This is a genomic window from Flavobacterium caeni (assembly GCF_900101895.1).
Classification (GTDB): domain Bacteria; phylum Bacteroidota; class Bacteroidia; order Flavobacteriales; family Flavobacteriaceae; genus Flavobacterium; species Flavobacterium caeni.
This window is the reverse complement of record NZ_FMVF01000005.1, coordinates 1-57,671: the sequence shown is the minus strand read 5'-3', so window position 1 is coordinate 57,671 and position 57,671 is coordinate 1. Positions and strand designations below refer to the sequence as shown.

Annotated in this window: 45 protein-coding genes, 2 tRNA genes and 2 pseudogenes (1 of these 49 running past the window's edge); 32 read left to right on the top strand and 17 right to left on the bottom strand. The window is 49.7% G+C overall.

Annotation, left to right across the window (positions count from 1 at the left end; translation table 11 throughout):
• The 3 genes from BLP55_RS05780 to BLP55_RS05770 form a co-directional block, all read left to right on the top strand.
• Nucleotides 1-2,094: the final stretch of a PKD-like domain-containing protein gene (locus BLP55_RS05780; protein WP_091141393.1), read on the top strand. Its footprint begins 5,952 nt before the window's first position; only the last 2,094 of its 8,046 coding nucleotides appear in the window; its start codon lies beyond the left edge, outside the window; it ends in the stop codon at nucleotides 2,092-2,094.
• A 275-nt stretch (nucleotides 2,095-2,369) separates the two neighbouring features.
• The gene (locus tag BLP55_RS05775; protein ID WP_139149615.1) at nucleotides 2,370-7,178 is read left to right on the top strand and encodes a GEVED domain-containing protein; all 4,809 of its coding nucleotides are present in this window, start codon (nucleotides 2,370-2,372) and stop codon (nucleotides 7,176-7,178) included.
• 76 nt (nucleotides 7,179-7,254) lie between these two features.
• A complete protein-coding gene (locus BLP55_RS05770; RefSeq protein ID WP_091141391.1) occupies nucleotides 7,255-7,716 on the top strand; it encodes a GNAT family N-acetyltransferase in 462 nt (153 codons plus the stop codon).
• A 50-nt stretch (nucleotides 7,717-7,766) separates the two neighbouring features.
• Here BLP55_RS05770 and BLP55_RS05765 read toward each other — a convergent pair whose 3' ends face one another.
• The gene (locus tag BLP55_RS05765) at nucleotides 7,767-9,917 is read right to left on the bottom strand and encodes a S46 family peptidase (protein WP_091141390.1); all 2,151 of its coding nucleotides are present in this window, start codon (nucleotides 9,915-9,917) and stop codon (nucleotides 7,767-7,769) included.
• A 306-nt stretch (nucleotides 9,918-10,223) separates the two neighbouring features.
• On the opposite strand from BLP55_RS05765, the gene BLP55_RS05760 reads away from it, so the two are divergent.
• Nucleotides 10,224-11,132, top strand: coding sequence for a mechanosensitive ion channel family protein (locus tag BLP55_RS05760; protein ID WP_211516814.1), 909 nt, complete (start codon nucleotides 10,224-10,226; stop codon nucleotides 11,130-11,132).
• Here the strand turns inward: BLP55_RS05760 and obgE are convergent.
• From obgE to hpt, 4 genes are all read right to left on the bottom strand, one after another.
• Nucleotides 11,129-12,133, bottom strand: coding sequence for a GTPase ObgE (gene obgE / locus BLP55_RS05755; RefSeq protein ID WP_091141389.1), 1,005 nt, complete (start codon nucleotides 12,131-12,133; stop codon nucleotides 11,129-11,131). The genes BLP55_RS05760 and obgE overlap by 4 nt on opposite strands.
• A 78-nt stretch (nucleotides 12,134-12,211) precedes the next feature.
• Nucleotides 12,212-13,486, bottom strand: coding sequence for a hemolysin family protein (locus tag BLP55_RS05750; protein ID WP_091141388.1), 1,275 nt, complete (start codon nucleotides 13,484-13,486; stop codon nucleotides 12,212-12,214).
• A gap of 169 nt (nucleotides 13,487-13,655) precedes the next feature.
• Nucleotides 13,656-14,228: an adenylate kinase gene (locus tag BLP55_RS05745; protein ID WP_091141387.1), complete on the bottom strand. Its 573-nt coding sequence runs from the start codon at nucleotides 14,226-14,228 to the stop codon at nucleotides 13,656-13,658.
• 32 nt (nucleotides 14,229-14,260) lie between these two features.
• Nucleotides 14,261-14,791: a hypoxanthine phosphoribosyltransferase gene (gene hpt, locus BLP55_RS05740; RefSeq protein ID WP_091141386.1), complete on the bottom strand. Its 531-nt coding sequence runs from the start codon at nucleotides 14,789-14,791 to the stop codon at nucleotides 14,261-14,263.
• Between the two features lie 168 nt (nucleotides 14,792-14,959).
• Between hpt and BLP55_RS05735 the strand changes: the two genes are divergently transcribed.
• Genes BLP55_RS05735 through BLP55_RS05725 form a run of 3 tightly spaced genes read left to right on the top strand, consistent with a single transcriptional unit; the run spans nucleotide 14,960 to nucleotide 17,298 of the window.
• Nucleotides 14,960-16,210 carry a PQQ-dependent sugar dehydrogenase gene (locus tag BLP55_RS05735; RefSeq protein WP_091141385.1) on the top strand — a complete coding sequence of 417 codons (1,251 nt, stop codon included), beginning with the start codon at nucleotides 14,960-14,962 and terminating at the stop codon, nucleotides 16,208-16,210.
• Between the two features lie 50 nt (nucleotides 16,211-16,260).
• Nucleotides 16,261-16,803 carry a hypothetical protein gene (locus BLP55_RS05730; protein WP_244503426.1) on the top strand — a complete coding sequence of 181 codons (543 nt, stop codon included), beginning with the start codon at nucleotides 16,261-16,263 and terminating at the stop codon, nucleotides 16,801-16,803.
• Nucleotides 16,804-16,848: 45 nt separating this feature from the next.
• Nucleotides 16,849-17,298, top strand: coding sequence for a hypothetical protein (locus BLP55_RS05725; protein ID WP_091141383.1), 450 nt, complete (start codon nucleotides 16,849-16,851; stop codon nucleotides 17,296-17,298).
• A 33-nt stretch (nucleotides 17,299-17,331) separates the two neighbouring features.
• Here the strand turns inward: BLP55_RS05725 and BLP55_RS05720 are convergent.
• Together BLP55_RS05720 and BLP55_RS05715 are read right to left on the bottom strand one after the other, a co-directional pair.
• Nucleotides 17,332-17,414: transfer RNA gene (locus BLP55_RS05720), tRNA-Leu, on the bottom strand.
• A gap of 212 nt (nucleotides 17,415-17,626) precedes the next feature.
• Entirely contained in the window at nucleotides 17,627-18,067 is a 441-nt protein-coding gene (locus BLP55_RS05715; RefSeq protein WP_091141382.1) for an SRPBCC family protein, read from the bottom strand.
• A 213-nt stretch (nucleotides 18,068-18,280) separates the two neighbouring features.
• On the opposite strand from BLP55_RS05715, the gene BLP55_RS05710 reads away from it, so the two are divergent.
• The 3 genes from BLP55_RS05710 (at nucleotide 18,281) to BLP55_RS05700 (ending at nucleotide 22,522) form a co-directional block, all read left to right on the top strand.
• Entirely contained in the window at nucleotides 18,281-19,429 is a 1,149-nt protein-coding gene (locus tag BLP55_RS05710; RefSeq protein ID WP_091141381.1) for a 5-(carboxyamino)imidazole ribonucleotide synthase, read from the top strand.
• Nucleotides 19,430-19,586: 157 nt separating this feature from the next.
• On the top strand, nucleotides 19,587-20,069 hold the full coding sequence (gene purE, locus BLP55_RS05705; protein ID WP_091141380.1) for a 5-(carboxyamino)imidazole ribonucleotide mutase: 483 nt from the start codon (nucleotides 19,587-19,589) through the stop codon (nucleotides 20,067-20,069).
• Between the two features lie 425 nt (nucleotides 20,070-20,494).
• Nucleotides 20,495-22,522 (top strand): M3 family metallopeptidase, encoded by a 2,028-nt coding sequence (locus BLP55_RS05700; protein WP_091141379.1) that lies wholly within the window; start codon nucleotides 20,495-20,497, stop codon nucleotides 22,520-22,522.
• Between the two features lie 122 nt (nucleotides 22,523-22,644).
• Here the strand turns inward: BLP55_RS05700 and BLP55_RS05695 are convergent, their stop codons facing one another.
• From BLP55_RS05695 to BLP55_RS05685, 4 genes and pseudogenes are all read right to left on the bottom strand, one after another.
• Entirely contained in the window at nucleotides 22,645-23,205 is a 561-nt protein-coding gene (locus tag BLP55_RS05695) for a hypothetical protein (RefSeq protein ID WP_091141378.1), read from the bottom strand.
• A 5-nt stretch (nucleotides 23,206-23,210) separates the two neighbouring features.
• Nucleotides 23,211-23,615, bottom strand: coding sequence for a hypothetical protein (locus tag BLP55_RS17265; protein ID WP_244503425.1), 405 nt, complete (start codon nucleotides 23,613-23,615; stop codon nucleotides 23,211-23,213).
• A gap of 60 nt (nucleotides 23,616-23,675) precedes the next feature.
• Nucleotides 23,676-23,828 (bottom strand): annotated as a pseudogene (locus tag BLP55_RS17435) (PEGA domain-containing protein); the annotation flags it as partial.
• A 685-nt stretch (nucleotides 23,829-24,513) separates the two neighbouring features.
• Complete coding sequence (locus BLP55_RS05685; protein WP_091141376.1) at nucleotides 24,514-25,329, bottom strand: hypothetical protein; 816 nt, start codon at nucleotides 25,327-25,329, stop codon at nucleotides 24,514-24,516.
• A gap of 133 nt (nucleotides 25,330-25,462) precedes the next feature.
• Here BLP55_RS05685 and gcvP point away from each other — a divergent pair, with 133 nt between their 5' ends.
• From gcvP to BLP55_RS05650, 7 genes are all read left to right on the top strand, one after another.
• Nucleotides 25,463-28,312 (top strand): aminomethyl-transferring glycine dehydrogenase, encoded by a 2,850-nt coding sequence (gene gcvP / locus BLP55_RS05680; protein WP_091141375.1) that lies wholly within the window; start codon nucleotides 25,463-25,465, stop codon nucleotides 28,310-28,312.
• Between the two features lie 34 nt (nucleotides 28,313-28,346).
• Entirely contained in the window at nucleotides 28,347-28,721 is a 375-nt protein-coding gene (locus BLP55_RS05675; protein WP_091141374.1) for a group III truncated hemoglobin, read from the top strand.
• Nucleotides 28,722-28,847: 126 nt separating this feature from the next.
• Nucleotides 28,848-29,909, top strand: coding sequence for a 3-oxoacyl-ACP synthase III family protein (locus BLP55_RS05670; protein WP_091141373.1), 1,062 nt, complete (start codon nucleotides 28,848-28,850; stop codon nucleotides 29,907-29,909).
• 144 nt (nucleotides 29,910-30,053) lie between these two features.
• Nucleotides 30,054-30,575, top strand: coding sequence for a class I SAM-dependent methyltransferase (locus BLP55_RS05665; protein WP_091141372.1), 522 nt, complete (start codon nucleotides 30,054-30,056; stop codon nucleotides 30,573-30,575).
• A 76-nt stretch (nucleotides 30,576-30,651) separates the two neighbouring features.
• Nucleotides 30,652-31,500: a glycosyltransferase family 2 protein gene (locus BLP55_RS05660; RefSeq protein WP_091141371.1), complete on the top strand. Its 849-nt coding sequence runs from the start codon at nucleotides 30,652-30,654 to the stop codon at nucleotides 31,498-31,500.
• A 289-nt stretch (nucleotides 31,501-31,789) separates the two neighbouring features.
• Entirely contained in the window at nucleotides 31,790-32,539 is a 750-nt protein-coding gene (locus BLP55_RS05655; protein ID WP_091141370.1) for an MlaE family ABC transporter permease, read from the top strand.
• Nucleotides 32,536-33,297 carry an ABC transporter ATP-binding protein gene (locus BLP55_RS05650; protein ID WP_091141369.1) on the top strand — a complete coding sequence of 254 codons (762 nt, stop codon included), beginning with the start codon at nucleotides 32,536-32,538 and terminating at the stop codon, nucleotides 33,295-33,297. Before BLP55_RS05655 ends, BLP55_RS05650 begins: the two co-directional genes overlap by 4 nt.
• 428 nt (nucleotides 33,298-33,725) lie before the next feature.
• Here the strand turns inward: BLP55_RS05650 and BLP55_RS05645 are convergent, their stop codons facing one another.
• From BLP55_RS05645 to BLP55_RS05630, 4 genes are all read right to left on the bottom strand, one after another.
• Nucleotides 33,726-37,175 carry a T9SS type B sorting domain-containing protein gene (locus BLP55_RS05645; RefSeq protein ID WP_170826799.1) on the bottom strand — a complete coding sequence of 1,150 codons (3,450 nt, stop codon included), beginning with the start codon at nucleotides 37,173-37,175 and terminating at the stop codon, nucleotides 33,726-33,728.
• A 184-nt stretch (nucleotides 37,176-37,359) separates the two neighbouring features.
• The gene (locus BLP55_RS05640; protein WP_091141367.1) at nucleotides 37,360-38,421 is read right to left on the bottom strand and encodes a mannose-1-phosphate guanylyltransferase; all 1,062 of its coding nucleotides are present in this window, start codon (nucleotides 38,419-38,421) and stop codon (nucleotides 37,360-37,362) included.
• On the bottom strand, nucleotides 38,418-39,029 hold the full coding sequence (locus BLP55_RS05635; protein ID WP_091141366.1) for a SprT-like domain-containing protein: 612 nt from the start codon (nucleotides 39,027-39,029) through the stop codon (nucleotides 38,418-38,420). Before BLP55_RS05635 ends, BLP55_RS05640 begins: the two co-directional genes overlap by 4 nt.
• An 11-nt stretch (nucleotides 39,030-39,040) precedes the next feature.
• Nucleotides 39,041-39,712 (bottom strand): SDR family NAD(P)-dependent oxidoreductase, encoded by a 672-nt coding sequence (locus tag BLP55_RS05630; RefSeq protein ID WP_091141594.1) that lies wholly within the window; start codon nucleotides 39,710-39,712, stop codon nucleotides 39,041-39,043.
• Nucleotides 39,713-39,979: 267 nt separating this feature from the next.
• On the opposite strand from BLP55_RS05630, the gene BLP55_RS05625 reads away from it, so the two are divergent.
• Together BLP55_RS05625 and BLP55_RS05620 are read left to right on the top strand one after the other, a co-directional pair.
• Nucleotides 39,980-40,291: a hypothetical protein gene (locus tag BLP55_RS05625; RefSeq protein ID WP_091141365.1), complete on the top strand. Its 312-nt coding sequence runs from the start codon at nucleotides 39,980-39,982 to the stop codon at nucleotides 40,289-40,291.
• Between the two features lie 126 nt (nucleotides 40,292-40,417).
• Nucleotides 40,418-41,764 (top strand): sigma-54-dependent transcriptional regulator, encoded by a 1,347-nt coding sequence (locus BLP55_RS05620; protein WP_091141364.1) that lies wholly within the window; start codon nucleotides 40,418-40,420, stop codon nucleotides 41,762-41,764.
• Here BLP55_RS05620 and BLP55_RS05615 read toward each other — a convergent pair whose 3' ends face one another.
• Both BLP55_RS05615 and BLP55_RS05605 read right to left on the bottom strand, forming a co-directional pair.
• Nucleotides 41,765-44,170: an ATP-binding protein gene (locus tag BLP55_RS05615; RefSeq protein ID WP_091141363.1), complete on the bottom strand. Its 2,406-nt coding sequence runs from the start codon at nucleotides 44,168-44,170 to the stop codon at nucleotides 41,765-41,767.
• A 612-nt stretch (nucleotides 44,171-44,782) separates the two neighbouring features.
• The gene (locus BLP55_RS05605; RefSeq protein ID WP_091141361.1) at nucleotides 44,783-45,925 is read right to left on the bottom strand and encodes an acyl-CoA dehydrogenase; all 1,143 of its coding nucleotides are present in this window, start codon (nucleotides 45,923-45,925) and stop codon (nucleotides 44,783-44,785) included.
• A 78-nt stretch (nucleotides 45,926-46,003) separates the two neighbouring features.
• Between BLP55_RS05605 and BLP55_RS05600 the strand changes: the two genes are divergently transcribed.
• The 13 genes and pseudogenes from BLP55_RS05600 to BLP55_RS17430 all read left to right on the top strand — a co-directional run.
• Nucleotides 46,004-47,068 carry an anhydro-N-acetylmuramic acid kinase gene (locus BLP55_RS05600; protein ID WP_091141360.1) on the top strand — a complete coding sequence of 355 codons (1,065 nt, stop codon included), beginning with the start codon at nucleotides 46,004-46,006 and terminating at the stop codon, nucleotides 47,066-47,068.
• A 58-nt stretch (nucleotides 47,069-47,126) separates the two neighbouring features.
• Nucleotides 47,127-48,353 (top strand): Glu/Leu/Phe/Val dehydrogenase dimerization domain-containing protein, encoded by a 1,227-nt coding sequence (locus BLP55_RS05595; protein WP_091141359.1) that lies wholly within the window; start codon nucleotides 47,127-47,129, stop codon nucleotides 48,351-48,353.
• Nucleotides 48,354-48,407: 54 nt separating this feature from the next.
• Nucleotides 48,408-49,295, top strand: coding sequence for an energy transducer TonB family protein (locus tag BLP55_RS05590; protein ID WP_091141593.1), 888 nt, complete (start codon nucleotides 48,408-48,410; stop codon nucleotides 49,293-49,295).
• Nucleotides 49,296-49,300: 5 nt separating this feature from the next.
• Nucleotides 49,301-50,518: a bifunctional folylpolyglutamate synthase/dihydrofolate synthase gene (locus tag BLP55_RS05585; protein WP_091141358.1), complete on the top strand. Its 1,218-nt coding sequence runs from the start codon at nucleotides 49,301-49,303 to the stop codon at nucleotides 50,516-50,518.
• Between the two features lie 65 nt (nucleotides 50,519-50,583).
• Nucleotides 50,584-50,658 (top strand) — tRNA-Val (locus BLP55_RS05580).
• A 275-nt stretch (nucleotides 50,659-50,933) separates the two neighbouring features.
• Nucleotides 50,934-52,175 (top strand): site-specific integrase, encoded by a 1,242-nt coding sequence (locus tag BLP55_RS05575; protein WP_091141357.1) that lies wholly within the window; start codon nucleotides 50,934-50,936, stop codon nucleotides 52,173-52,175.
• Between the two features lie 291 nt (nucleotides 52,176-52,466).
• Nucleotides 52,467-53,093, top strand: a complete 627-nt coding sequence (locus BLP55_RS05570) for a Crp/Fnr family transcriptional regulator (protein WP_091141356.1) — start codon at nucleotides 52,467-52,469, stop codon at nucleotides 53,091-53,093.
• A gap of 72 nt (nucleotides 53,094-53,165) precedes the next feature.
• Entirely contained in the window at nucleotides 53,166-53,957 is a 792-nt protein-coding gene (locus tag BLP55_RS05565) for a sulfite exporter TauE/SafE family protein (RefSeq protein WP_091141355.1), read from the top strand.
• 82 nt (nucleotides 53,958-54,039) lie between these two features.
• Nucleotides 54,040-55,311 (top strand): NAD(P)/FAD-dependent oxidoreductase, encoded by a 1,272-nt coding sequence (locus BLP55_RS05560; RefSeq protein WP_091141354.1) that lies wholly within the window; start codon nucleotides 54,040-54,042, stop codon nucleotides 55,309-55,311.
• Nucleotides 55,312-55,448: 137 nt separating this feature from the next.
• A complete protein-coding gene (locus tag BLP55_RS05555) occupies nucleotides 55,449-55,841 on the top strand; it encodes a DUF983 domain-containing protein (RefSeq protein ID WP_139149614.1) in 393 nt (130 codons plus the stop codon).
• Nucleotides 55,842-55,852: 11 nt separating this feature from the next.
• Complete coding sequence (locus BLP55_RS05550) at nucleotides 55,853-57,208, top strand: cytochrome ubiquinol oxidase subunit I (protein ID WP_091141352.1); 1,356 nt, start codon at nucleotides 55,853-55,855, stop codon at nucleotides 57,206-57,208.
• An 8-nt stretch (nucleotides 57,209-57,216) separates the two neighbouring features.
• Nucleotides 57,217-57,477 (top strand): annotated as a pseudogene (locus BLP55_RS05545) (cytochrome d ubiquinol oxidase subunit II); the annotation flags it as partial.
• Between the two features lie 52 nt (nucleotides 57,478-57,529).
• Nucleotides 57,530-57,671 (top strand): helix-turn-helix domain-containing protein (locus tag BLP55_RS17430; protein WP_139149613.1); only part of this gene is annotated, 142 nt, incomplete at its 3' end.

Below are 57,671 nucleotides of genomic sequence, written 5' to 3'. Positions count from 1 at the left end.
GGACCAATCAATGTGGTGACGTATTTTAGACGACTGGCGATCGCGACGGTAAACAGCACGGCCTGTTCGGCGGGATCAAACTTTGTCACGGTGTTTGTCAACGATGTGACTGCCCCGACCATTGCGGGAGATCAATCGGTTTGTAGCCAAGACCCTGTGGCCTTTACGGTAACAACGCCGGCAACGTTTGTCGGGACACCGTCTTACCAATGGCAATCGAGCACTGTAGGATGCGCCTCGGGATGGACCAACATTATTGGTGCTACCGGTGCCACCTATGACCCACCAGTAGTGGCGCAAACCACGTACTATCGTGTCATCGCAACTTCTACGCTCAACAGCACACCTTGTTCGGCCATCAGCAACTGCGTGACGATCACAAGCAACGCCAAAACGTGGAACGGATCGGTCAGCAGCGATTGGAATGTGGCCGGTAACTGGACACCAAATGGCGTGCCTACATCGACATCTTGCGTAGTGGTGCCCAATACAATCACCGACCCAATCATCGATGGTTCTGGCTTTGACGCCTATGCATTCTCGACAACAGTTCTTGCAGGCGGAAACCTCACGGTGAATCCGGGCAACAGTATTACGGTGACCGATGTGGTCCAGGTGAACCCTACGGGCGGCTTGTCGGTATTGAACAACGCCAGCTTGGTGCAAATCAACAATGTGGCCAACATCGGCAACATCCACATGCAACGTATTACCCAACCGATGTACCGTTACGATTATACCTACTGGGGATCGCCTGTGACATTGGCTTCCAACTATACGCTCGCGATGTTGTCTCCGGCAACACTTGCCGACAAGTATTTCTATTGGAATCCTACCAACGGCGGTGGCAACGGCAATTGGGTGATGACCAGTTCGTCAACCGTGATGAATCCGAACCGCGGGTATATTGTTCGCGCGCCGCAGACCTACTCGACCAATCCTGCGTTGACGCAAGCTTATACGGCCAATTTCATCGGCGTGCCGAACAACGGTAACATCAACGTACCGATCGCCATAGGCACCATGGCCCCGGGATTGTTCAACGACAAGCTCAACCTTATCGGCAACCCGTATCCATCGGGTGTAGACGCCGATGCGTTCCTGAGTCATCCGACCAATGTGCCGCTGATTGACGGAACCATCTATTTCTGGACACACCATTCGCCTCCAAGCGCAGCCTACCCGAATCCGTTCTATGGCAACTATGTTTACAACTATACCGCTGGTGACTATGCCACCTATACCTTGATGGGCGGCACGGGAACAACGCCAACGGGCTACGGAGGCCCTGCGCCAAACGGCTACATCGCCGCCGGACAAGGATTCTTTGTCAAAGGATTGGCCAACGGAAATGCCGTGTTTACCAATACCATGCGCGACAAGGACAACAACAGCGACTTCTTTAGGATGTCGCAAACCGAAAAACAACGGGTATGGCTTAACCTGGCCAACGAACAGGGCGGATTCAGCCAAACGCTGGTAGGCTATGCCGAAGGTGCGACGCTGGGCTACGACCGCGGATTTGAAGGCAGCGCGTTTGGCGGCAATTTCGTGTCGTTCTATTCGGTGCTCGAAGACGAGCAAATGGTCACCATACAGGGACGTCCGCTGCCTTTCGATTCGAGCGATCAAGTGCCTTTGGGTTACAACGCGACGGCGGCGAACAACTATACCATCGGTATCGATCATTTTGATGATGCCTTCGACGGACAAAACATCTATCTCGAAGACAAATTGCTCAACATCATCCACGACCTTAAGGCCAACCCGTATACGTTTGCTTCTGAAGTGGGTCGATTCAACGATCGTTTCGTACTGCGCTATACCGATGGACTGCTCGGCGTAGATAGACCGGACCAAGTAATCGGATGCGTGGCGTTCATCGCAAACCAAACGCTCACCGTGCAGGCCTCGGAAGCGATCAAGAAAATAGAAGTATTTGACCTTACGGGCAAATTGATCCGCACGTTCGAGCCAAAAAATACGAGCCGTTTGTTTGAATCTGAATTCATCCAAGCCCAAGGTGTTTACTTGGCTAAAATCAAGCTCGAAAACGGTAGTATCGTAACGGCCAAATTGATGAACAACCGTTAACCATCAGTCGCTTGCAAGCTTCGTAAAGCCTCTTTTTAGTAAGTAAAAAGAGGCTTTATCGTTTTAATTGCGCATTTTATCCACAATTTATTGATTGTTTGGTAAATATTCCTATTTTTCGACGCTTTAATTGGTGTTTTTAATCTAATTTTGAGCATACCACAATTTTTATCAAAAAAAGCTAAGTTATGAACAAATGCTACTCCCTAGTGCGCAATTGCCTGCCTTTGGTTTTCCTTATTTGCTTGGCGCAAACGGCATTTTCCCAAATCGTATTGACCCATAACACACCCGGTCCCGGTACATGGGTTTGCCCACCTGGGGTGACTTCGGTTACCGTAGAAACCTGGGGCGGCGGGGGCGGCGGCGGCTATTCTCGAGGCCTTGCGGGCAACGGTGCCGGCGGCGGCGGCGGCGGCGGCTATACGACGGCAACCTTCGCGGTAACGGCAGGCACCACATACCATTATGTCGTCGGTGCAGGCGGTGCGGGTGGAATCCAAGGACCATCGACACCCGTCGCTGCACAGCCAGGCGGACTCAGTTGCTTCACCACCGCTATTAACTGTACAGGGACAGTTCTGTCTTCAGCCAACGGCGGACTGGCAGGCGCTTTCGCAAATCTCCCCGTCGGACCGCAATCTGCTTTAGGTGGTGCAGGTGGTGCCGCAGGAACATTCAGCGGCACAGGAGCGGCGTATTCTGGTGGAAATGGCGCTAATGGAATCGGATCTACCAACGCGGCCGTGGGCGGCGGCGGCGGCGGCGGCGGCGGTGCCAGTACAACGGGCCCTGGCGGTAATGCCACAGGAAAAACTGGCGGTGCCGGTGCCGCAGTAGGTGGCGGAAATGGCGCCAACGGTTTGTTTTCGAGCGCAGGATCTGCAGGAGCAACCATTGGCGGCGGCGGATCAGGAGGCCACAGAACAACGGCGAGCGGCAATGTCAACGGCGGTGCCGGCGCTGGTGGTCAAGTACGCATCACCTACGCCACCCCACCATGTTTTCCACCCGCGCAAGCTACGGCTTTGACTTGGGGTACGAATACCACCACAACAATTTCGGGCAGTTTCTCTGGTAGCGCGAATGGTTATCTGGTCGTGCGCTCGAATACGGCGACACCTCCTTCGCAACCTGTTAATGGCGTCACCTACTCTGCGGCGAACATTGGCACATTGGGTGCTGGATTGACTTTTGTACAATCGGGAGCGTCTACTGCATTTACGACTACGGGGCTCACCGGAAATACGCGGTATTATTTCTTTGTCTATGCGTTCACCAACTCAATGTGTCTTGGCGGCCCAACCTATAACACCACGGGCGCTCTGGCAGGAAATAGCATTACGTGCCCGAACATACCGAACACGGTAACCACTTCGGCAATCGGGACAAGCAATTTTACGCTGAACTGGACCGCGCCTACAGGAGGCAGTGCGGCGGCGGTTACTTACATCATCCAAGTTACCACCGACCCGGGCTATACGGCAGATGTCGCGGGATCGCCTTTTAGTGTGGTCGCTCCGGGTGTCAATCGCGTCATCACCGGCCTTAGCCCTACAACAACTTATTACTACCGCATCTTGGCGAGCAACGGATGCTCGAGCAACAACGTGTCGGGCAGTATCACGACGATTGGCAGTTATTGCGCGTCTACATCAACCGGTAGCGGCTTTTATATCGATCGTTTTTCGACCACGGGCGGTATCTTGAACATCACCAACAACACTTCAGGATTCTCACCGACGGGTTACGGCAACTTTACGTCGATGGTGGTCAGCCAGAATGCGGGCGTCAACGTCAATTTCTCTGCCGGATTTTACGACGGCATTTTCAACACTTACGGCTTTACTATCTGGGTAGACTGGAACAACGATGCGGTTTTTGGGGCAGGCGAACAAGTGTTTGCAACCAATGCCTATGTCGTTTCGGCAGCAGGCAGTTTCCCGATTCCGGTGGCTACTGCTCCCGGCGGCTACCGCATGCGTATCCGTGCAAATTATTTGTCCACCACTCCGGCGGCTTGCGGGTCGATCACGAGTGGCGAAACCGAAGACTATACGTTGGTTGTAGCCCCGCCTTTGCCGTGTTCGGGCAACCCTACAAGTTTGTCTGCCAACATTCTGACGGCCAACAGTGTTACGTTGAGCTGGGTAGCTGCATCGCCCGCCCCTGCCAATGGCTACCATTATTATATTTCGACAAGCGCCACGAATCCGCTGGCGTCGACCACGCCAACCGGCAGTGTTGCCACTGGAACGAGCGTGACGATCACGCCGCTCACGGCAGGGGTACGTTACTACTACTGGATCCGTTCGAACTGCGGCGGCGCATTGGGCCAAGGTGCCTGGATGGGGCCACAGAGTTTCCTGATCCCGACTTGCGGCATTGGAAACAGTACAGGCACCACGACACTGGGCTGTCACAATGTGGTTTCGGGAGGACTTGGGCTCAACGGTGCCGATGTACCACCCACCAATTGTACCAGCGGCAGCTGCGTTACCCTTGAAGCCAACTATTTGCAGGTCAACGCGCCTACCAACTATACGGTGGCGTCGATTCCTTATGCGCCTCCGTACCAATTCAATTGTTTGAAAAACCCGGTGAGCGTCAACGACGACGATGTGTGGTCGCCTATTGTGAACCTACCTTTCAACTTCTGTTTCTACGGCAACAACTACAGCCAGTGTCTGATCAGTTCGAACGGCGCAATCACGTTCGATTTGACCAACAATACCCCGGGAGGAACCTCGGCGTGGAGCTTTGCCAACAATTTGCCGAGCACCAACTTGTTCCGAAATGCTATTTTTGGCGTGTACCACGATATTGACCCAAGGGTAGGCGGCGAAGTCGGCTGGGAATTGATTACGCTCAACACCGGCTGTCGTGCGCTCGTAGCAGCTTGGCACGATATCCCGATGTATTCCTCGACTTGTAATTCGATGCTTTACACTGGCATGATGGTCTTGTATGAGAACACCAATGTCATCGATGTCTTTATCGAACAAAAACCGGTATGCGGCTCGTGGAATAGCGGCAACGCTGTAGTAGGCGTACAGAACGCCGCGGGTACGGCCGCGGTGGTTCCGCCGGGCAGGAATTCCCTGGATCCCGACTGGACAGTCACCAACGAAGCCTGGCGCTTCACGCCATCGGGCGCGACTACCGCGTCGATCAACTGGTATGAAGGCGCGGGAACTTCTGGCCCTATCGTAGGAACCGGGAATACCTTGAGCGTTTGTCCGGGATCGACCACCATTTATACGGCAGAGGTCACCTATAATCTTTGTAGCGGCAGACAAGTTGTGGTGAGCGACCAAACCACGGTAACCGTCAACGCCAACAAAACCTGGAACGGTTCGGTAAGTACAGCATGGAATAATGCCGCCAACTGGACACCAAGCGGTGTACCAACCAACCTGCAATGCGTAGCTGTTCCTACGGCACCAAACAACTGCGTAATTTCGGGCAGCGCCTATGCGGCCTATTGCCACAACATCACCGTGCAAAACGGCGGGGTGCTGCGCATCGACCCAACCAACAACACCTTGACCGTAACCGACGTGGTGAATGTAAACGCCGGAGGTACATTCAACATCATGAATACAGGCGGATTGATCCAAGTGAACAACGTGAACAATTTCGGCACGATCAACTATACGCGTATTTCGCAACCGATGTACCGCTACGACTACACCTACTGGGGATCGCCTGTCACATTGGGCTCCAATTACACACTCGGCATGCTTTCACCGGCTACGCTGGCCGACAAATATTACAGCTGGACTCCTTTTGTCGGCGCCAGTTATGGAACTTGGAACCAAGAAAGTTCGGCGACCGTGATGGATCCGAGAAAAGGATACATCGTACGTGCGCCACAGACGTATTCGACCAATCCGTCTACCAAGGTTGCCTATACGGCCACGTTTACGGGAACGCCAAACAACGGGAACATTAATTCGCCGGTCTTATTCGGCACCATGGGCGGACCAACGTTCAACGACCAGTACAACCTGCTTGCCAACCCGTATCCGTCATCAATCAGCGCCGCGACGTTCTTGAATCTACCGAACAACGCCGCAAGGATTGACGGCACGATTTACTTTTGGACGCACAATTCGGCACCGAGCACACTTTATCCCGATCCGTTTTACAACGACTTCTTGTACAACTACACAGGGTCGGACTATGCGTCGTGGAACAAAGTGGGCGGTGTAGGCACAGCGGCGTCCACGGGCGGCACCGTCCCGAACGGCTATATCGCTGCGGGGCAGTCATTCTTTGTGCGGAGTTTGAACGTGGCGGGCAATGCGATGTTCAACAACAGCATGCGATCGGCGGCCTACACCAATTCGCAGTTCTTCAGACCCGACAACGATGCCGTAGAAAGCATCCGTGAAAACACCGAAGAAGCCGATTTCGAAAAACACCGCCTATGGCTCAACATGATGAATCCGGGCAGCTTTAGCCAGATCCTGGTGGCCTATGCCGAAGGTGCGACAGACAGCTGGGAGCGCGGCTACGATGGCCACAAATTTGAACACCTGGCCTCGAATTCATTCTATTCGCTTATCGACGACGAGGTGTTCGTGATCCAGGCCAAGGCCTTGCCGCTGGACGAATACGATCAGGTGCCGTTGGGTTACAACTCGTTGCAGCCTGCCGAATACACGATCCGCATCGACCACTACGACGGCGATTTCGAACAGCGAAACATTTACCTCGAAGACAAATTGCTCAACGTAATCCACGACTTGAAACAAAGTCCATATTCGTTTACCACGGCGGCGGGCCATTTCGAAGACCGTTTGGTTTTGCGTTACCATGAGTCGGCGTTGGGCAACACCAGTTTCAGCGCAAGCGGGCTTTCGGCTTTCATCGCCGAGCGCCAGCTGAACGTTTCGGCCACCGAAGCCATCGAAAGCATCGACGTGTTCGAAGTGAACGGCAAATTGGTCAAATCCTATTTGCCGGATACCCAATCCAAGACGTTCGTGGACGACTTTGTTTTTGCCCAAGGCATCTATTTCGCCAAGGTCAAGTTGACCAACGGCACGGTAGCGACGCAAAAACTGATGAACCGATAACCAATCAATCCTGAATAAGAATCCGTTTCGTTTGAAGCGGATTTTTTTGTATCATCGCAAAACCTATTTCGCGAACATGAGAATGAGAATGGCCACGCCAAACGATTTGCCCGAAATGCAAAAGCTGTACGTCGATACGATCCAATCGGTTTGTAACGCCGACTACACGCCCGAGCAAATCGGCGTTTGGACGTCTTCGGTTGCCAACACGGCGCGTTGGGAAAAGATCTTGCGCGAACAAATGGTCGTATTGGCCGAAAAGAACAACAAAATTATCGGCTACGGGACATTGCTCGACGACCAATACATCGACTTGTTTTACGTCCACAAAGACCACCAACGCCAAGGCATCGCCTACCGTATCCTGAGTCAAATCGAGTCGCAGGCGCAGCGTGCCGGTACGCGAAAAATTTGGTCGGAAGTCAGTATTACCGCCAAACCTTTTTTTGAAAAATCGGGGTTCAAGGTGCTCGCGCAACAACACAACCTGCTGCGCGGCGTAGAATTGATCAACTTCAGGATGGAAAAAACCATGTAAAAAAAAACCGACCTGGTTGCCCAAGTCGGTTTTCATCTCTTTTGAAAAAATTATTTCACGAGGGTCATCTCGTCTACGATGTGTTTTGCGCCCGAGAATCTGTCGATTACCCAAAGTACGTAACGGATGTCTACGTTGATGGTTCTTTGCAGGTTTTTGTCGAAGATCACGTCTCCGGCCATCGCCTCGATGTTGCCGTCGAACGCCAAACCGATGAGTTCGCCTTTGCCGTTGAGCACCGGTGACCCCGAGTTACCACCTGTAATATCATTGTCGGTCAGGAAGTTGACGTGCATCGAGCCGTCTTTATCGACATAAGGCCCGAAGTCTTTGCTTTTGTTCATGTCGAGGATTCGCGTCGGCAAATCGAACTCGGCATCGCCTTTTTTGTACTTCTTGACCATGCCTTCCATGGTGGTGTAGTTGTTGATCTTGGCATCGTTGCGCTTGTCTGCCGGCAACGAACGTACTTTACCGTAAGTCAAACGCAGCGTCGAGTTGGCGTCCGGGTATTGGATCGCGTTGAGTTTCGACTCGCGCAAACCTTCGACCAGGTTGCGGAACGCCTTGCCGAAATCGTTCTCCAGCTGCGCCTGCTCGTCTGATTTTTTGCGGAAGTGCGTGATGATGTCGTTCGAAATCAAGTACAACGGATCGATGGCAATGGCCTCTGGCTTCGGATTTTTCATGAACGCCTCGAGCGATTCCTTCGATGCAAAAATACTTTTCGACGTCGCGTCGGCTACCCACGGCAGGAAGTTGCCACCGTTTTTGGCTTTAAGTTCGGCCACCATCGGCGCCAAACCGTACTCGGCCGCTTTGGACGCATACAGCCCCAATTGCGCGGCAAAGATGTCTCTTTCGGCCGGCGCATAAAACTCGCCGTATACCGCTTCGATTTGCTCCTGGATCTTAGGCAACATCTCGGCGCGTTTGGCGTCGTTTTCTTTGTAGTACCCCATCAAGGCATTGCCCAACGTTTGCGGTTGCAGGGCATAAGACGCCGTACGGATCATTTGCGTTGCATAGTTGTCGTGGCGCGACTTGATGTTGGTTTTGCTGTAGAAATTGTTGATCGTAGACACCACGTTGCCGTACTTCTCCTTGTTCTCGGCTTTGTTTGCCCAAGTGTTGAATTTGGCCTCCTGCCCCGCCTTGGTCTTGGCCGTACCGTGCTTGGTAAGCGCGTCGATCATACCCTGACGGTTTTTCCAGTAGTTGGCGGTTTGCGCATATTTGGACGCATACATGAGGTTGACTTTTTCGTCTTTCTCCATGTGGCGCTTCATGTTGTCCATTCCGGTTTTGGCGCCTTCAACCCATGCAGGATACGCATAGTTGACGTTCTGGTCGATGCCGCCCGCAGGCATCCAACGGTTGGTGCGACCCGGGTAGCCCAAGATCATCGCGTAGTCGTTTTCTTTGACACCCTTCATGTTCACCGGCAAGTGGTGTTTCGGGTGCAACGGCACGTTGTTTTCTGAATACTCGGCCGGGTTGCCGTCTTTGTCGGCATACACGCGGAACATCGAGAAATCGCCGGTGTGGCGCGGCCACTCCCAGTTGTCGGTGTCGCCACCAAATTTACCGATGCTTTCTGGCGGCGTACCTACCAAACGAACATCCTTGAAATCCTGGTACACAAAGTAGTAGTATTCGTTTCCTTGAAAGAACGGACGAACCGATACGACATACTTGCCGCCCTCGTTGTTCTCCTTTTCGATCAACGCCATTTCTTGCTGGATCGCCTTGCCTCTTTCGGCTTCGGTCATTTTGTCGTTTACCTTAGACAGGATGCGCTTGGTCACGTCGTCCATACGCACAAAGAAACGCACGAACAGCGACTTGGGCTTCATTTCGGCCTTGCGGTCTTTGGCCCAAAAACCATTTTTGAGGTAGTTGTCTTTTTCCGACGACAGCTCGGCAATCGCATCGTAACCGCAGTGGTGGTTGGTCAGGATCAAACCGTCTTTCGAGATGATCTCGGCCGTACAGCCGCCATTAAACTGAACGATTGCATCTTTCAAAGAATGGTTGTTGATGCTGTAAATCTCCTGGGCGGTGAGTTGCAGCCCCATCTTTTGCATGTCGCGGTGGTTGAGGCGTTCGATGAACATCAGGAACCACATTCCCTCATCGGCCTTTGCACTCATGGGCAACAGCATGATCCCGGCAATCAGGGAAACAATAATTTTCTTCATAAATCAAAGTTTGAAATTAGTTAATACCCGCTAGTAGTCGGCGAAAAATTTATTTGTTACATCAAATTTAATTTTAGGCGTTCTATTTTGCTGCGCGAATATAGTTGATTTTTAGGAGTAGGCGAAATCGATGTAGCGGATTTTAACGTTTTGGGCGAACGGCCGCGCTATCCGCTGTATCTTTTGCGTCGTCCCGATCCTTCGGAACGGAACGACGCAAAAGGATGCCGCTTCTATCGCTGTCGCGGTTTGTCTACGATTGAATTTTTTGGTATCTTGCCGTAACATCTTCAAACGCCAACTGCCGTGGACATCGACATCGCTTCTTTTTCCGAGATCATTTCAGAGAAAATCGGCCACTGGATTACCGGGCTGATTAGACTGTTGCCCAACCTGGTGTTGGCGGCGATTGTCATGGCGCTCGGACTGTTCCTGGCCCAAGCGGTCCGTCGGTTCGCGAAACGATTGGCGGGCAGGGCCACCGACAGCGCATCGCTCGTCAACTTGATTTCCTCGACCACTTATTTTGTTTGTATAGGGATTACCTGTTTTTCGGTGCTGTCGATCCTCAAGCTCGACAAGGCCGTGACTTCGATCTTGGCAGGCGCGGGTATTCTTGGCCTGGGACTTGCGTTCGCGTTCCAGGACATCGCGGCCAATTTCATCTCGGGTGTATTCATGTCGGTACGCCGTCCGCTCAAGGTAGGCGACATCGTCAAGGTGAGCAGCTACATGGGCAAAATCAAGGAAATCAACATGCGCGACACGGTGGTCGAAACCTTCCAAGGCCAAACGGTCGTGATTCCCAACAAAGATGTGTTCCAGAACCCCATCGAAAACTACTCCTACCTGCACAAAAGGCGTTTTGATCTGGAGGTGGGCGTGTCGTATGGCGAAGACCTCGAAAAGGTAAAACGCGTCACCCTCGACGCCGTAAAAGACATTCCGGGTATTTCTACCCACGAGGAAGTTTCGTTGTTCTACGAATCGTTTGGCGACAGCGCGATCAATTTCAGCATCCGGATATGGATCGACACCGCAGAACAAGCAACCTATAAAGAGGTCGGAAGTCAAGCCATCATGCGCATCAAGAAAGCCTATGACGAAAACGACATCAGCATTCCGTTTCCGGTACGCACACTCGACTTTGGCATCAAAGGCGGGAAAAATTTACGCGATATGCTCGACGTAGCAGAAAAACCGACCGATCGTTAGGCCGTATTGAGCATCGCCCAAAGTTTGTCCTTGAGCTCGGTCAGGCCCTGTTGTGCGACCGACGAAATGAACAAATACGGCAACCCTTTGAATTCCTTGTCGAGTTGTTTTTTCATTTCCGATTTGAGTTCGTCGTCGAGCATGTCCGATTTGGAGATGACAATCATGCGCTCCTTGTCCAAAATCTCCGGATTGTAACGACGCAATTCATCGATGAGGATTTCGTATTCTTTTTTGATGTCATCGGCATCGGCCGGAATCAGGAACAACAGCACCGAATTGCGTTCGATGTGGCGCAAAAAGTAATGCCCAAGTCCTTTACCTTCGGCCGCGCCCTCGATAATCCCTGGAATATCGGCAATCACAAACGACTGGAAATCGCGGTAGGCGACGATCCCCAAGTTGGGTTTGAGCGTCGTAAACGGATAATCGGCGATTTTGGGCTTTGCAGACGTCAATACCGAAAGTAAAGTCGATTTGCCCGCGTTCGGGAAACCCACCAAGCCCACATCGGCCAAAACTTTGAGCTCAAGCACGATGTCTTTCTCCTCGGACGGCATCCCCGGTTGCGAATAGCGCGGCGTTTGGTTTGTCGCACTGCGGAAATGCCAGTTGCCGAGCCCGCCTTTGCCGCCCTGCGCTATGATTCTCTTTTCGCCATCTTCGGTGATTTCAAATAAAATTTCGTTGGAATCCTTGTCGCGTACGACTGTTCCGAGCGGTACTTCGATGAATTGGTCTTCGCCATCGGCACCCGTTGAACGCGACGAACCGCCGTCGCCACCGTGTCCGGCCTTGACGTGTTTGGCGAATTTAAGATGGAACAACGTCCAGAGCCCTTTGTTGCCTACCAGGTATACGTGTCCGCCACGGCCGCCGTCGCCGCCATCGGGCCCGCCTTTTTCGATGAATTTCTCGCGGTGCAGGTGCGTTGAGCCTTTTCCTCCTTTTCCGGAGGAGACGTATATTTTGACGTAGTCGACGAAATTGCCCTCTGTCATTGATTATTCTTTATTCTTTATTATTATTAATTATTCTTGACGCTGAATCCTGGCTCTTGACTCTTGACTCTCAATTCCCTATTCTTTAAGCGACCGCACGATGACCTTGTCGATCTTGACGCCGTCCATGTCTACGACCTCGAGCTCGAAATTTTGCCAACGTAGTTTTTCGCCTTCCTTGGGGATGTGCGAGAGTTCGGTCATGATGAGCCCGCTCACGGTGTTCACCTCGTAATCGTTCATGAGTTCGTCGAGTTCAAAAAACGTCAGGAAATCGTGCAGCGAATAGTGCCCGTCCACCAGCCAGGTGCCGTCTTCGCGGGCGACAAGCTTGAAGTCGTCTTTGTAAAATTCGGCCGCATCGCCCACGAGCGCCTCCAAAATATCGTTGAGCGTAATGATGCCATGAAACACGCCGTATTCGTCCGAAACAAACGCATAATGGATACCGCTGGTCTTAAAATTCTCGAGCGCCTTGTAGGCCGTGGTGTGTTCGATGATGAACGGCGGATCGGTCATGATTTGCGCGAGCGAGAAATTCTGTTCCTCGAAATGCGCAAAGATGTTCTTGAGGTTCACGACGCCCACAATATCGTCGTGGTTGTCTTTGTATACGGGATAAATCGAATGGAGTTCCTTGAGCATCAAATCGCGTACGGTTTGTTTGTCGGCGCCCAGCGGCAGGAACACCACCGACTTGCGGTGCGTCATGAGCGAGTTGACCTTGCGGTCGCCGATGTGGAACACGCGCTCTACGATGTCCTGTTCGATCTCTTGGATTTCGCCGCCCTCGGTGCCTTCCTTGATGATGGCCTTGATCTCTTCTTCGGTGACTTTTCCTTCGGCCGATGGTTTGATCATGAACACCTTGAGCAAAAATTCGGTCGAAACGGTAAGCAGCCAAATGAACGGCGCGGTCACGATAGACACCCATTTCATGGGAATGGCGACCGACTTGGCGATTTTCTCGGGATAGTTGAGCCCGATGCGTTTGGGCAAAAGCTCGCCCAAAACGAGCGAGAAAAAGGTCAGGATCACGACCACCACGCCCACGGCAATCGACTCGGCATAAGGTTTGAGCGCCGCAAAACCTTCGACGAAAGTCTGGACGTCGGTCGTGATTTTGTCGCCCGAAAAGATACCCGTCAAAATCCCGATCAGCGTAATGCCGATTTGCACCGTCGACAAAAATTTGTTGGGCGAATTGGCCAAATCGAGCGCGGTCCTGGCCGATGCGCTGCCTTTTTTGGCGGCATTCTCCAAACGGTTCTTGCGCGCCGAAATCAAAGCGATTTCGGACATCGAAAAGACGCCGTTGAGGATGATCAGGAATAATATGATGAGTATTTCCATTGTTCTGGTTTAGGACGGGCCCTAGCCCGGATGGAAGCGGATATCCTTTTTTGCCATGAGATTTGTCCTTTCAGTCGAAATAAAACCGCAAAAAAGATTACTTCACTAAGCTAATATTTTACATTGTGTTCAGTGAACTTCGTTTGCAGCGTACAGCCGGAAAAAGCTCCTATAAATTATCGATGACGTTGCTCAAACGCTCGGTAATTTCGGCAATCGAACCGATACCGTTCACCGCGTGGAACTTGCCCTGCGCGGTGTAATAGTCGATCAGCGGCGCGGTCTTCTCGTTGTATTCCTGGTAGCGGTTGCGGATTTTTTCTTCGTCCTGGTCGTCGGCGCGTCCGCTGGTTTTGCCGCGTTCGAGCAAACGTTGCACAAGGATTTCGTCGTCGGCTTCGAGCGCAATGGTCGCGGTGTTCGAAGAATTTTTATCGGCCAAAATTTGATCCAACGCTTCGGCCTGCGCAATGGTGCGCGGGTAACCGTCGAACAAGAATCCGTTCGCGTTTGGGTTTTGGTCTACGGCATCCTTGAGCATGTTGGTCGTGATTTCGTCGGGCACCAAATCGCCGCGGTCGATGATGGCCTTGGCCGTCTTGCCGAGCTCGGTGCCGTTCTTGATGTTGTGACGAAAAATATCGCCGGTGGACAAATGCACAAGGTTGTATTTTTCTTTGAGGAATTCTGCCTGGGTACCTTTTCCCGCGCCGGGCTTGCCGAACAAAACGATGTTGATCACGTTTTTTATTGTTTATTGTTATTGATTATTCTCTATTCGTGGAGTTGATAGACCTCGGGCAAATTGCGTCCGAGCCCATTGTAGTCGAGCCCATAGCCGACGATAAATTTGTTGGGGATGCGGATGCCGACGTAATCGATCTTGATGTCTTTTTTGTAGGCCTCGGGTTTGAAGAACAGCGTCGCGATCTTGAAATGCTTGACGTTTTGTTGTTTGAACAGCGCCTTGAGTTCTTCGATGGTGTTGCCCGTGTCGATGATGTCTTCGATGATGACCACGCTGCGGCCCGCCAAATCCTGGTTCAAACCGATGAGTTGCTTGACCGCACCCGACGATTCAGTGCCTTCATAAGACGCCATTTTGATGAAACTCACTTCGCACGGATGGCTGTAGTGTTTCATGAAATCGGAAACGACCATGAATGCGCCGTTGAGGATCCCTACAAAAATCGGGGTTTCGTCGGCAAAGTCGGCCTCGACGTGGTGCGCCATTTCGGCAATCGCAAAATCGATTTCTTGCGCCGAGATGAACGGAACAAACTGTTTATCGTGGAGTTGTATCACGGTTTCGCTTTTGGAATAAGGTGCAAATATAGGTATTATCGTTCGGTTGCCGATACCTTGCCGCCAGTTAATTCGATTTTTTGTTTGTGTTAAATGTGTCTTATTATTGGCGCGTCGATTCGCTGCGCTTTTTCTAATTCGCTAATTTTAAGCGACAACAACAACGCGATGAATTACACGATCAGAACAATACTTTTGCTGGCCCTTGTTGCCAACGCCTGCAACGGCCAGGCCAAAAAATCAACAAGCGAAAGGCCCGGCAAGACGGCGCAAACCGTCAAGACGGCCATCGGCGATTTTACTTTGCCCGCGCCTTATGCCACGGCCTCGACCACCAAACGCAGCAGCATGGTAGACTGGAACGGGCACAAACCGATTGCTCCTAAAGGATTCAAAGTAACCAAATTCGCCGAGGACTTCGAGCGCTGCCGGTGGATTTACCAAGCGCCCAATCTCGACATTTTTGTCTCGGATTCGTTTGCCGATCAAATCGTCGTGTTCCGCGACAAAGACAAGGACGGCCATTACGAAACGCGCGAAACCTTTCTCAAAAACCTCAACCGCCCTTTTGGGATCTTGGTGCTCGACAATCATTTTTATGTAGCCAACACCAACGGATTGTACCGATATCCGTACCAAAACGAACTCAAGCTCACGGCCAAAGGCCAAAAAATACTCGATTTGCCCGCGGGCGGCTACAACAACCATTGGACGCGTAATTTGCTCGCCGCCAAAGACGGTTCCAAGATTTATGTGACCGTGGGCTCGGGCAGCAACGTGGGCGAGAACGGCATGCAGCACGAGGTGCGCCGTGCCTGCATACTCGAGATCAACCCCGACGGTTCGGGCGAAAAATTGTATGCGAGCGGGCTGCGCAATCCCGTCGGGGTAGACTGGAATCCTGTAAACGGCGAGCTGTGGACTGCCGTCAACGAGCGCGACGGACTGGGCGACGACCTGGTACCCGACTACATCACAAGCGTCCAACGCGGCGGATTTTACGGCTGGCCTTACGCCTACTTTGGCCAAATTGTCGATCCAAGGCTCGAGGGGCAACGGCCAGATTTGGTCGAGCAATCCATCGTTCCCGACGTGCCGGTAGGTTCGCACACCGCATCGCTCAGCGTGGCTTTTTACACAAAAGACGCTTTCCCGTCGGGCTATCGGAGCGGCGCTTTTGTAGGGCAGCACGGCTCTTGGAACCGCGCCAACATTTCGGGTTACAAAGTGCTTTTTGTACCGTTCAAGGACGGCAAGCCGTCGGGTGCACCGCAGGATTTTTTGACCGGTTTCGTAGCCAACGCCGACCGCGCCGAAGTGTACGGGCGACCGGTTTGCGTCATGGTCTTGCACGACGGATCGTTGTTGGTTTCTGACGACGGAAGCAATACGATTTGGCAAATTTCGGCCGAGCGATAACCGATTCGCGCGGGATTTGTATATTGCATTTGTTCGACCTAACTATGGATATGCATTTCTACCAACGCATTGCACGAAGCACCGCCCACCGTCCGATTCGCGACCAGTTGTCGGGTTTGGTGTTCGACAATCCCCACCTACTCGACGATTTGATCGCCGTGGCGTTAGACCCATCCGACCAACACCACCACAAGGCGTGCTGGATTCTCGAACTCGTCATGGAACGCCATATCGGTTGGCTCACGCCCTTTCTTGACCAATTTTGCGATGTATTGCCCCAACTCAAGCGGGATGGCGCCGTCCGGTCGATGTCAAAGATTTGCCTGTTTGCCGCGGCGCATCATACCAAAACGATGGATTTTTTATCTGAAAACCAGCTCAAAAAAATCACCGAAGCGTGTTTCGATTGGTTGATAAGCGATGCCAAAGTCGCCGCCAAAGCGTATGCCATGCGCGCGTTGGTGCACACGGGACGTTGGCAAAATTGGGTATATCCCGAACTGAAAGTGGTGCTCGAAATGGGTTACTCGGAACATTCCGCGGCCTACCAAGCGGCCTGCAAGGAAGTGCTGCGCAAAATCGCGAAGAAGTAATTTTTGAAGCCAAATTTTACCGATATTTGGCAAAAATTGAATCCTATGAAAATTTTGAAAACAACATTATGGGTGCTCGGCGCGGTTTTTTTGCTGGAGGCCTGCAGCGACAACGACGACAAAGACAAAATCATCGTCCCTGGCCCACCGGTGGGCGTAGAGGTCAAGTATGAAGTGACCGCATCGACCGACATGATTACGCAAATCAGCTATAAAATGGGCGATGGCGACTTGTTTTACGGCACGCCGGGACCGGACGGTTCACACACCACTTGGAACAAGACGTTGGTAGCGCTTTTTTCGCAAATGCCCGAAACGGCTTATTTGCAGACCAAATGTATCAACGATACCGAAACCGACCAAACATGCACGCTGAACATTTACAGAAATAATGTTTTGGTGCACACGCAATCGGGTGTGGTTACGCCAGCCGATGACGACCCCGAAACCGACGACACGGTTACGATTACGACAACCAAGATCATTTCGGAATAAAAAAAGCCGCTCGTGGAGCGGCTTTTATTTTTGTGCCCTAGACTGGATTCGAACCAGCACACCCATAAGGCGCTGCGACCTGAACACAGTGCGTCTACCAATTTCGCCACTAGGGCATTCAGGGACGACAAAACTACTACTATTTTTTGTAAAACAAACGGCTTTGCAAATTTAATTTTTCTGGCGAGGCCTTGCGCTCATTACCAGCTATTTTAGCCAAAAACAACCCGTTATTTTACCGCAAACACGCCAGCATACCGATCGCGATAGGCGTAGATCAGGAACAAATTGGCGGTGATTCCCGTAATTATTTTGGTTTAATTTGGTTTTATACCGAAAGCGACAAATCGTCGATCTTGACCAGTGCGCGGTCCCAGGCCTCAGACATGGTATCGTACCAATCCTCGCCCATGTCGACCTCGACCTTTAACGTGGTGACGCCATTGTTTTCTGAAAGATAGTAATTTTCGCGCGACCCGTTCATCGCCTGGCCCATTTCGCTTTCAAAATCGTCGACGCCGTTGCGCACTTCGCCCTCGTACACCATTTCGATCTTGTCATAGGGTTGCTTGCTTTTGATGGTACCCACGATTCCGTTGTTGTCGTTGTCGAGGAAGCGCACTTTGTGGCCTTGTATCCAATCGGTTTGTGCGTGGGCGCCTTCCATGAATTCGGTCATCCAGATGCGGTTGTGGGCGTCTTCGAGCAGTACATTCCATACTTTTTCCTTGGGGGCATTGATTTGCTTTGTTTTTTGAATCGTTTTCATGATGTTGTGTTTTTTGTGGATTGAATTTCGGACTATTTGCGCCCACTATTATTTTGAAACCCGTAGATAAAATTACATAATTCGCAGACCATGGCCTTGTGCAATACCGTCAAATTAAGGGATGGATTGCGACACCCAAAAGCTGCTATTTTTGGAGCAAAACAACTGGCGATTTTGCCGCCAAAAGGTTATCTTTGCCACAACACAACAACTATGGCTTATTTTTCTTCGGATTTTAAACTCGGCATCCTGGGCGGCGGACAGCTTGGCAAGATGATGCTGTATGACACGCGCAAATTCGACATCCAAACCTATGTGCTCGACCCGAGCCCCGAAGCGCCGTGCCGCATTGCATGCAACCATTTCGTACAAGGCAGCCTGACCGATTTTGACACCGTATACCATTTTGGGAAACAAGTCGATGTGCTGACGTTCGAGATCGAACTCGTCAATGTTGAAGCGCTCGAAAAATTGGAAGCCGAGGGATTGAAGGTTTATCCTTCGCCCAAAACGCTACGCCAAATACAGCACAAAGGCCGCCAAAAGGATTTTTACGCGCAAAACAACATCCCCACCGCGCCGTACCAGCGGTTTGAGAGCATGGCCGATTTGAAAAAAAGCACCAGTCCGTTCCCGTTTGTTTGGAAAAGCGCCGAGTTCGGTTACGATGGCAACGGTGTAAAAGTGGTGCGTTCTTGGACCGACTTGGACGGATTACCCGACGGCGAATGTATTGCCGAATCGATGATCCCGTTCAAGAACGAATTGTCGGTGATTGTGGCGCGCAATGTTTCGGGCGAGATCAAGACATATCCTGTCGTGGAAATGGAATTCCATCCCGAGGCGAATCAGGTGGAATATGTGATTTGCCCCGCGAGGATTGACGAAAAAGTCGCCGAAAAAGCACGTGCTATTGCGTTGGCTGTTTCGGAGAAGTTCAACCACGTTGGATTATTGGCCGTCGAGATGTTCCAGACCGAAAACGATGAAATATTGGTCAATGAAGTCGCACCGCGTCCGCACAATTCGGGACACCATACAATCGAGGCCAGTTATACGTCGCAGTTCGAAAACCATTTGCGTGCGATTTTGAATTTACCGCTCGGCAACACCGACAGCAAGGTGGCCGGGATCATGGTCAATCTGGTGGGCGCCGAAGGTTTTTCGGGCGATGTGGTGTATGAAAACATCGAACAAATCATGGCCATCGATGGCGTGACGCCGCACATTTATGGCAAACGCGAGACGCGTCCGTTTAGGAAAATGGGGCATGTGACGATCGTGAACCAGGATATGGCCCAAGCGCGGAAGATTGCCGAAGAAGTAAAAAATACGATCCGCGTGATTGCGGGCCCGCGTTAGCGATGGAAGCGGCATCCTTTTTCGAAGCGCAGCGGAGAAAAAGATAGAGCGGACAGCGCGACGGCGGCCAATAAACGCCAATCAAAGCGAGAAATACCAACCGCCGGAACGCCCAAACGATCAAACGATTAAACAATTAAACGATTAAACCAAGCCAATGAAAGTAGCCATCATCATGGGAAGCATCTCAGACATGCCCGTCATGCAAGACGCGATCGACATCCTGCAACAGTTTGGGATCGCGACCGAAGTGGATATTGTGTCGGCGCACCGCACGCCCGAAAAACTGTTTGATTTTAGCCAGAATGCGCACCGGCGTGGGATTTCGGTGATCATTGCCGGAGCGGGTGGCGCAGCGCATTTGCCGGGTATGGTGGCGTCGATGTCGCCGTTGCCGGTGATTGGCGTGCCCGTGAAGTCGAGCAATTCGATTGATGGTTGGGACAGCGTGTTGTCGATACTTCAGATGCCGGGCGGTGTTCCTGTGGCGACCGTAGCCTTGAACGGCGCGAAAAATGCGGGGATTTTGGCGGCGCAAATTTTGGGCAGCCATGATAAGGCCGTTTTGGATAAGATTGTTTCGTATAAGGAAGGGTTGAAGAATGCGGTGGTTGACGCTGCAGAGAAGTTGAAGAAATAACTTTTTGGTTGGCGTTGCCCATATTTACAGTTTTTCTGTAACGGAGGTATTTTAAAAAAAGGTAATTTCGCTTCGTAGGGAAGGGGGCAATGAAGGTTATTCCCAACGGAAAAAAATTTACACTTCGATACAGAAAATCTGGAAATTTTGTTAAAGTTTTTCAGAAAGGCGCTCTTAATTCGAAAGCCCAACCTTGCCGCTCCGATTGCGAACCTTTGTTTTTATCTTCAATTATTTTTGCAATTTATTAGGAGCTATTCACTCCGGCAATTCGCCCAAATTTCTCTAAATTTGGAGCTCCAACCCTGCTGTCTGCTTTGCTTTTAGGTTTTGCAAACCCCAGAGGATATAGCTACCTCGAGACTAGGCTTCGTCGGTTTGATTGACATTTTCAAATTTTCAAATTACCTCATTTTCAAATTAAAATGAATCCACTACTTTCCAAATTCGCCACCAAACACGATACCGCGCCGTTCGCGCAAATCAAAACCCAAGATTTCCTGCCCGCGTTTACAGAATCTATCGCGCGCGCCAAGGCCGAGATTACGCAAATCGCCAACAATCCCGCACCGCCGACGTTCGAAAACACGATCGAAGCGCTGTCGTTTGCAGGTGATACGCTCGACCGCGTGTCGAATATATTCTTTAACCTGCATTCGGCAGAAACCAACGACGAGATCCAGAAAATAGCGCAGGAAGTATCGCCGATGCTCAGTGAATTCTCGAACGACATTCGCTTGAACCCTGAATTATTTGCGCGCGTCAAATCGGTTTACGACCAAAAATCGAATTTGCGCCTGACGCCCGAACAATCGATGTTGCTCGACAAAAAATACAAAGGCTTTGCACGAAACGGCGCGAACCTGCCCGACGACAAAAAGGAAAAACTGCGCGAAATAGACAAGGAGCTTTCGAAACTGAGCCTCGAATTCGGCGAAAACGTGTTGGAGGAAACCCACGATTTCGAACTCCATATTGCCGACGACCAACAACTGTCTGGCTTACCCGAAGGCATTGTCGAAGCGGCCAAAGAAGAAGCCAAATCACGTGACAAGGACGGCTGGGTTTTCACTTTGGATTACCCAAGTTACATCCCATTTGTGACTTATGCAGACGATCGCGAACTGCGCAAAAAGATGGCGATCGCCAACGGCGCGAAAGCGTTTCGCGGCAACACGCGCGACAACCGCGAAATTGTATTGAAAATTGCAAAATTACGCCACGAGCGCGCGCAGTTGCTCGGCTACGACACGCATGCGCACTTTGTTTTGGAAGAGCGTATGGCCGAAAGCCCGGCGAAAGTCAAATCGTTTTTGCAGGATTTACTCGAGAAAGCCAAGCCGGCCGCCGAGCGTGAATTTGCCGAGCTCGAGCAGTTCGCGAAAGACACCGACGGCATCGACCGACTTGAAAAATGGGACGGCGCCTACTATTCGGAAAAGCTCAAGCAGCAACGTTTCAACCTGGACGACGAGAAACTCAAGCCATATTTCAAACTCGAAAATGTGTTGGAAGGGGCGTTTACCGTGTCCCACAAACTGTTTGGGCTCACGTTCAACCAGATCAACGACATCGACAAATACCATGAAGATGTAATGACCTATGAGGTCAAGGACGTCACGGGCCAACTCGTCGCGATTTTCTATGCCGACTTTTTCCCGCGCAAGGGCAAACGCAACGGCGCGTGGATGACGTCGTTCAAATCGCAGTACATCGTTGGCGCGAGCAACGAGCGTCCGCATGTGTCGATCGTGTGCAATTTTACCAAGCCTACCGAGACCAAGCCGTCGCTTTTGACGTTCAACGAAGTGACTACTTTGTTCCACGAATTTGGTCACGCGCTGCACGGGATGCTCGCCAACACCACCTACCCTAACCTGTCGGGAACCAGCGTGTACTGGGATTTTGTTGAATTGCCAAGCCAGATTTTCGAGAATTGGTGTTACGAGCCAGAGGCGCTTGCGTTGTTCGCCAAGCACTATCAAACGGGCGAGGTCATACCACAAGAATACATCACCAAAATCAAGGAAAGCGCTAGTTTCCAACAAGGAATGGCCACGTTGCGTCAACTGAGTTTTGGCCTTTTGGACATGGGTTGGCACGGACAGGATCCGACCGCGATTGTAGATTTGAAGGCGTTCGAGGAAGCCCAGTTCGCTTCGACCAAATTGTATCCCGATGTAGCCGAAAATGCGATGAGCACTTCTTTTTCGCACATCTTTCAAGGCGGATATTCATCGGGCTATTACAGCTACAAATGGGCCGAGGTTTTGGATGCCGACGCGTTCGAATACTTTCAGGAAAATGGCATCTTCAACACCGAAGTGGCCACAAAATTCAAGGAAAATATTTTGTCGAAAGGCGGCACCGAACATCCGATGGTGTTGTACAAACGGTTCCGCGGAAAGGAGCCGAAGGTGGACGCGTTGCTCAAGCGTGCGGGTTTATTGTAATGCTGAACCTTATCCATTAGCCAGCCGTTCACGCTATCGAAGCGATCGTTGGCAAGCCAATCGAAGCGGATTAAAACAAAAAAATTTGGGCCGGCGGCGGGATAGCACCGGCCCAAACATTTTTACCATCTTCCTCCACCTATAAAAACGCCCACCGTAATACCGATGTAGCTGTTCGTTGCGTTATAGGCAGTACCGGTGCCATAAAAATCGCTATAGTTTGAATTTGGAATCACATTGTATTCTGCCCCGACGCGCAATTTCCCCCACTCGAATCCTGCACGCACCAAACCGCCAAACTTACCTTCGGCATCGTTGGTATAATCGTTACTCAGTACTGAATACTGCAATCCTGCCCCAGCGTATGGCGTGAATGAACCACCTGTAAGGTCGTCGAAATAATAGTCGAAAGTACCACCAACAGCAATCGAACCCGAATTGACATCGGATTGTTCCAAATAAGCCGGATCGAATACGCTTGTGTTAAAATAAGTCGATGTGATACGTAGCCCCACATTCATGTCTTCTGCGATATTGAATTTGGGCTCGATCGAAAACAAATAACCGTTTGCTCCCGATTGGATGGCATATCCGAGTTCGATGTCGGTGCGGAATTTTCCCGAATCTTGCGCGCGCAATACGAACGCGGAAAGCACGGCGAAAAGAAAATATATCTTTTTCATATCGCTTACTTCTTAGCCAAGCGTGTCGAAAAATCTGAAATGACATTTTTGTATTTGCGCAAAATCCTGTCCCAATCGCGGAACTGCTCATCAGCTTTGACACTCGTGCCGTTTGTGCCGGAAAACTCGCTGTTCAATTTGACTTTAAATGTAAGCGGATTCGATTTTGACAACTTGATGATCAAACGTGTCCGAATGGTATTTTGCTGGAACGATTGCACGCTCCATGCCGTGCGCAAGTAGGATGTCTCTTTGTCGCTGACTTCGATTGCGTCAAAATAATCGGTCACGATTTGCGTCGTGAGTTTCCACGCTTCGGTAACTTCCAAATCACTGTTTACTTCTATTTCAAAGTCAACGTTTGCCTGGTCGGTTTTGATGGATGCTTCCTCGGCATCGTCTGCTTTCATCTCAAAATAGAGGCTTTTTGGCGCTTCCGGACCCGCTTTTCGGCCACAAACCGTTGACTCATATCTTAAAAACCCGGGTTTTTCGACCTTGATTTTATAACATTCCTTTTTGTCAAGGCCCAGTTTATAATTACCGTGCCCGACTTTTTGTCCGTTTACGATAATCGTTGCGTCGGGCTCCGATGCGCTTATCTTCACCGTTTGTGCGTGCATTGAAAATGTCAGAAGTAATAATAAAAGTGATGTGAGTTTTAGTTTCATTGCTAGGGTTTTTAGTTAAATTTGATTATTTGTTTAGATTTTTCAAATATGCAGACTTTGTTTAGATTTTCCAAATTTACACCCGGAAGTTTTGGCCGCCGTAGGGTTTTCACCAATATTTATCCAGAAAACAACTAGTTGATCTCGGTTCGGAAACAGCAATCCATTGACCTCTTTTTACTATGCTTTGAAAAATCGGCCAAGACAAAATCACTGCCCCTATCGATCAAATATGATCATGTGGCGTGCGGTATGTTTCCTTAAAAAAGGCCTATAACTTTTATGACGGGCGGTTGACGGTACAATTCCAAAAGGTCCGTTCAGTCAAATAATTTGAATGAAACTTTTTCGATAACGAAATCAACGTACGGCGTTTTGGAATGTACTTCATTAAAGACAGCGCAAGATATGAGAGGGTTTTGTTCGACCCCTTATATCGAAGGGATCCAAAACCAGATGCGGACAGGTGCAAAAATGTTGGCTTTTGTATCAACGTTTTGAATTTCTGGCGTTATGCCCGAAACAACACTATTTACAGAGCCTGCGTTAGCCCCTAATAGTTCAGAGCGCAGCGACATTCTTTTTTGGTCCGAGGCAAAACACAATACGCGTTAAAAAAATCGAGCGCCGGTAACGCCTAATCCAACAGCAACAGTAAAATACACCAAATGACGGGAACCGATTCGACCCAAAACGATGTGTAATACGGCGGGCGCTTGGGATGTGCTAAAAACAAAAAAGTGCTCGTCAACACGATAATGACCGTGCTGATTACAAACCGCGGCAGGCTATCGTTCATTTGGAACAATTCAAGCAGCAGAAAAACTATCAGCAAAAAAACGCCGAGCCGTTTGGTGTTGGTGATCCCTATTTGCTGAGGCACGGTCTTGAGGTGCGGATCGTCCCACGCCAAATCAATGATTTCGAAAATGAACAACAATACGACGACCAGAATAAACCGCTTGATGCAAACCAGCACAAAATCTGAGGTCAAAACAATACCCGCATCGCATACCGGAAGCGCCACGGTCACGCCCACCCAGCACAACGCGACGATGTAAATCTTGAGCCCCGACCAACTGCGCGCGTTGGTTTTGTTCGGAAAAAACGGCAAGGTGTAAAATGCCGTCACTAACAAACAAAGTCCAGAAACAATTTGCGTAAGTAAGCCAAGGTGAAAAAAGCAATAAACAGCACCCCAAAAAGCGACAAAACTAACGCCGATGAACGCCTTCATCTGCAAGCCCATCTTTGGCTTTCCCGATCTTGCGATGGCGTCGTATTTGACGAAATTGTACCCAACAACCGTCCCGAAAAAACCAAACCACGACACGTAAGGATTCGGCGGCAAATAAAAAATCAATTCGGTGATGCGGATCAGCGCATAAACCGCCAGCGCCACGTGCAAACTGCTCCGCAGGTAAAAATCGAAAAGCCGCTTGGGTAGTGTCATTGTGTAAATTTAATCAATCTGTTAATAAGGACGCGAATCGGTTGAAAAAATCACAAAAAATGCTGTTAAAAAGACCTTTGCATTTGAGATTAATCTCTAATTTTACGCCACTTAAAAAACACAACTTTTTTTGATGAAAACAGACGCTTTTGCTTTAAGACACATCGGTCCGCGCGAGGAGGATTTGGCGCACATGCTCAAAACCATTGGAACAGAAACGATCGATCAGTTGATTTATGAAACCCTGCCCGATGACATCCGTTTGACCGCACCGCTCGATTTGGATCCGGCGATGACCGAATACGAGTATTTGAACCACATCACCAAGCTGGGCGCCAAAAATAAAGTATTCCAATCGTACATTGGTTTGGGTTACCACCAAGCGATCGTGCCTGCGGTCATCCAACGCAATGTACTCGAAAATCCGGGTTGGTACACGGCCTACACGCCCTACCAGGCCGAGATTGCGCAAGGCCGATTGGAAGCGATCCTGAATTTCCAGACAATGGTCATCGAACTCACCGGCATGGAAATCGCCAACGCGTCTTTGCTCGACGAAAGCACGGCCGCAGCCGAAGCGATGGCGCTGTTGTTCGATGTCCGTTCACGCGACCAAAAGAAAAACAACGTCAATAAATTCTTCGTTTCCGAGGAAATCCTGCCACAGACTTTGTCGGTTCTCGAAACCCGTGCGACACCGATTGGCGTGGAACTCGTTGTGGGCAACCACGAAAACTTTGGCTTCTCGACCGAATTCTTCGGCGCGATGTTGCAATATCCGGGCAAATACGGAAAAGTTTACGATTACGCCGGATTTATCGCCAAAGCAAAAGCAAACGAAATCAAGACAGCCGTCGGTGCCGATATCTTGAGCCTCGTTAAACTGACTTCGCCGGGTGAAATGGGCGCCGATGTCGTCTTCGGAACGACGCAACGTTTCGGGATTCCGCTCGGTTACGGCGGACCGCACGCTGCGTATTTCGCGACCAAGGACGAATACAAACGTTCGATGCCGGGCCGTATCATCGGCGTGACCATCGACACCAACGGCAACCGCGCATTGCGTATGGCGTTGCAGACGCGCGAGCAGCACATCAAACGCGACAAGGCGACGTCGAACATTTGTACCGCGCAGGTTTTACTCGCGGTAATGGCCGGAATGTATGCCGTGTATCACGGGCCAAAAGGTTTGCAATACATCGCTAGTAAAGTCCACAATTCTGCCGCGACATTGGCCGGAGCACTTGAAAAACTCGGATTGTACCAAATCAACACCGCTTATTTCGATACGATTACGGTGAAGGCCGATGCGGCGAAAGTCAAAGCGATTGCCGAAAAGAATGAAGTCAACTTCTATTATCCGGATGCCGAAACCGTATCGATCGCACTCAACGAAACCGTGTCGATTGCCGATTTGAACAAAATCGTTTCGATCTTTGCCGAAGCGACCGGAAAACAAGCGACGAATATCGATTCGCTGGTAGAAGGCAACCAATTCCCACAAAGTTTAGCAAGAACGTCTACCTTTTTACAGGAAGACGTCTTCAACAAATACCATTCAGAATCGGCGCTGATGCGTTACATCAAAATGCTCGAGCGCAAAGATTTGGCGCTGAACCATTCGATGATTTCGCTTGGTTCGTGTACGATGAAACTCAACGCGGCAGCCGAAATGTTGCCACTCAGCATGCCGAACTGGAACAACATCCACCCGTTTGCGCCGCTGGACCAGGCGCAAGGCTATCAGGAAATGTTGCAGAAATTGGAGCAACAACTCAATGTCGTGACCGGTTTTGCAGGTACATCTTTGCAACCAAACTCGGGCGCGCAAGGCGAATACGCCGGGCTCATGGCCATTCGCGCCTACCACCAATCGCGCGGCGACCACCACAGGAACATCGCACTTATTCCGGCATCGGCGCATGGCACGAACCCGGCATCTGCGGCCATGGCGGGCATGGACATCATCGTCACGAAGACACTCGAAAACGGCAACATCGACGTCGAAGATTTGCGTCAAAAAGCGATCGCGCACAAAGACAACCTGTCTTGTCTGATGGTCACGTATCCGTCGACACACGGCGTGTACGAAGCGTCGATCATCGAAGTCACGAAAATCATCCACGACAACGGCGGCCAAGTCTACATGGACGGCGCGAACATGAACGCACAAGTTGGACTCACCAATCCAGCGACCATCGGTGCCGACGTTTGTCACCTGAACCTGCACAAAACCTTCGCGATTCCGCACGGCGGCGGCGGACCTGGCGTTGGCCCGATTTGCGTCGCATCGCACCTGGTGCCGTTCCTGCCGAGCAACCCGATCATCCCGACCGGCGGCGACAACGCAATCACAGCGATTTCTGCAGCACCCTGGGGCTCGGCACTCGTGTGTTTGATTTCTTACGGCTACATTACGATGCTGGGTGCCGAAGGACTCACCAACGCAACAAAAGCAGCGATCTTGAACGCGAACTACATCAAGGAAAGACTCGCCGGCCATTACGATACGTTGTACACGGGCGAAATGGGACGCGCGGCGCACGAGATGATCCTCGAATGTCGTCCGTTCAAGCAAAAAGGCATCGAAGTGACCGACATCGCCAAGCGCTTGATGGACTATGGTTTCCACGCGCCGACGGTTTCGTTCCCGGTAGCAGGAACACTCATGATCGAACCTACCGAAAGCGAAAACCTCGAAGAACTCGACCGTTTTTGTGATGCGATGATTTCGATCCGCAAAGAAATCGAAGCGGCTACGCTTGAAGATAAAAACAACGTCCTCAAAAATTCACCGCACACGCTCGCGATGGTGACCGCCGATGTTTGGAACTTCCCGTACACACGCGAACAAGCGGCCTTCCCGCTCGATTACATATCCGAGAACAAATTCTGGCCAAGCGTACGCCGTGCAGACGATGCCTATGGCGACCGCAACCTTGTGTGCAGCTGTGCGCCGATAGAAGCTTATATGGAAAATTAACACCGATGTCCCGCGATAAGCGGGACATTTTTTTATGACAGACATTCAAACCCGCGCCGATCTCGAAAAGTTGATGGCGCAATTTTACGACAAGCTGCTGGCCGACGCGTCGATCAGCTATATTTTTACCGACGTGGCCAAAATAGACCTCGTGACGCATTTGCCCAAGATTGTCGATTTTTGGGAAGTGGTCGTGCTACATTCGGGGCAATACCAAAAGAACGTGCTGCAAATCCACCTCGACCTGCACGCCATGACACCGCTTGAACCGCAACACTTCAACACATGGCTGGGACATCTGCACCAAACCGTCGACGAACTTTTTGTAGGGGAAAACGCCGAAAACCTAAAAACAAGGGCACTTTCGGTGGCGACTGTGATGCAGCTTAAAATGCAAAAAACAGGCTGAAAAATTATGGTATCGGTTTTTTTGAATCGGTTTTTAATACATATCGACAAAAATACTATGCTTGCATAATAAAATCGTCCCGTCTGCGCTATTAATCTTTACCTTAGCACAACTTAAACCTGCAAAATGTCTGTCAAGATCACTGGAATAGGAAGCTACATTCCCGAAGTGCGCGTGTCCAACCTCGACTTCGCCAAACACGTTTTCCTTAACGACGACGGTACGCCGTTCGCCATCCCCAACGAAGAAATCGCCGCCAAGTTCAAGAACATCACCGGCATCGAAGAACGCCGTTATGTGGATGACAACCTGCTGACGTCCGATATCGCCTACCTGGCGTCGGTGCGGGCCATCGAAAACGCGGGCATCGATCCCGAAAAAATCGATTACATCATTTTTGCGCACAATTTCGGCGACGTACGTCAAGGCGCGATCCAGTCGGATATTTTGCCGAGTTTGGCCACACGCGTCAAACACCGTTTGCAGATCAAAAATCCGAAATGTGTAGCCTACGACATTTTGTTCGGCTGCCCCGGATGGGTCGAAGGCGTGATCCAGGCGCAGGCGTTCATCAAGGCGGGCATGGCCAAATGTTGCTTGGTCATCGGTGCCGAGACGTTGTCGCGTGTGGTCGATCGCCACGACCGTGACTCGATGATTTATTCGGATGGCGCAGGGGCTTCGATCATCGAATATTCGGACGAAGCCGATACGGGAATCCTCGCCCATGCGAGCGCAACCTATGCCTACGAAGAAGCGAACTACCTGTTTTTTGGCAACTCGTTCAACAATACCCTTGACCCCGATGTACGTTACATCAAAATGCAAGGCCGTAAAATCTACGAATTTGCGCTGAGCAATGTGCCGCGCGCAATGAAGGATTGTCTCGACGCGAGCGGCATCGGTATCGACGAGATCAAAAAAGTGCTCATCCACCAGGCCAACGAAAAAATGGACGAGGCCATCATCCAACGCTTTTACAAACTTTACGGTCAAACGCCGCCGCTAGACATCATGCCCATGAGCATCCACATGCTCGGCAACTCAAGCGTGGCGACCGTCCCGACATTGTTCGATTTGCTCGTCAAAGGCGAATTGGAAAACCACGAAATCAAAAAAGGCGACGCCATTTTACTTGCATCGGTGGGTGCGGGGATGAACATTAATGCGATTGTGTATCGTTATTGATTTTTGATTTTTGGAAGCTATTTCCCGCTATCCGCTTTTATCTTTTGCTTGTAAAAAACAAACAAAAGGATAACCGCTTCTATCGGGGCTAGGGCATCCGTTCCGTAATAAATCTTTGCTATCTTTGCGGCTCATCCTCAAATCATGTACGAAAAAACCTTTCCGAACAAACGTTTCAAACACACGCTCGAATTCCTCGAAAAGCACGTTTCAAAATCAGAAACCATCCTCGATCTGGGCGTAGAGAATCCGTTTTCGGACATCATGAAACGCGAAGGTTTTAAAGTCGAAAACACCACGGGCGAAGACTTGGACAATGACCAATCGGCCATCCAGAAGTCGGATGCAAAAGTAGTGACCGCTTTCGAAATCTTCGAACACCTGCTCAATCCGTACACCGTATTGCAATCGATCAAAGCCGACAAATTATTGATTTCAATCCCGATGCGTTTGTGGTTCTCGCCCGCTTACCGTAGCAAAACCGACATGTGGGACCGCCATTACCACGAATTCGAGGATTGGCAGCTCGATTGGCTTTTGGAAAAAACCGGATGGAGGATCGTCGCACGCGAAAAGTGGACCAACCCGGTCAAGAAAATCGGGTGGCGGCCGTTGTTAAGGTATTTCACCAATCGGTATTATATTGTGTACGCCGTAAGAAAATAAAAATTCCAAATTCCAAATTTCAAATTCCAAACGTCTCGGTTGGAAGTTGGTGCTTGGAATTTGGTGCTTGGAGTTTATGAAATATTATATCGTCATTCCGGCACACAACGAATCGGCTTTTATCAAGCTGACACTCGATTCATTGGCGGCGCAAACGGTTTTACCCAAGAAAGTGGTCGTGGTCGATGACCATTCTACCGACGACACTGCACAAATTATATCAGATTTTACCACACGTTACAACTGGATTTCACTTGTCAAAACCACCTCGGATGCGGTGCATTTGCCGGGCAGTAAAGTGATTCGCGCATTCCAGAAAGGTTTTGAAACGTTGGACGGCAACTACGACATTATTGTCAAGCTCGACGCCGATTTGATTTTACCGCCACATTATTTCGAAACGATTTTGCAAACTTTTCAATCCGATGCAACCGTCGGAATGGCGGGCGGCTTTGCCTACATCGAAAAAGACGGCGATTGGAAGCTCGAAAACCTGACCGATAAAGACCACATCCGCGGCGCGTTCAAGGCCTACCGCAAGGCGTGTTTTGAGCAGATCGGCGGGCTCAAGCCTGCGATGGGTTGGGATACGGTGGATGAGTTGCTCGCGAAATTTTACGGTTGGAAGGTGGTGACGGTTCCGGAATTGAAAGTCAAACACCTCAAGCCGACGGGCGCCAACTACAACAAGGCGGCGCGGTTCAAGCAAGGCGAAGCGTTTTACAGCTTGGGTTATGGGTTTTGGATTACGGCGATTGCATCGGCGAAGTTGGCGTGGATGAAAGGGAAGCCGTTGTTGTTTTTGGATTATATGAGGGGGTTTTGGAAGGCGAAAAGTGAAAGCAAGGAAATGTTGGTGGATGAGAAACAGGGAAAGTTTGTGAGGAGGTATCGGTGGGGGAAGATGCGGGAGAAGTTGTTTTGATTTTAGAAAACGGTAGATTTTTACTTCGTACAGTTCGCCCTTCGGGCTCGGGTCTGTAATGGACATTGGGGTGATTTGGTTAGCTTGCGCCAGGGTGGGTCAGCGAGGGTGGTTTCATCAATCAACCCGATTTCAACAAAACCAGTTTTGCAACTTTGAGCCCGTGACCGCCGGCACGCCCACCCGAGGCCAAAGGCCGAACTGAGCGCAGCTAAAAAAATCCCAAAATCTCCCAATCCATCACGCCCAACTCATAACTTATCCCTATTTTAGCCTATATTTTAAAAATATGATGCTCATTCGCTACCTCACGCAGATCGGACGGTACTTTCTCATGTGGAGAGAGATTTTCAAAAAACCCACCAAATGGTCTGTGATGAAAGGGTTGATCCTCAAAGAAATCGACGACCTCATCATCGACTCGCTCGGCATCGTGGCGTTCATTTCGTTTTTTGTGGGCGGTGTAGTTGCCATCCAGACGGCGCTCAACCTGACCAACCCCCTCATCCCAAAATATTTGATCGGATTCGCCACGCGCCAATCGGTTATCCTTGAATTCGCGCCCACGTTCATCTCGATCGTCATGGCCGGAAAAATGGGCTCGTTCATCACCTCGAGTATCGGCACCATGCGCGTCACCGAACAAATCGACGCGCTCGAAGTCATGGGCGTCAATTCCCTGAACTACCTTGTGTTCCCAAAGTTGATCGCGCTGCTGCTCTACCCTTTCGTCATCGGCATTTCGATGTTCCTCGGTATTTTGGGCGGCTGGATCGCGGCCGTCTACGGCGGATTTGGCTCTAGCGACGAATTCATCGGCGGCATACAACAGGAATTCATCCCGTTTCACATCGCCTATGCATTCATCAAAACGTTTGTATTCGCGCTAATCCTTGCCACCATTCCTAGCTTCCACGGTTACTACATGAAGGGCGGCGCACTCGAAGTCGGTAAGGCATCGACCGTTTCATTCGTCTGGACTTCGGTCACGATTATTTTGATGAACTACATCCTCACCCAATTATTGCTCGCCTCATGATAGAAGTAAAAGACGTAAAAAAATCGTTCAACGGCGTCGAGGTCCTCAAAGGCATTTCGACCGTATTCGAAACGGGCAAAACCAACCTCATCATCGGGCAATCGGGATCGGGCAAAACGGTGCTTTTGAAAACCTTGCTCGGCATCCACAAACCAGACCAAGGCGTGGTCGAATACGACCGTCGTCGTTACTGGGAAATGACCGAAGACGAAAAACGCGAACTCCGTACAGAAATCGGCATGGTATTCCAGGGCTCGGCATTGTTTGACTCGATGACCGTCGAGCAAAACGTAATGTTCCCGTTGCGCATGTTCACGCACAAAAGCCGTAGCGAAATGGAAGACCGCGTCAACTTTGTCCTCAAACGCGTCAACCTGATCGATGCCCACAACAAAATGCCTTCGGAAATCTCGGGCGGGATGCAAAAACGCGTGGCCATCGCACGTGCCATCGTCAACAATCCGCAGTATTTGTTTTGCGACGAACCCAACTCGGGACTCGACCCCAACACCTCGATCCTCATCGACAACCTCATCAAGGAAATCACCGAAGAATACAACATCACCACCGTCATCAACACCCACGACATGAACTCGGTCATGGAAATCGGCGAAAACATCATCTTTCTCAAAAACGGCATCCTCGAGTGGAAAGGCACCAAGGAAACCATCTTCAAGGCCGAAAACCAGGCGGTCATCGACTTCGTTTACTCGTCGAATTTGTTCAAGCGGGTGCGCGAGGCGATGCTTAAAGGATAGTTTATTATTTATTTTTATTTTTTATTGGCGTGCCGGCGGTTGGAGCTTTCGGTATCATGACCTATTTTGTCGCCGCCGTCGCGCTGTGCGCTATATCTTTTTCGACTCCACTGCGTTGCGTCGAAAAAGGATGCCGCTGCCATCGCTCACGCAGACTCAGTAGATCGACGGAGTTCTCGATTCGGAAATCTATCGCATACCACCTTCGCTGACCCACCCTAGCGCAAGCTAACCAAATCGCACCAATTTCTATTACAGACCCGAGCCCGAAGGGCGAACTGTACGAAGTAAAAATCTATCCTTTTCAAAAAATCTTCTCCCTCATTTCCTCGCATCCAGACACCCTTTCAGTATTTTGCCAGTTGTGAAAAACAAACCACTCCTTTCGACCAACAAATAAAAAATAACAATAAATAATAAAAAATAATTTACCGAATCACATACACCCAACCCGTACGCTCCTCACCCGTCTTTAACCTGATGTAATAATAATACGTCGCGTCGGGCAACCTATTGCCGTTAAAGTCCTGGCCGTACCATTGGTTGGAATAATCTTCCTGCTCGAACACCATACGCCCATATCGGCTGTAAATCTTGAATTGGAGCACCCCAAAACCCGTCAAGTCGAACGTGTCGTTGTTGCCGTCGTGGTTGGGCGAAACACCTGCGGGAATCGCGCATTGCGTATTTTCGACCACAACATCTTGCATGGTTGGGCATCCATCCACAGTGACCGTGACTGTATAGGTTCCTTGGGCCGCACCCGTAATCACAATGGGGTTCTCGCTGGCCGTAAAACTTTCGGGACCCGTCCATTCATACGTGGCCGCGCCAACGTCAAACGATCCCGGAACTGGAACCACAGATGCTTGAAACGCGTTGCCCACGCAAGCCGCCACCACCGTAAACTGCGGCGACGGATTCACATCTACCGTCACCGTAGCAGCCTCCGATTCGCAATTGCCCAGGCGCGCCACCACCGAATAAACTCCTGCATTCGCGGCGCTCGCGTTGGCTATCGTCGGGTTTTGCTCGACCGATGTAAAGCCGTTCGGGCCTGTCCATTGATAGGTCGCGCCCAAAACGGTACTGGCCGTCAGCGCGATTGTGTGGGCCGCGCAAACCGGCACATTCGCCCCCGCAACCGGCGTATCGGGAACGGGATTAAAGTGAAACGTCACTTCGGCCGAATCGCTCGCCCCGCAAAGTCCCGTCACGGTATACCTGAAACGATACGTTCCGTAAGGAATGTTCATCGGCAACCAACTGTGCCCTACCATCATGCCGCTGCCAGTAAGCTCTTCCCAAATCCCGCCGGGATGGAAAGCGCCGTCCAGGTGTTCGAACAAATCGACCGTTGTAGCAATCCCGCACAAATCGCTTGTGGTATCGTTGCCCGCAAACGGGGCGGTTCCCGCGGGTGGTATGGTGTAGGAAACGGTTTGGTCGGTACAAAAACCCGATTGCGTCGAATAGATGCGCACCACATAGGTCCCGGCGTGCAACGCAGCCGAAAACGGTGCAAACGACAAACTGCTCGTCGTGCTCAAAATCACGCCTGGGTTGGCCGCGTTCCACCATTGAAAATTCAGGAAGTCAAAGCCGTGCACAGCGAGCTGCCCGTTTTGCCCGTCGCACAAAATACTTTGTACAATCGAAGGCGGCGGGATCGATCCAAAATCAAACAATCGGTTGACGATGTTCTGACACACATCGCGCACCTGGAAATTGTAAATCCCCGGCGTAAGTCCCGTAAATACATTCGACGTGCCATTGTCTACATAAAAAGGCTGCCCGTCCTTGGTGGTGATGTAATACGAAAGCGGCGCGATCCCTTGCGCAACGATGGCCACCTGCCCCGGATTGGTCGCGCACGGCAACAGGTTCGCATCCAATATTTGTGGCCCGCCCGTAAACACGAATTCCTTGATCGGGATCACGCAGGGCACAAGGTCGTCCTGACCGTTGCCGTAGGTCTTGTGCAGTTTGACCACGCGAAACGTCCCGATCGAAGCGATATTGAGCGTCATCACCTGATTGATCAGCAACAGCGCCGTTTGCGGCTCGGGCTCGGCATCGGCAGTCGTTGCAACACCTGTGATCGGATGCATCCAAAGCCCCGTCGCCGGATCGTATTTTTGCAACCAATAGCTGTGCGGCGCATTAGGTTCGTTCGACGCATAATTCACATAAACATTGAACGAACCGCAATTGGCATCGACGTCTACCGTATTGTTGACCGTTGCATAGCCGGGCATTTGGATCGTTATCGTGCGCTGGCCACATTCGTCCTTGACAAACAAATTGTAGGTTCCTTGCGGCAGTCCGTTCATGTAAAACCGACCGTCTTCGGCAAAAATGAGGGCCGATGCGTCATAAGGCAACGCGTACGGGAAATCCGTCGGCGCGGCATTGAAGATGACTTGCGTGACGCGGCTGTTTTGCACCCCGATCCGCACCGAGGTCTGACCGTCGGCACACCCGCGCAAGTAGGAAATCAATACCGGCTGCGAACCCGACGGCGGAATGGTGATGTTGTACTGATAGGTTTGCCCACAAATGCTCGTGACCGAGAACGTATAGCTGCCCGAAGGCAACTGCTCCATCATGAAACTGCCGTTGTTGACATGGGCCGATGCATTGTAGGGAAGCGTTTGGGTAAACGCGGCAGGCGCGGCAGTGATGACCACTTGCGCGACGGGCGTCCCGTTTTGCCCAGGCATCGAAATCTGCCCAAAGCCACACGTTTGTGGGAGCATCGAATAACCAGGTTCTACCGGTTCGGTCACGGTGAAAGAAGCCTGTGCACTACGGCTGCAAGCATCGGTGAGCGCGACGGTATAGCTCCCCTGCGGAAGCTCGTTGACGTCGTTCGACTGGTATACGATGGGTACCGTCGCATAAGGCCCGGGGTATGCGGCACTAAAAAGACTTGGGTTAAAACCGGGCGGCGCCGACACGAAATTCAATGTCACCGGCGGCACGAACTGGCAAGCTTCTATGCTAAAATTGCGCGGACAAATCGTTGGGTTCGAATTCATCGACGCCGTCAACCGCTCGTTGACCGGATTGCCTATGCTGGTGGTTACATAGCCGCAATGGTCGGTGATGACGGCATCGATGGTATACGATTGGTTGTGGTAAAACGGCAACGCCATCGTAAATTCCTGCTCCTGAAAATTCCCGGCAGGCACGGTTTGCGAAAGCACAATGGCAGGTCCCGAAGGTGGGTGCACCGTATACTGGATGGTCACCGGATAGCTGATGGTGCCCAATACGGCCGTGAGCGTATGCGCCAACGTGATCGTATTGCAGTCCACCAGCTGGCATTGCGCGGGCTTGAGTTGGTCGAGCGCAAAGGTATGCGGTGGATTGACGAGCGTAAAGGTTTGCACGACCGCATCGCCGCACGCATCGTGTACGCGTACGACGTATTCGCCGGGCAATAAATTCGTAAACACATGCGAGGTTTGTTCGGGTACAATTACGGGCCCCGAAATAATCTCGTAACCCACGGCCGTCCCTTGGTTGACGCCTACCGTAATCGTGCCTACATTGCACACGCTGTTACCCGACAAATAATAGGTCAGCGGGACAACCAACGGATGGATGACGATGTCTTGCTGTTGCGCATTGGTTTGCCCGTCAAGTGTTTGCGTGGCGATCACCCGGTAATTTCCGGCGGCCAATCCGTCGACCAAAAGCGCCTGTGTGGTCGTGACGGGCGTTGTCGTGTTGGGCAGCAAATATACCGCGAACACCATATTGGCGCCCGGTGTCGTATTGGTGACGGTAAAATTGATGGTCCCGTTGCCGGTACAGGTCTCGTCGGTTTTGGTGAGCGAGAGGGTAAAGTTGGCGAGTTGGGCTTGGGCCATGTTGCTACAAATCAAACAGAAAAAAACGACTAAGAATGTCCTGTGCAAAAATAATTTCATGGATACCTCTAAATTCGATGTAAGAAAATATACCTTAAAAACAATCCAGTTATTTTTTACCCTACCTAGAAACAAAAAAGCAGGACCGAGTCCTGCTTAATTCCTTGAATAAAAATACATTAAGTTATTTACCCTGCGCGAGCGCCGTAATACGCTTGATGTCCTGCTCCTTGCTTTTTGGATAAATGAGCAACACATCTTCTTTGTCTACAATGATAAAATCGTCGAGACCATCTACGATGATCAGCTTCTTGGCATCGCTGCGGATGATGTTGTTGTGCGCGTTCTCGAGGATCACCTTGGCGTTGACCACGGCGTTGTTTTTTTCGTCCTTGTCGAGTTTTTCGTGTAGCGAACCCCAGGTCCCGAGGTCGTTCCAATCGAAGGTCGCGGGCAGCACGTATACGTTATCGGCCTTTTCCATGACGGCATAGTCGATAGAGATATTTTCGGCCAACGCATAGTTGTCGTTGATGAACCGCACCTCATCGGGTGTGTTGTAAACCGGAAGCCCTTCCTGGAACATCGCGTTCATCTGCGGCTGGAATTGCTCGAAAGCACCGGTGATGGCGCGCGCGCTCCAAATGAAAATCCCGCCGTTCCACAAGAAATTACCGCTCTCCAAAAACGACTTGGCCGTTTCATAATCGGGCTTTTCGCGGAATTGATTGACCTTTTTGATGCGGTTGACATCGGCCTTGTCGAACTCGATGTAGCCAAAACCCGTATTCGGGAATGTCGGCTGGATGCCCAGCGTCATCAGCGCGTTCTCTTTCGAACAAAAATCAAAACACGCCTGCAGGTTTTCGGTAAACGCGGCTTCGTCTTCGATCCAATGGTCGCTTGGCGCAACCACCATCACCGCATCGGGGTTCTCCTTTTGGATCTTGAGCGATGCATACAAAATGCACGGCGCGGTATTGCGCATGGCCGGTTCGAGCAGTACGTTTTGCGGCTTGACCATCGGCAGCTGATCCAGCACGATCTGGTTGTATTTTTCGTTGGTCAGGATCAGGATATTTTCGGCCGGGATCAATTGCGAAAGCCGGCTGAACGTTTTTTGGATAAGCGTTTGTCCCGCGCCCAACATGTCGTGGAACTGCTTCGGGAATTCGGTCGTACTCACGGGCCAAAACCTAGAGCCGACACCGCCTGCCATCAGAATGGCGTAATAATTCTTATTCATCGTGTCGTAAAATTTGGTACCAATTCCACTTCGGCATTGGGGTTGAACAGGTACATTTTCCCGGAGCTGATCTCGACGCATTCGTACCGTTTGGTGCGCAACGCGCCTTTCTGGAACAGCCGCCCGTTGTGTATCCTGAACACGGCGCCGTAGGGGATTTCAAAGATATAATTTTTATCGGTTGGTTGGTCGTACTGTTTGAGCGCGAGCGACAACGTGGCGTCGGTATCGCTGCTGGCCGACGGGTTCTTGAAATGCCGCGCCAAGAGCGGCAACAACTGCGGCGGAAAAATCTCGGGCCTGATGAACGGCACCATAAGCCGTTGGAACGTATACTTCCACTCGTTGCCGTGCGGCTTGATGTCGCGCCCGAATTTCTCAAAAGCCACCAGGTGCGCAATTTCGTGCACAAGCGTCATCAAAAAACGATACTTGTTCAAACTGCCGTTCACCGTGATCTCGTGCTTGCCGCTGTGCGCCTTGCGGTAGTCGCCATGTCGCGTGACGCGCTGGTTGACCACCTTGAGGTGCACCTCGTTGGCGACGATCAATTCAAAGACCGGCTTGACGGCGTGTTCGGGCAAATATTTGGCGAGTGTTTCGTTCAAACGATAAGATTTTAAGGCGTGGTCGACGAAACCGGGAGCAGCTTACCGTTAAAGAAACGCTGTCCGTTGAGCGCAAAATCGGCAATGAAACGCGCCATGTCGGCGGGTTGGATGGGCGCCTGGTACCCCGGGAATGCTTCGGCCAGCATATCGGTTTGTACCGACCCGAGCGCCAATGCATTGAAGGCGATGCCTTGTTCGCGGTATTCTTCGGCCAACAGTTCCATGAGCGTAATGACCGCGCCCTTGCTCGACGAATAAGCCGAAAGCCCCGCGAACTTCATGCTGCCTTGTACCCCGCCTATGGACGAAATCGCCACCACATGGCTGCCGTTTTTCAAATACGGCAAACAAGCCTGCGTGAGTGCGGCCACGGCAAAAACGTTCACCCGGTAAATGCGTTGGAAATCCTCGGCCGTGGTTTGCGCAAAAGGCTTGAGCACGAGCGCGCCCGCGTTGTGGACAATCGCATCGACGTGTTGCCACGACTTCAGGAATTGTTCAACCAATGAAAAATCGGGGGCCGACAAATCGACCGACAAACACGTGACGTTGGCGTGTTGCAACAAACGCGAAGGTGTTTGACGAGAAAGCGCGAGGATCTGGTGGCCCGCGTCGGCGAGTTGAACCGCCAATTCAAGTCCGATGCCGCGGCTCGTACCGGTAATGATGATGTTTTTCATGCACAGGGTTTGGTTGGTAAAAATAACCATAAAAAAACAAACTGACGAACGCCGACGCCGCGTAATTTGCTTGCCGTTTGGGTAGTCATTCCCCAAATCGGGGTTGATTTCCACACAATTCCACAGCGCAATCCATCGTCTTCAAAGTCTTGAAAAAATCGGGAATCCCGCGCTGACGCTACGATTCCAGTACCAGCAACAACGCCCAAATGATTTTGGCACCATTCTTTCAATTACCCTTACATCAACGCACAAAATCTTTATGTTATGAGAAAGCTATTTTTAGTACCAGCCCTCGTCCTCGGATTTACGATTGCAGCCAACGCGCAGGAAGTGACGACGGCCAAAGCCAAGACCACAGAAAAAACGGTCGCCAAAGACCAAAAAGAATACAAAGAGATCGACCCGGTTTCTGTCAACAACGACGCCTTGAAAACGGTGCTCACCAAGTACAAAGGCCATTCGATCCAGGAAGCGTTCCGCGCTGAAGACGGCGACTACAAACTCGTCTTGAGCAAGGACAAAAAGAACAAGACCGTGTACATAGCCAAAACCGGTAAAATTATCAAAGAAGCATAGTTAAGTTAAATTGGGTAATGGAGATTCATTCTTCAGAAAGAGGAGGCAATAGCCTCCTTTTTTGTTTTATATTAACACTTTCATCGGCCGAAAAAGTTAATTTTGTGTCTGGCCAATCGTACAAAAATGAGTTCAAAAATCCTCGTAATCGACGACGACACATCGTTCTGCATCATGCTCAAGACCTTTTTGCAGAAAAAGGGTTATGCCGTGACCAATGCGTTCAATGCAGCCGAAGCCGAGGAATTGATCAAGACCGAAACCTTCGATGTGGTGCTTACCGACATCCGTTTGCCCGACAGCGACGGCATCGAAATCCTCAAACAAATCAAGCAAACCCATTTCCAGACGCAGGTAATCCTGATGACAGGCTACACCGACATCAAAACGGCCGTGCACGCAATGAAGATCGGCGCGTTCGATTATGTGGGCAAACCCATCAACCCCGACGAAATCCTGCACACCATCGAACAATCGCTGCGCAAAAAATCCGAAAAACCATCCGACGCTTCGACCCCATCGGCCACCAAAAAAACCGCCATGGTTTCGGGCGACGCATTCGTCAAGGGCATCAGCAGCCATTCCGATCAACTGCACGAGTACATTTCTTTGGTCGCGCCCACCAACATGTCGGTGCTGATCATCGGCGACAGCGGTACGGGCAAGGAATACATCGCGCATTCGATCCACAAGCAAAGCAAGCGCAAAGACAAACCGTTTGTGGCGGTCGACTGCGGCGCAATCCCGAAAGAGCTGGCCTCGAGCGAATTCTTTGGGCATTTGAAAGGATCGTTTACGGGGGCCATCGGCGACAAGACCGGGCATTTCGAGGCGGCCAACGGCGGGACCATTTTTCTGGACGAAGTGGGCAACCTGTCGTATGAGGTGCAAATCCAATTGCTGCGCGCGTTGCAGGAACGCAAGGTCAAACCCGTTGGGTCGAACCACGAAATCAAGGTCGACATCCGTGTGATCGCCGCCACGAACGAAGATTTGTCCGAAGCGGTCAAACGGGGCGATTTTCGCGAAGACCTGTACCACCGGCTCAACGAATTCTCGATTGCCGTGCCAAGGCTTTCGGAGCGCAAGCACGACATCATGATTTTCGCCAACCACTTTTTGGCCCAGGCCAACGAAGACCTCGAAAAAAACATTTCGGGTTTTAGCAAGGAAGTCACCGATTTGTTCCTCACCTACGACTGGCCCGGCAATTTGCGCGAGATGAAAAATACCGTCAAACGTTCGGTGCTGCTTACCAAGTCGAACGTCGTGGCATCCGATGCGTTGCCACCCGACATGCTCCAGACGCCCGCACCCACCAACGAATTTCTCTACGGTAAAGGCAACGAAGAAGACGCGATCAAACGCGCGTTGGAGAAGGCCAACTACAACAAAAGCAAGGCGGCCAAGTTGCTCGACATCGACCGCAAGACGCTGTACAACAAACTCAAGCTGTACAACATCGATTTGTAGTTACTGGACGGCCAGTTTTAATTTTACCGATAAATCTTCGATACGATGCGTGATATCCCGCACGTAGTCCACCTGTTGGTTGTGTTCCCAATTTGGCGTCTTTTCTTCGAGCGGCAGCAACAAATCGGCGATCGAATGGACCTCCATTTGACGCAGCATCGGGATCATCTTGTGCGCGAGTTCGGCCATTCTCGTGGTATCGTTCTCGTGCGCCGCGGCCTGTAAAAGTGTAGTGTTTTCCTTTGCGCTTTCGATGAAATTCGTCACGATGAGCCGTAGCGCGTGCGGATCGTTTTGCGTAAATTGGTTCAAACTGTCCAGGCTGAACAACTTCTCGTGGCCTGTCGGTTGTTTGGTGCGTACCGATACCGAGGGCCGTTCGTTGCGGAAAATCGCCTTGATCTGCAATAGCAATTCCTCGAGTTGCAAGGGTTTCGGATGGAATGTCGTAAAACCGTGCGCCAAAAAATCTTCGGGATTCAAATCGCGTTTGCCCGAGAGCGCGATGACCGGGATGGCCGCCACGTTTGGATTGTTGTTGTTGCGGATGATGCGCACGAGTTCGAATCCGTCGAGTTGCGGCATCTGGATGTCCGACAACACCAAATCGAACGGTTCCGATTCGAGCATCGCTCTTACTTTCGACGCATCGCTTACGGTGTGGATGTGCGCCGGATAATGGGCAAATATTTCGCGCATCAGCGAGAGTTGCGTAGGATCGTCGTCGACAATCAGGATTTTTTTGCCGTCGAGGAAGTCGGTATCGGCCGGGGCCATCGGCGTGTGCGATACCTTGAAATCGGAACGGATCGCGGGCACCGAAATCGTAAAAATCGACCCCTGCCCTTCTTCGCTCTCGAGCGCAATGTCGCCGTCGAGCAGTTCGAGCATGCGTTTGGCGATGGTAAGCCCGAGTCCCGTGCCGCCAAACTTTTGTTCGATCCCCGCATGGGCCTGCGTAAACTCCTTGAACACGGCTTGCTGTTCTCCCTTGGCGATGCCGATGCCGGTATCGATGACCGATACGACTACGCGCCCGCGCTCAAGTTTGCCCACGACTTCGACCGATCCCTGCTGCGTGAACTTGATGGCATTCGAGACCAAATTGGTCAAGATTTGTTTGAGTCGGTACGGGTCGGAAATAAAGTTGGCGTTGAGCTCATCGTCTGCATCGCATCGCAACTCGATGTTTTTGGTCAGCGCGTTTTGCTCGAGCGGCTGGCAGATGTTTTCGATCAGATCCTTGAAATTGAACGCCACTTTCTCGATCGCTATCTTGTTGTTCTCGAGCTTCGAAAAATCGAGCAGGTCGTTGACGAGCTTCAGGATGTAGTGCGACGAATGTTTGATGCTGTCCAGGTACTGCAACTGCTTGGGGTTGATGTCGGTTTTCTTGAGCAAATCGGCAAAACCGATCACGCTGCCCAGCGGCGTCTGCAAATCGTGCGTGACCGTTGCGAGCAACATCGTTTTGCTTCGGAGCAAATCTTCTTTTTCGTCGTTGAGTTCCTCGAGTTGTTGTCGGTATTGCTGAGCACGCGTCAAATCGCGCAAAATAATGGCGGCAAAAACAATCAGCAACAAAAAAGTAACAGCACCGATCCACGCGATCACCTTGATGGTGTTGTTGATCGCGGCTTTCGAATCGTTGATTTTCGCATACGACTTTTGCAAAATTTCCTTTTCCAAAGACGAAAGCACCATACGCAACCGGTCGGAAATGATGCGGTTCTCGTCCTGCAATTTCTGCTCCTTGCGGAACAGTTGGTACTTCATTTTGTTGTCGCGGATGATGACCTGCGTGAGCATTTTCTCGATGGCCGACGTGAGTTGTTCGTTCGATACGGGCAGCTTGCTCAACGAATCCATCTGGCGTTTGGTGAGCACCGAGGTCAGGAACTGCCGCATTTGCGTGTTGTTCTTGAACGCAATGGGTTGCACGCGTCGGTTGAGCGAATCCTTGACCTTGGTGATTTGCCCGACGGCGCGGTCGAACGTGTTCTGCTCGTCGTATTGTTTGCGGAATTGCCTGATTTCGTTGATGCTTTGGCGTTTGCGCGCCAGCAACGTTTGGATTGTATCGAGTTTGCCGAGCTGCGCCGGATCGCTTTGCGTTTTGATGGCCTCGATTTGCGCATCGACGCTGTCGAGCATTTGGTTGTATTGTTTGAAATCCTTGGCCGATCCGGTCAGGATCGAGTTGCGCCCGACGGTTTCGGACGCATACAAATCGGCAATCGCGGCAGAGATGCGGATGATTTTTTGGTTTTCGGCCGTGATGTCTTTTTCGGGAATCGCGATCCGTAAGATTTCGGAATAGACAAACCAGACCGAAACCGCAGCGATGACGAAGAGTAAGAGATAGCCGATGATGACTTTGCCTTTGGTGGCTTTGGGTTGTCGCATGGTTTAAAGATATTCCTTTTTTCTTTTTCTTTTGCCTTGATGCAAAAGAAACAAAAAATCAAGGCGCACAAATCCCAGGCTCAAAAACTACCTCGGTTTTCGTTCCGAACCGCTAACCGTTCGTGGTTTTGCTGATCGCAAACCACTCAGCTCTACGCAGTTTTGCCACTCGAACCCTCCTTGTTTTTTACGCTTTTTTTTGATGGCCGCTGGCGCTCATGGAAGTGTCTATTTTATTTTTGGCTTGCCCGCGGCGCCAAAAATCCTCGCGAAGAAAATTTGCAGTGAATTGAAAGTTCATTCTTCGCTTTGTGCGTTCGTCCAACGCGCTGGGAAGTTTGCTGTCGTGAGAGCGAATTTCTCCGCGGGGGACGTTCTACGGACATTCCAAGCGAAATGATTCGTTCAATTTTGGACGAACGTTCCTCGTAAGACCGCGCGAAGGATGGCAGTGAAAATCCTTTTGTTTGTAGCGCAGCGGAAAACAAAAGATTGAAACGGACAGCCTGACCCTTGGGGCGCGCCCAAAAAAAATCCCGACTGCGAACAACCGGGATTTGGATTTTGGTCCCGAAACCTCGGGTTGGAATTTGGGATTTGGATTTTGGAATTTTACTCACTAAGGATGCTCCTCGAAATCACAATCTTCTGGATCTCTGAAGTACCTTCATAGATCTGCGTGATCTTCGCATCGCGCATCATGCGTTCGACGTGGTACTCGGCCACATAGCCATTACCACCGTGGATTTGCACGGCTTCGATGGTCGTGTCCATCGCCACCTGCGACGCATACAGCTTGGCCATGGCCCCCGATTGCGAGATGTCCTGGCCCATGTCTTTTTCGAAAGCGGCCTTCATGCACAACATCTTGGCGGCCGTGATTTGCGTAGCCATATCGGCGAGTTTGAACGCGATGGCCTGGTGCTTCGAGATTTCCTTGCCAAACGCTTTTCGTTCCTTTGAATATTTGAGCGCCAGTTCATAGGCCCCTGTTGCGATCCCGAGCGCTTGCGAAGCGATCCCGATACGGCCACCGTTCAAGACGCCCATCGCGAAATTGAATCCAAAACCTTCGGCCCCGATGCGGTTTTCCTTGGGTACTTTCACATCGGTAAACATAAGCGAATGGGTGTCGCTTCCGCGGATGCCCATCTTCTTTTCCTTCGGCCCGATGTCAAAGCCCGGCCAGCCTTTCTCGACAATAAAAGCGTTGATGCCTTTGTGGCCTTTCTCGATGTCGGTTTGTGCGATGACGATATAGGTCGATGCGGTCGCGCCATTGGTGATCCAGTTCTTGGTACCGTTCAAAAGATAGTGGTCGCCTTTGTCGATGGCGGTGGTCTTTTGCGACGTCGCGTCCGATCCTGCTTCGGGTTCCGACAAACAGAACGCACCGATTACTTCGCCCTTGGCCAGCGGCACAAGGTATTTTTGTTTTTGTTCTTCGGTACAGTATTTTTCGAGCCCCGCGCAAACGAGCGAGTTGTTGACCGACATGACGACGGCTGCCGATGCGTCGACCTTGGCGATTTCGGTCATCGCCAACACATAGGAAATACTGTCGAGTCCCGATCCGCCGTATTTTGGATCTACCATCATCCCCAAAAAGCCCAATTCGGCCATCATCTTGATCTGCTCGGTCGGAAATTTCGAATGTTCGTCGCGTTCGATCACGCCCGGCAACAATTCGGCCTGCGCAAAATCGCGTGCGGCCTGTTGTATCATCAAATGCTCTTCGGTAAGGTTAAAATCCATGTCTATTTTTGTTTGAAATGTGGGCAAATATAATTTTTTAATTGCGAAGTTCTGAATTTTGATGCGTAATTTTGGCCGATGGCGCAAGAAAACTATAACGTTATCGGAGTGATGTCGGGCACGTCGCTCGACGGCGTCGATTTGGCGCATTTGCATTTTAGCGTTTCGGATGGCAAATGGACTTTCGAAATCGTTGAATGTGAAACGGTTGCTTATCCCGATGACTGGGTTTCGCGACTGCAATCGGCCGTCGATTTTGACGAAAAAGCGTTGCAAAAACTCAACGCCGACTATACCCAATTACTGGCAGATGTCATCGCCGGATTCATCTCGAAACACCGCATCGAAAACCTTAACGCCGTGTGTTCGCATGGCCATACGATTTTGCACCAACCACACAATGGCTTCACGTTGCAGATTGGGAATTTGCCCGAAATCGCGACGTTGACCCACCAAAAAGTCGTGTGTGATTTTCGGGTGCAGGATGTGCGTTTGGGCGGACAAGGGGCGCCGCTGGTGCCTATTGGCGACCGTATCTTGTTTGCCGATTTCGACTATTGCCTGAACCTGGGCGGGTTTTCGAACGTGTCGTTTGAAGACAATGGCCGACGGATTGCGTTCGATATTTCGGCCGTGAATACGGTCTTGAACTTTTACGCCAACCAACTCGGGCTGCCCTACGACAACCAGGGTAAGATCGCGCGATCGGGTACGTCCGACGCCGATTTGTTGCTGGCGCTGAATGTGCTCGATTTCTACCAAAAACCGTTTCCCAAATCGCTTGGCTTCGAATACGTCAAACAAACGATCTTGCCGCTCATGGAAAGACATCCCTTGGCCACCGAAGACAAAATGCGCACGTTTACCGAACACATCGCCTATCAAATCGCGCAGGCGTTACCCAAAAAATCTGGAAAGTTGTTGGTTACGGGCGGCGGCGCATACAACGATTTTCTGGTTCAAAAAATCCAATCGCATTTGCCGCAGATGCAAATCGTGGTGCCCGAAAAGAAAATCCTTGAGTTCAAGGAAGCGCTCATTTTTGGATTGCTCGGCGTGCTCAAACTGCGCAATGAAACCAATGTACTGGCCAGTGTCACGGGCGCCGCACACGACCATAGTTCGGGCGTTATTTTTAACTAACAATCGTTCACCATACCACATCCAAACCTTATCTTTGTAGCATTAATCCACAACTATAATGAAAGCACTACTCCAACAATTCGAAAATAAAGAACCCGAAATCGTCTTCCATTGGAAGGACGCCGAAACCGAAGCCGAAGGCTGGACGGTGATCAACTCGCTGCGCGGTGGTGCGGCGGGCGGCGGAACACGCATGCGCAAAGGGCTCGACATGAACGAAGTGTTGAGTTTGGCCAAGACGATGGAAGTCAAATTTTCGGTTTCAGGACCGGCCATCGGCGGCGCAAAATCAGGCATCAATTTCGACCCGAACGACCCGCGCAAGGAAGGCGTCTTGAAACGTTGGTACAAAGCCGTATCGCCACTTTTGAAAAGTTACTACGGAACCGGCGGCGATTTGAATGTCGACGAAATCCACGAAGTCATCCCGATGACCGAGGAGTGTGGCGTTTGGCATCCGCAGGAAGGTGTGTTCAACGGACACTTCCGCCCGACCGACGCCGACAAGATCAACCGCATCGGACAGTTGCGCCAGGGCGTAGTAAAAGTGATCGAAAACCCATTCTTCTCGCCCGATGTTTCGCGCAAATATACCGTGGCCGACATGATTACGGGCTATGGCGTGGCCGAAGCGGTGCGTCATTACTACGACATTTACGGCGGATCGGTCAAGGGCAAAAAAGCAATCGTACAGGGATTCGGCAACGTCGGATCGGCGGCCGCGTTCTATTTGGCCGAAATGGGCGTGAAAATCGTCGGCATCATCGACCGAAGCGGAGGCCTCATCAGCGAACGCGGATTCACGTTCGAGCAAATCCGTTCGTTGTTCCTCAACAAAAACGGCAACCAGCTCGTGGCGCACAACATGATGTCGTTCGAAGAAATCAACGAAAAAATCTGGACCTTGGGCGCCGAGATCTTTACACCATGCGCCGCGTCAAGACTTGTTACGCAAAACCAGGCCGATGCGATGATCGCCTCGGGACTCGAAGTCATTTCGTGCGGCGCGAACGTCCCATTTGCCGACAAGGAGATCTTCTTTGGACCGATCATGGAACACATCGACCGCAAAGTGAGCCTGGTTCCCGACTTTATTTCGAACTGTGGCATGGCGCGCGTATTTGCCTATTTCATGGAAAAACGCGTCCAGATGACCGACGAGGCGATTTTTGCCGACACTTCGGAAACCATCCGACGCGCGATCGAAAAAGCACATGCGAAAAATCCGTCGAAAACCAACATCAGCGCGACCGCGTTCGAGATTGCGCTCCAACAATTGGTGTAAACAATTTATTTTGCTTATTTTCGTTGTAGGAAATAGGTTTAAACATTGAAAACCATGACTTTCACCCGAATCGAAAATCGAAAACAATCGCTTACGGCCACCACGGCCATTTTCCTGATCCTGTTTTTGCTGTTGTACTTTTTTAAGTACGCCAATACCGTGACGCTCGACATGCTTGAAGGCGGCGGCGGGGGCGGCGATGTGGCCGTCAATTTTGGCGACTCCGATTTGGGCATGGGCGACAACTACCCGTCTTTGGAACCCGTCAAATCGGCACCCAAGCAACCCAAGGTGGTGCAGGCCGCCGAACAGGAAATCGTGGTCAGCGAAGCCGACGATGCGCCGGTCATCGCCAATGTCAAGAAACCTACCGAAAAACCCAAGAAAGAAGAAGAAACCAAGCCTGTAGAGAAAGCCGTCCCGAAACCGTCGAAATCGACCTCGGACGCGCTGGCCAATTTGCTCAACGGCTCGGACAAGGGCGGCGACGGCACCGACAAAGTGGCCGGCAACAAGGGCAAGGCCTACGGCGACCCGAATGCACGCGGCTATGACGGCGGCGGCGGATCGGGTACCGGAAGCGGCGGCGGGAATGGCTCTGGACAAGGGCTCGGAACAGGCAGCGGCTATGGCAACGGAAACGGCGGCGGACGCGGTAACGGTACGGGCAACTACCAATTGGCAGGGCGCAAATTCTTATCGACGCCAAATCCACAATACACCTGCAATGAAGAAGGCACCGTCGTGGTACAGATCACCGTAGACCGCACCGGAAAAGTCATCAACGCCCAAGCCGGTGTGCGCGGTACGACCAACGCGGCCAAATGTTTGCTCGACCAGGCCAAGATCGCCGCACTCAACACCAAGATCAACCCGAGCGACGATGCGCCCGAGAAGCAGGTGGGTAAAATCACTTACAACTTTAAGTTGACCGGCAACTGATTCCCATGACCTATCGCGAAACGCTCGACTGGATGTTTGTGCAACTACCGATGTACCAGCAACAGGGTGCGTCTGCCTACCGGAAAGATTTGACCAATACATTATTGTTGTGTGACCATTTGGGCCATCCCGAACGCAACCTCCAATGCATCCATGTGGCGGGCACCAACGGCAAGGGATCGACTTCGCACATGCTGGCGTCGGTACTGCAAGAGGCCGGCTACAAAGTTGGGTTGTACACCTCGCCGCATTTGAAGGATTTCAGGGAGCGGATCAAAATCAACGGTACAGAAATCGGCGAAGATTCGGTGGTGCGGTTCATCGACCAACACAAATCGTTTTTTGAAGCCCATGCGCTGAGTTTTTTTGAAATGACCGTGGGGCTTGCGTTTGACTATTTCGTCCAACAAAAAGTAGATATCGCCATTGTCGAGGTAGGTATGGGTGGCCGATTGGATTCGACCAATGTGATCACGCCGCTGGTTTCGGTGATTACCAACATCGGTCTCGACCACATGGCGTTCCTGGGCAACACGCTCGAATCGATCGCCGTCGAAAAGGCCGGCATCATCAAGCCGGGTGTTCCGGTCGTGGTGGGCGAATACCTGCCGCAAACCAAACCGGTGTTTGCGCAAAAAGCCGCCGAATGTCATTCGTCTTTGTTTTTTGCATCGGATTTGGTGACCGAAGACCATCCGTCGGATTTACTCGGAAACTACCAGTTCCACAACAAAAAGACCGTCGCACAAACCGTACGCGTATTGCGCGAACTCGGCTGGACAATTTCAGAGGAACAATTCAAGGACGGATTGTTGAACGTCGTAAAGAATACAGGACTTTTGGGCCGGTGGCAACAACTCCAAAACAAGCCGACCGTCATTGCCGATACCGCACACAACAAAGACGGGCTTGCCTTGACGATCGCGCAAATAGCATCTGTCGACTACGATCGGCTGCATGTTGTTTTGGGCGTGGTCAACGACAAGGATTTGGCCGAGATACTCCCGCTGTTTCCAAAAAATGCGCACTACTACTTTTGCAAACCAAATTTGCCGCGTGGGCTCGATGCGCAGGTTTTGGCCGAACATGGCGCAACGTTCGGGTTGCGAGGTTCGGTATTTGACTCTGTTCGTGTGGCTTACGAAAACGCATTGCAACAAGCCGCGCCCAACGACTTTGTTTACGTGGGTGGCAGCACTTTTGTAGTTGCAGAAATTTTGTAAAAAAAACGATATTTGTTTGCAGAAACCAAAAACTGCCTTATATTTGCACTCGCAATAAGCAACAAGGGCGATTAGCTCAGCTGGTTCAGAGCACCTCGTTTACACCGAGGGGGTCGGGGGTTCGAACCCCTCATCGCCCACAAGTTTAAAAACAAATGGTTTCAAAAGCCGATAAATCTTAGGATTTATCGGCTTTTTGCTTTTAGGCATACTTCAAATTATTCATTCAATCTTATTTCTTAGGAGATAAAATCGAGACCCGACCAGATCAGAAAATTAGGGTCTCGCTAAAATCGCTTAAGCCTTGCAAACACTGGTGCCGTTGAACCCGTTCACTCACCTGTCTAAAATTTGTACATCTTGTTTGCAATTACTCAGAACAATAAATTGATTAGTAATTAAAAAGGTTACCGCCATGAAAACAAAAATCACTTTGCATTTCTATGCAAAAAAAACCAAAGCCAATGTTGCCGGACTTCTTCCAATTTATATCCGGCTAACTGTCAATGGTGAACGTCTCGAATTCAGTTCCAAAAAGTTTATTGAAAAATCAAAATGGTCTGATGAACTGTCGAAAATGAAAGGCAGTTCAGAAGAAGCCCGTTCAATTAATAACTATCTCGATTCTGTAAAATCACAGGTAATAGATATTCAAATGACTCTTACCCATAAAAGAGAGGCTTTAAATATCGAAAACTTCCGGAAGCGCCTATTCGATGAAACCGATTCTCAACGAATGCTTTTACCAATTTACAGAGACCACAATAACCGAATTGAAAGTCTTTTAGGAAATGGCTATGCACCTGGAACGTTAGAGCGCTTTAAAATATCATTGAAACATGTTGAAGAGTTTCTAATTTGGAAATTTAATATTAAGGATATCGCTATCGATAAAATTGACTTTGCACTGATCACCGATTTCGAATTTTATTTAAGATGCGAAAAAAACTGCAGTAATAATACTGCAGTTAAATACGTCCGCAATTTCAGGAAAATAATAAAAATCTGTATCAGCAATGATTGGCTTGAAAAAGACCCATTTGTTAAGTATAACGGCAAGATGAAAGAAGTTGAAACAGAATTTCTAACAGAAGAAGAAATCCAAAGCATTTACTCAAAAAAGTTCCGCACTCCTAGACTAGAATTAGTACGCGACATTTTTATCTTTTGCTGTTTTACAGGCTTGGCTTACGTTGACGTGAAAGGATTACGGAACGACCATATCGGGATTGGCATCGATGGCCAAAAATGGATATTTAAAAACAGGCAAAAAACAGATACCAAATCTAAAATACCTTTGCTTCCTATTCCCGAAGAATTAATTAAAAAATATGCTTCACATCCTAAATGTCTGAATGAAGATAGGGTTTTACCGGTTCTCAGCAATCAAAAGATGAACGGCTATTTAAAGGAGATTGGTGACTTATGCGAAATATCAAAAGAAATCACATTCCATATGGCCAGACATACATTCGCAACTTCCGTGACTTTGACTAATGGCGTTCCTATAGAAAGTGTTAGTAAAATGCTTGGGCATAAAAATATCCAAACTACTCAACATTATGCGAGAGTACTTGATAAGAAGGTTAGCGAGGATATGCAAAATCTTCGTGCAAAATTTTCCAATAAGCTCACATTACGAAAAGCAAACGGTTAATGCTCATACATTCTAAGATTTCCAAAACAACAGATTGGCTCAGGAAATCGTAAGTAGGGCCATCAAAGATTATAAGGCAAAATATAAATAGTAATCATCATCTTTTAAATTCAAGTAAACTACATAAAAACATACTAAAGTTCTTGACAAAGGTTAGTGAAAACATGTAGATTTAGGAACCCAAATTTTAATATCCAAATGTTAAGATACATAATATTCAATTGATTCCATTTTGCCTGATAATTGTCTAATTTTGTATTTTAAATTTGTCCACCAAAACACACCTTAACAATGAATCGAGACCTAAAAAAACTATTTCCCTCATTTTCAAATGCCCTTGTTGAAGAGATCGATGCAAATGCCATTGATCGGGCTTTTGTCGCTGGTGACGTTATTATGCGCACAGGTCAGTATATCAAGAATACGGTTTTAGTCTTAAGCGGTAGTATAAAAATTTATCGGGAAGATGATGACGGTGGGGAATTTTTCATGTACTACCTGCAACCCGGGCAGGCCTGCGCCATTTCAATGATATGTGCCACCAAAAGCGAGACCAGCCAGATTATGGCCAAAGTGGTGGAAGATGCCGAATTGGTTATGGTTCCGTTGCCTTTGATGGATAAATGGATGATGCAACACCGCTCTTGGTACGAATTTGTGATTGATACGTACCGCAGCCGTTTTGAGGAAGTTCTCGAAGTGGTGAACAGCATTGCCTTTCGTGCCATGGACGAGCGGCTTGAATTTTATTTAAAGCGGCATCAGGAAGCTTGTGGTTGTATGGACTTAAAACTATCACACCAGGAAATTGCTACAGAATTAAATACCTCAAGAGAAGTAATTTCCCGCCTGCTCAAAAAACTGGAACAGCGTGGCGCACTAAAATTACACCGAAACCACATCGAACTCCTGAAATAAAACACCTATGTGATAAATGTTACAAATTGTAAATTTTATACTGCTAATATTTGCAGCAAAAAATTTACAATTATGGAATACATAGGCTATTTAGCATCCATACTTATTGGTATCACCTTAGGGCTGATTGGCGGCGGAGGAAGCATACTGACCATTCCAATATTGGTTTACCTGTTTAACATCAATCCAAAATTAGCCACCACTTATTCACTTTTTATAGTAGGGTTTACTGCCGCTATCGGAGCAGTCAGGCATTACCGCATGGGCAACATTATGCTGAAACCTGCGCTCCTTTTTGCTGTACCGTCATTGGCAACGCTGATTTTTGTGCGTAAGTCCATTTTACCATTACTTCCCGAAACCATTTTCAGCTCTGGCGGCTTTACGTTTACAAAAGGAGCATTAATCATGGCCTTGTTTGCAGTATTGATGGTTGCCGCCTCTTACTCGATGATCAGCAAAGGTACTGATCATCCAATAAAGACTCAAACCAGTACGGTCAAGACAATGCTTATCGGTGCTTTGGTAGGCATTGTTACCGGATTTTTGGGTGCAGGTGGCGGATTTCTTATCATACCTGCCTTGCTGTTTTTCAACGGAATGAGTATGAAACAGGCTGTCGGCACTTCATTACTGATTATAGCATTCAACTCCCTATTCGGATTTTTGGGCGACGTGGTAAACGGCATAGCCATAAACTATGCATTCTTGCTTACAATAGCCATTTTTGCAACTGTCGGTATTTTCATAGGCACATTGCTCTCAAAAAAAATCGATGGCGCTAAATTAAAACCGGCCTTTGGATGGTTCGTGCTTGTAATGGGAATCTATATCATAACCAAAGAATTATTTTTTCCCAAATAAGATTGTTATGTGATAAAAGTCACAACACTACAAATCATTAAGTACTACTATTGAACTCATTAAGCTTTAAAACGTAATAAAAATGACAAATCATCATCAAATACTTATTATTGGCGGAGGAAATGCAGGCTTATCTGTAGCCTCGCAATTACTTCATAAAAGAAGTACTTTAAAAATTGCGATAGTCGATCCGGCCGAAAAGCATTACTATCAACCGGCATGGACACTCGTCGGGGCCGGAATTTTTGACATCAACAAAACCGTCCGCAACGAAAAGGATTTTATTCCCAAAAACACCATTTGGATAAAAGAGGCCGTTGCCGAATTTGAACCATCGTCCAACAAAGTGAAGTGCGTTTCCGGTACTGAAATCACCTACGATTATATGATTGTATGCCCTGGAATTCAACTCGATTGGAACAAAATTAAAGGGCTGAAAGAAGCATTAGGAAAAAATAATGTAAGCAGCAATTACGATTTTAAATCGGCTCCTTACACCTGGGAGATGATTAAAAACTTTAAAGGCGGTACGGCTGTATTCACCAATCCATCTACACCGATAAAATGTGGTGGTGCGCCACACAAAATAATGTACCTGGCTGTTGATTATTGGCGTAAAAAAGGAATTCTTGAGAAATGTGACATTCACTATGTTTCCGGAGCAACCGTTATTTTTGGTGTTCCGGAATATAAAGTAACGTTGGAGAAAGTACTGCTAAAAGGAAATATTAAAGTGCATTACAGTGCCAATACCATTGCGATTGATGGAAACGCCAAAACCATCGAATTCGAGACAAAAAACACTGAATTTGTAAAGCAAAGTCTTTCAAAATCCGCTGCCGGATGTTATAGTATTGCAGAAGGCAACGATGCAGATTCGGTCAGCCGGGTAACTATGAATTTTGATTTATGCCATGCTGTTCCGCCTCAGTCAGCTCCCGATTTCATCAAAAACAGTCCGTTGCGTGATCAGGCTAATGCCCTTGGCTATGTTGAAATCGACAAAAACACCATGCAGCATTCAAGATTTCCCAATGTTTTTGCATTGGGCGATTGCACCAATGCCCCTTGTAGTAAAACCGGAGCGGCCATCCGCAAACAAGCCCCCGTTGTCGTTGCAAACTTATTGGCTGTCATGGATAAAAAACCATTGAGCGCTCAATATGACGGCTACAGTGCCTGCCCTATCCCTACCGAATATGGAAAATTAATGTTGGCTGAATTCGATTACACGAACAAACCAAAAATGACGTTTCCTTTTGACCAGGCAAAACCGCGTTGGACCATGTGGATACTGAAAACTAAAATACTTCCTTGGCTGTATTGGAATAAAATCCTAAAAGGAACTGCCTGATTGAATACCCTGATTTTTAGTTGTTGGTCCCTTTCGGATAGTTCCGAAGGGGATTTTTTTTGGATTAAATTCGTTAAGTAACTTATATCACATACCAACAAGCAGATCAGAAATATCTTTGCTCAAAAAAAAAGATTATGCTTTTACGTCTCAAACAATTGCTTACCTCCAAATGCCCAAGATGCCACAAAGGAAATTTGTTCCTAAACCAATGGTACAACATTACAAGCGGCAACAAAATGGTTGACAAATGTTCCGTTTGCGGCCAACGGACAGAACTGGAACCAGGCTTTTATCACGGCACAGGCTATGTCAGCTACATACTCACCGTTGGTATTTCGATCATTACATTTACAACCTATGTGCTCGTGACCGGTTATGGTTTCAAAAACAAGGAACTCTTGTGGTGGTTTCCGTTCAATGTCTTACTTTTGGTACTCATGCAGCCTTGGCTGATACGATTTTCAAGGGTAGTATGGCTAACGTACTTTTACAAGGATGATGACCAATACCACCAAACGCATTCCTAAAGCAAATGAGTATGGATGTAGAAATTCTTGCCCGGATCCAGTTTGCATTTACCATCGCTTTCCATTATATCTATCCGCCATTAAGCATTGGCATCGGATTGATTATGGTTATCATGGAAAGCATGTATCTAAAAACCCGAAAAAAAGAATACGAGATCCTGACCCGGTTCTGGATCAAGATATTTGCGCTGACCTTTGGCATCGGAGTGGCAACGGGCATCATTATGGAATTCGAATTCGGCACCAATTGGGCAGTATACTCAAGATATGTGGGCGATATTTTTGGCAGTGCACTAGCTGCCGAAGGTTTGTTTGCTTTCGGTTTGGAAAGCGCTTTTTTAGGTGTGCTCCTTTTTGGATGGCATCGCGTAAAACCTTGGGTCCACTTAGTTTCAACAATTGGTGTGTTCTTAGGTTCCCTGTTTTCTGCGGTTTGGATCGTAGTGGCCAATTCCTGGCAACAAACTCCTGCGGGTTACCATATCGTTGGGGAAGGACTAAACGCTCGTGCCGAAGTTACCGATTTCTGGGCAATGGTGTTCAATCCGTCCAGTATGGATCGATTGGTGCATACTTGGCAGGGTTCCTTTTTGGCAGGGGCTTTTTTGGTTTTGAGTGTTCACGCCTACTATTTACGAAAAGGACGTTATACCGAGATCTCTAAAAAAGCGTTCAAGATTGCTTTGGTTGTAGCTACCGTTTTTTCGCTATCACAATTAGTGTCCGGACACAGTTCTGCCGATGGTGTTGCGGTAAACCAGCCTGCAAAACTGGCAGCAATGGAAGGTCATTTTGAAAAGTCAGCTCCTGCCGATCTATATCTTTTTGGTTGGGTGGATAAAGAAAAACAAGAAGTTACCGGATTAAAAATTCCGGGAGGTTTGTCTTTTTTAGTCCATCAGGATTTTAAAGCGCCAATTACAGGTTTGAATAGTTTTCCCGAAGCAGACAGGCCAAGCCAAATCAATGCTGTTTTCCAATTTTACCACATTATGATTGTTATTGGAATGCTATTAATTGGTTTAACACTTTATGCAAGTTTCCTATGGTGGAGAAACCGATTATTTGAAACTAAGTGGCTTTTATGGATATTCTCATTTTCTGTGATCCTGCCTCAAATAGCCAATCAAGTGGGATGGTATGCAGCTGAAATGGGCAGGCAACCCTGGGTTGTTTACGGGCATTTACGCACAGGCGATGCTTTCTCACAGGAAGTATCTTCACATCAAATAGTGTTTTCGTTAATTATGTTCACCGTCGTCTATTCACTTTTATTGGCCTTGTTTCTTTATATGGTCAATAAAAAAATCAAACACGGACCGTATGATGAGAGCAAAGAATCCGTTAATTTTCAATTCTTACAATAAATATAATTATGGAATATTTTTTAGGAATTGATTATCCGACGTTGTGGTATTTGGTAATCGGGCTTTTGTTTTCGGGCTATGCGATTCTTGAAGGTTTTGACTTTGGTGCAGGAGCGTGGCATTTGTTCTTTCAAAAAGATTTAAGCCGCCGAATTGCCATAAACGCCATTGCCCCAGTTTGGGATGCCAATCAGGTATGGTTGGTTATTGGCGGCGGTGCTTTATTTGCGGGATTTCCGGTGATGTATGCGACGATGCTCTCGGCAATGGGACAATTCAATAACTTAATGCAACAAGTCTAATCCTTAGATTTGCTGCCTTATGGACAAAAAAAGAACACGCCTCAAACTCGAAGAAAGAGTCATCATACAAACTTTACTTGCCGAAAAAAGATCGATTTCATACATCGCCGATAGGCTCGAAAGGAACAGATCGTCGATCCATCGGGAGGTCAAAAAATGGG

Excerpts from the sequence above, each read along its gene's own strand:
- BLP55_RS05615 (WP_091141363.1), bottom strand. The coding sequence starts at position 44,170 with ATGCGACAACCCAAAGCCACCAAAGGCAAAGTCATCATCGGCTATCTC.
- BLP55_RS05570 (WP_091141356.1), top strand. The coding sequence starts at position 52,467 with ATGAATCGAGACCTAAAAAAACTATTTCCCTCATTTTCAAATGCCCTT.
- BLP55_RS05725 (WP_091141383.1), top strand. The coding sequence starts at position 16,849 with ATGAAAATTTTGAAAACAACATTATGGGTGCTCGGCGCGGTTTTTTTG.
- BLP55_RS17265 (WP_244503425.1), bottom strand. The coding sequence starts at position 23,615 with ATGAAAGCAGACGATGCCGAGGAAGCATCCATCAAAACCGACCAGGCA.
- BLP55_RS05565 (WP_091141355.1), top strand. The coding sequence starts at position 53,166 with ATGGAATACATAGGCTATTTAGCATCCATACTTATTGGTATCACCTTA.
- BLP55_RS05620 (WP_091141364.1), top strand. The coding sequence starts at position 40,418 with ATGAGTTCAAAAATCCTCGTAATCGACGACGACACATCGTTCTGCATC.
- BLP55_RS05605 (WP_091141361.1), bottom strand. The coding sequence starts at position 45,925 with ATGGATTTTAACCTTACCGAAGAGCATTTGATGATACAACAGGCCGCA.
- BLP55_RS05585 (WP_091141358.1), top strand. The coding sequence starts at position 49,301 with ATGACCTATCGCGAAACGCTCGACTGGATGTTTGTGCAACTACCGATG.
- gcvP (WP_091141375.1), top strand. The coding sequence starts at position 25,463 with ATGAAAACAGACGCTTTTGCTTTAAGACACATCGGTCCGCGCGAGGAG.
- BLP55_RS05660 (WP_091141371.1), top strand. The coding sequence starts at position 30,652 with ATGAAATATTATATCGTCATTCCGGCACACAACGAATCGGCTTTTATC.
- BLP55_RS05715 (WP_091141382.1), bottom strand. The coding sequence starts at position 18,067 with ATGAAAACGATTCAAAAAACAAAGCAAATCAATGCCCCCAAGGAAAAA.
- BLP55_RS05555 (WP_139149614.1), top strand. The coding sequence starts at position 55,449 with ATGCTTTTACGTCTCAAACAATTGCTTACCTCCAAATGCCCAAGATGC.
- BLP55_RS05695 (WP_091141378.1), bottom strand. The coding sequence starts at position 23,205 with ATGAAAAAGATATATTTTCTTTTCGCCGTGCTTTCCGCGTTCGTATTG.
- BLP55_RS05670 (WP_091141373.1), top strand. The coding sequence starts at position 28,848 with ATGTCTGTCAAGATCACTGGAATAGGAAGCTACATTCCCGAAGTGCGC.
- BLP55_RS05560 (WP_091141354.1), top strand. The coding sequence starts at position 54,040 with ATGACAAATCATCATCAAATACTTATTATTGGCGGAGGAAATGCAGGC.
- BLP55_RS05645 (WP_170826799.1), bottom strand. The coding sequence starts at position 37,175 with ATGGCCCAAGCCCAACTCGCCAACTTTACCCTCTCGCTCACCAAAACC.
- purE (WP_091141380.1), top strand. The coding sequence starts at position 19,587 with ATGAAAGTAGCCATCATCATGGGAAGCATCTCAGACATGCCCGTCATG.
- BLP55_RS05595 (WP_091141359.1), top strand. The coding sequence starts at position 47,127 with ATGAAAGCACTACTCCAACAATTCGAAAATAAAGAACCCGAAATCGTC.
- BLP55_RS05575 (WP_091141357.1), top strand. The coding sequence starts at position 50,934 with ATGAAAACAAAAATCACTTTGCATTTCTATGCAAAAAAAACCAAAGCC.
- BLP55_RS05710 (WP_091141381.1), top strand. The coding sequence starts at position 18,281 with ATGGCTTATTTTTCTTCGGATTTTAAACTCGGCATCCTGGGCGGCGGA.
- BLP55_RS05630 (WP_091141594.1), bottom strand. The coding sequence starts at position 39,712 with ATGAAAAACATCATCATTACCGGTACGAGCCGCGGCATCGGACTTGAA.
- BLP55_RS05665 (WP_091141372.1), top strand. The coding sequence starts at position 30,054 with ATGTACGAAAAAACCTTTCCGAACAAACGTTTCAAACACACGCTCGAA.
- BLP55_RS05765 (WP_091141390.1), bottom strand. The coding sequence starts at position 9,917 with ATGAAGAAAATTATTGTTTCCCTGATTGCCGGGATCATGCTGTTGCCC.
- BLP55_RS05625 (WP_091141365.1), top strand. The coding sequence starts at position 39,980 with ATGAGAAAGCTATTTTTAGTACCAGCCCTCGTCCTCGGATTTACGATT.
- obgE (WP_091141389.1), bottom strand. The coding sequence starts at position 12,133 with ATGACAGAGGGCAATTTCGTCGACTACGTCAAAATATACGTCTCCTCC.
- BLP55_RS05700 (WP_091141379.1), top strand. The coding sequence starts at position 20,495 with ATGAATCCACTACTTTCCAAATTCGCCACCAAACACGATACCGCGCCG.
- BLP55_RS05655 (WP_091141370.1), top strand. The coding sequence starts at position 31,790 with ATGATGCTCATTCGCTACCTCACGCAGATCGGACGGTACTTTCTCATG.
- BLP55_RS05750 (WP_091141388.1), bottom strand. The coding sequence starts at position 13,486 with ATGGAAATACTCATCATATTATTCCTGATCATCCTCAACGGCGTCTTT.
- BLP55_RS05685 (WP_091141376.1), bottom strand. The coding sequence starts at position 25,329 with ATGACACTACCCAAGCGGCTTTTCGATTTTTACCTGCGGAGCAGTTTG.
- BLP55_RS05675 (WP_091141374.1), top strand. The coding sequence starts at position 28,347 with ATGACAGACATTCAAACCCGCGCCGATCTCGAAAAGTTGATGGCGCAA.
- BLP55_RS05735 (WP_091141385.1), top strand. The coding sequence starts at position 14,960 with ATGAATTACACGATCAGAACAATACTTTTGCTGGCCCTTGTTGCCAAC.
- BLP55_RS05600 (WP_091141360.1), top strand. The coding sequence starts at position 46,004 with ATGGCGCAAGAAAACTATAACGTTATCGGAGTGATGTCGGGCACGTCG.
- BLP55_RS05730 (WP_244503426.1), top strand. The coding sequence starts at position 16,261 with ATGCATTTCTACCAACGCATTGCACGAAGCACCGCCCACCGTCCGATT.
- BLP55_RS05650 (WP_091141369.1), top strand. The coding sequence starts at position 32,536 with ATGATAGAAGTAAAAGACGTAAAAAAATCGTTCAACGGCGTCGAGGTC.
- BLP55_RS05590 (WP_091141593.1), top strand. The coding sequence starts at position 48,408 with ATGACTTTCACCCGAATCGAAAATCGAAAACAATCGCTTACGGCCACC.
- BLP55_RS05770 (WP_091141391.1), top strand. The coding sequence starts at position 7,255 with ATGAGAATGAGAATGGCCACGCCAAACGATTTGCCCGAAATGCAAAAG.
- BLP55_RS05550 (WP_091141352.1), top strand. The coding sequence starts at position 55,853 with ATGGATGTAGAAATTCTTGCCCGGATCCAGTTTGCATTTACCATCGCT.
- BLP55_RS05640 (WP_091141367.1), bottom strand. The coding sequence starts at position 38,421 with ATGAATAAGAATTATTACGCCATTCTGATGGCAGGCGGTGTCGGCTCT.